General features: G+C 74.1%; 50 protein-coding genes, 1 tRNA gene and 1 pseudogene (1 of these 52 only partly in view). 29 read left to right on the top strand and 23 right to left on the bottom strand.

Annotated features, from left to right (window positions below):
* From ACFC1F_RS11690 to ACFC1F_RS11660, 7 genes are all read left to right on the top strand, one after another.
* A protein-coding gene (locus tag ACFC1F_RS11690) for an ABC transporter substrate-binding protein (RefSeq protein WP_376157389.1) crosses the window boundary here: on the top strand, nucleotides 1–357 show its end. 1035 nt of this gene lie to the left of the window's left edge; the window shows 357 of its 1392 coding nt (coding positions 1036–1392); its start codon lies off the left edge, out of view; it ends in the stop codon at nucleotides 355–357.
* A gap of 21 nt (nucleotides 358–378) precedes the next feature.
* Nucleotides 379–1377 (top strand): carbohydrate ABC transporter permease, encoded by a 999-nt coding sequence (locus ACFC1F_RS11685; protein ID WP_209411652.1) that lies wholly within the window; start codon nucleotides 379–381, stop codon nucleotides 1375–1377.
* A gap of 21 nt (nucleotides 1378–1398) precedes the next feature.
* Nucleotides 1399–2313 (top strand): carbohydrate ABC transporter permease, encoded by a 915-nt coding sequence (locus tag ACFC1F_RS11680; RefSeq protein WP_376157386.1) that lies wholly within the window; start codon nucleotides 1399–1401, stop codon nucleotides 2311–2313.
* Nucleotides 2313–3602 (top strand): 6-phospho-beta-glucosidase, encoded by a 1290-nt coding sequence (locus tag ACFC1F_RS11675; protein WP_209411650.1) that lies wholly within the window; start codon nucleotides 2313–2315, stop codon nucleotides 3600–3602. Before ACFC1F_RS11680 ends, ACFC1F_RS11675 begins: the two co-directional genes overlap by 1 nt.
* Nucleotides 3603–3721: 119 nt before the next feature.
* Nucleotides 3722–4741: an N-acetylglucosamine kinase gene (locus ACFC1F_RS11670; protein ID WP_209411649.1), complete on the top strand. Its 1020-nt coding sequence runs from the start codon at nucleotides 3722–3724 to the stop codon at nucleotides 4739–4741.
* Between the two features lie 171 nt (nucleotides 4742–4912).
* Nucleotides 4913–5101: a hypothetical protein gene (locus ACFC1F_RS11665; protein WP_376157384.1), complete on the top strand. Its 189-nt coding sequence runs from the start codon at nucleotides 4913–4915 to the stop codon at nucleotides 5099–5101.
* A 113-nt stretch (nucleotides 5102–5214) separates the two neighbouring features.
* The gene (locus ACFC1F_RS11660) at nucleotides 5215–6495 is read left to right on the top strand and encodes an MFS transporter (RefSeq protein WP_376157383.1); all 1281 of its coding nucleotides are present in this window, start codon (nucleotides 5215–5217) and stop codon (nucleotides 6493–6495) included.
* Here ACFC1F_RS11660 and ACFC1F_RS11655 read toward each other — a convergent pair.
* A complete protein-coding gene (locus ACFC1F_RS11655; protein WP_376157381.1) occupies nucleotides 6483–7313 on the bottom strand; it encodes a hypothetical protein in 831 nt (276 codons plus the stop codon). The two genes, ACFC1F_RS11660 and ACFC1F_RS11655, sit on opposite strands and share 13 nt — an antisense overlap.
* 246 nt (nucleotides 7314–7559) lie before the next feature.
* On the opposite strand from ACFC1F_RS11655, the gene ACFC1F_RS11650 reads away from it, so the two are divergent.
* Entirely contained in the window at nucleotides 7560–8504 is a 945-nt protein-coding gene (locus ACFC1F_RS11650) for a GNAT family N-acetyltransferase (RefSeq protein ID WP_376157379.1), read from the top strand.
* Between the two features lie 56 nt (nucleotides 8505–8560).
* On the opposite strand, the gene ACFC1F_RS11645 is transcribed toward ACFC1F_RS11650, so the two are convergent.
* A complete protein-coding gene (locus ACFC1F_RS11645; protein WP_307853037.1) occupies nucleotides 8561–9124 on the bottom strand; it encodes a DUF4291 domain-containing protein in 564 nt (187 codons plus the stop codon).
* Nucleotides 9125–9323: 199 nt separating this feature from the next.
* Between ACFC1F_RS11645 and ACFC1F_RS11640 the strand changes: the two genes are divergently transcribed.
* Both ACFC1F_RS11640 and ACFC1F_RS11635 read left to right on the top strand, forming a co-directional pair.
* On the top strand, nucleotides 9324–10457 hold the full coding sequence (locus tag ACFC1F_RS11640) for a PucR family transcriptional regulator (RefSeq protein WP_376157378.1): 1134 nt from the start codon (nucleotides 9324–9326) through the stop codon (nucleotides 10455–10457).
* A 491-nt stretch (nucleotides 10458–10948) separates the two neighbouring features.
* Nucleotides 10949–11701, top strand: coding sequence for an SDR family NAD(P)-dependent oxidoreductase (locus ACFC1F_RS11635; protein ID WP_376157377.1), 753 nt, complete (start codon nucleotides 10949–10951; stop codon nucleotides 11699–11701).
* Between the two features lie 64 nt (nucleotides 11702–11765).
* On the opposite strand, the gene ACFC1F_RS11630 is transcribed toward ACFC1F_RS11635, so the two are convergent.
* Nucleotides 11766–13373, bottom strand: coding sequence for an FAD-dependent oxidoreductase (locus ACFC1F_RS11630; RefSeq protein ID WP_376157376.1), 1608 nt, complete (start codon nucleotides 13371–13373; stop codon nucleotides 11766–11768).
* A 55-nt stretch (nucleotides 13374–13428) separates the two neighbouring features.
* Complete coding sequence (locus ACFC1F_RS11625) at nucleotides 13429–14355, bottom strand: diiron oxygenase (protein WP_376157374.1); 927 nt, start codon at nucleotides 14353–14355, stop codon at nucleotides 13429–13431.
* A gap of 271 nt (nucleotides 14356–14626) precedes the next feature.
* Here ACFC1F_RS11625 and ACFC1F_RS11620 point away from each other — a divergent pair, with 271 nt between their 5' ends.
* On the top strand, nucleotides 14627–17083 hold the full coding sequence (locus ACFC1F_RS11620) for a SpoIIE family protein phosphatase (protein ID WP_376157373.1): 2457 nt from the start codon (nucleotides 14627–14629) through the stop codon (nucleotides 17081–17083).
* Nucleotides 17084–17093: 10 nt separating this feature from the next.
* On the opposite strand, the gene ACFC1F_RS11615 is transcribed toward ACFC1F_RS11620, so the two are convergent.
* Nucleotides 17094–18833, bottom strand: a complete 1740-nt coding sequence (locus tag ACFC1F_RS11615; protein WP_376157371.1) for an aldehyde dehydrogenase family protein — start codon at nucleotides 18831–18833, stop codon at nucleotides 17094–17096.
* A 207-nt stretch (nucleotides 18834–19040) separates the two neighbouring features.
* Between ACFC1F_RS11615 and ACFC1F_RS11610 the strand changes: the two genes are divergently transcribed.
* Complete coding sequence (locus ACFC1F_RS11610; protein WP_376157369.1) at nucleotides 19041–20252, top strand: PucR family transcriptional regulator; 1212 nt, start codon at nucleotides 19041–19043, stop codon at nucleotides 20250–20252.
* A 150-nt stretch (nucleotides 20253–20402) separates the two neighbouring features.
* Nucleotides 20403–21230: an alpha/beta fold hydrolase gene (locus ACFC1F_RS11605; protein WP_376157367.1), complete on the top strand. Its 828-nt coding sequence runs from the start codon at nucleotides 20403–20405 to the stop codon at nucleotides 21228–21230.
* Between the two features lie 90 nt (nucleotides 21231–21320).
* On the opposite strand, the gene ACFC1F_RS11600 is transcribed toward ACFC1F_RS11605, so the two are convergent.
* Nucleotides 21321–22103: a response regulator transcription factor gene (locus ACFC1F_RS11600; protein WP_376157365.1), complete on the bottom strand. Its 783-nt coding sequence runs from the start codon at nucleotides 22101–22103 to the stop codon at nucleotides 21321–21323.
* Complete coding sequence (locus tag ACFC1F_RS11595; protein WP_376157363.1) at nucleotides 22100–23332, bottom strand: sensor histidine kinase; 1233 nt, start codon at nucleotides 23330–23332, stop codon at nucleotides 22100–22102. Before ACFC1F_RS11595 ends, ACFC1F_RS11600 begins: the two co-directional genes overlap by 4 nt.
* Before the next feature lie 148 nt (nucleotides 23333–23480).
* Here ACFC1F_RS11595 and ACFC1F_RS11590 point away from each other — a divergent pair, with 148 nt between their 5' ends.
* Complete coding sequence (locus tag ACFC1F_RS11590; RefSeq protein ID WP_376157361.1) at nucleotides 23481–24638, top strand: serine hydrolase domain-containing protein; 1158 nt, start codon at nucleotides 23481–23483, stop codon at nucleotides 24636–24638.
* A 96-nt stretch (nucleotides 24639–24734) separates the two neighbouring features.
* On the opposite strand, the gene ACFC1F_RS11585 is transcribed toward ACFC1F_RS11590, so the two are convergent.
* The 7 genes from ACFC1F_RS11585 to ACFC1F_RS11555 all read right to left on the bottom strand — a co-directional run bounded on the left by ACFC1F_RS11585 (nucleotide 24735) and on the right by ACFC1F_RS11555 (nucleotide 29640).
* A complete protein-coding gene (locus ACFC1F_RS11585) occupies nucleotides 24735–25796 on the bottom strand; it encodes a hypothetical protein (protein WP_376157360.1) in 1062 nt (353 codons plus the stop codon).
* A gap of 372 nt (nucleotides 25797–26168) precedes the next feature.
* Nucleotides 26169–26252: transfer RNA gene (locus ACFC1F_RS11580), tRNA-Leu, on the bottom strand.
* Nucleotides 26253–26345: 93 nt separating this feature from the next.
* Entirely contained in the window at nucleotides 26346–27674 is a 1329-nt protein-coding gene (locus ACFC1F_RS11575; protein ID WP_376157358.1) for a hypothetical protein, read from the bottom strand.
* Between the two features lie 150 nt (nucleotides 27675–27824).
* Nucleotides 27825–28331: a hypothetical protein gene (locus tag ACFC1F_RS11570; protein ID WP_376157357.1), complete on the bottom strand. Its 507-nt coding sequence runs from the start codon at nucleotides 28329–28331 to the stop codon at nucleotides 27825–27827.
* Nucleotides 28332–28385: 54 nt separating this feature from the next.
* Entirely contained in the window at nucleotides 28386–28589 is a 204-nt protein-coding gene (locus tag ACFC1F_RS11565; protein ID WP_376157356.1) for a DUF397 domain-containing protein, read from the bottom strand.
* A 9-nt stretch (nucleotides 28590–28598) separates the two neighbouring features.
* The gene (locus tag ACFC1F_RS11560; RefSeq protein WP_376157354.1) at nucleotides 28599–28730 is read right to left on the bottom strand and encodes a DUF397 domain-containing protein; all 132 of its coding nucleotides are present in this window, start codon (nucleotides 28728–28730) and stop codon (nucleotides 28599–28601) included.
* On the bottom strand, nucleotides 28693–29640 hold the full coding sequence (locus ACFC1F_RS11555) for a helix-turn-helix domain-containing protein (protein WP_376157352.1): 948 nt from the start codon (nucleotides 29638–29640) through the stop codon (nucleotides 28693–28695). Before ACFC1F_RS11555 ends, ACFC1F_RS11560 begins: the two co-directional genes overlap by 38 nt.
* Nucleotides 29641–29813: 173 nt before the next feature.
* Here ACFC1F_RS11555 and ACFC1F_RS11550 point away from each other — a divergent pair, with 173 nt between their 5' ends.
* Entirely contained in the window at nucleotides 29814–30284 is a 471-nt protein-coding gene (locus ACFC1F_RS11550; RefSeq protein ID WP_376157351.1) for an ATP-binding protein, read from the top strand.
* Between the two features lie 251 nt (nucleotides 30285–30535).
* Complete coding sequence (locus ACFC1F_RS11545) at nucleotides 30536–32326, top strand: amidohydrolase (RefSeq protein ID WP_376157349.1); 1791 nt, start codon at nucleotides 30536–30538, stop codon at nucleotides 32324–32326.
* A gap of 65 nt (nucleotides 32327–32391) precedes the next feature.
* On the opposite strand, the gene ACFC1F_RS11540 is transcribed toward ACFC1F_RS11545, so the two are convergent.
* A complete protein-coding gene (locus ACFC1F_RS11540; protein ID WP_376157347.1) occupies nucleotides 32392–32850 on the bottom strand; it encodes an Lrp/AsnC family transcriptional regulator in 459 nt (152 codons plus the stop codon).
* Between the two features lie 201 nt (nucleotides 32851–33051).
* On the opposite strand from ACFC1F_RS11540, the gene ACFC1F_RS11535 reads away from it, so the two are divergent.
* Together ACFC1F_RS11535 and ACFC1F_RS11530 are read left to right on the top strand one after the other, a co-directional pair.
* A complete protein-coding gene (locus tag ACFC1F_RS11535; protein WP_376157397.1) occupies nucleotides 33052–33711 on the top strand; it encodes an AzlC family ABC transporter permease in 660 nt (219 codons plus the stop codon).
* Nucleotides 33704–34039, top strand: a complete 336-nt coding sequence (locus tag ACFC1F_RS11530) for a branched-chain amino acid transporter permease (RefSeq protein WP_376157345.1) — start codon at nucleotides 33704–33706, stop codon at nucleotides 34037–34039. The genes ACFC1F_RS11535 and ACFC1F_RS11530 overlap by 8 nt, the downstream gene beginning before the upstream one ends.
* A gap of 146 nt (nucleotides 34040–34185) precedes the next feature.
* Here the strand turns inward: ACFC1F_RS11530 and ACFC1F_RS11525 are convergent, their stop codons facing one another.
* The 3 genes and pseudogenes from ACFC1F_RS11525 to ACFC1F_RS11515 form a co-directional block, all read right to left on the bottom strand.
* A complete protein-coding gene (locus ACFC1F_RS11525) occupies nucleotides 34186–34680 on the bottom strand; it encodes a cupin domain-containing protein (protein WP_148642611.1) in 495 nt (164 codons plus the stop codon).
* 60 nt (nucleotides 34681–34740) lie between these two features.
* Nucleotides 34741–34965 (bottom strand): annotated as a pseudogene (locus ACFC1F_RS11520) (hypothetical protein); the annotation flags it as partial.
* Nucleotides 34966–34978: 13 nt separating this feature from the next.
* Nucleotides 34979–36091, bottom strand: a complete 1113-nt coding sequence (locus ACFC1F_RS11515; RefSeq protein ID WP_376157343.1) for an FAD-dependent monooxygenase — start codon at nucleotides 36089–36091, stop codon at nucleotides 34979–34981.
* A gap of 206 nt (nucleotides 36092–36297) precedes the next feature.
* Here ACFC1F_RS11515 and ACFC1F_RS11510 point away from each other — a divergent pair, with 206 nt between their 5' ends.
* Nucleotides 36298–37326 (top strand): TetR/AcrR family transcriptional regulator C-terminal domain-containing protein, encoded by a 1029-nt coding sequence (locus tag ACFC1F_RS11510; RefSeq protein ID WP_376157341.1) that lies wholly within the window; start codon nucleotides 36298–36300, stop codon nucleotides 37324–37326.
* Here the strand turns inward: ACFC1F_RS11510 and ACFC1F_RS11505 are convergent.
* Nucleotides 37323–38279 carry a GlxA family transcriptional regulator gene (locus ACFC1F_RS11505; RefSeq protein ID WP_376157339.1) on the bottom strand — a complete coding sequence of 319 codons (957 nt, stop codon included), beginning with the start codon at nucleotides 38277–38279 and terminating at the stop codon, nucleotides 37323–37325. The two genes, ACFC1F_RS11510 and ACFC1F_RS11505, sit on opposite strands and share 4 nt — an antisense overlap.
* Before the next feature lie 71 nt (nucleotides 38280–38350).
* Here ACFC1F_RS11505 and ACFC1F_RS11500 point away from each other — a divergent pair, with 71 nt between their 5' ends.
* Nucleotides 38351–38959, top strand: coding sequence for a cysteine hydrolase family protein (locus ACFC1F_RS11500; protein WP_376157337.1), 609 nt, complete (start codon nucleotides 38351–38353; stop codon nucleotides 38957–38959).
* Between the two features lie 34 nt (nucleotides 38960–38993).
* Here the strand turns inward: ACFC1F_RS11500 and ACFC1F_RS11495 are convergent, their stop codons facing one another.
* Nucleotides 38994–39524 (bottom strand): hypothetical protein, encoded by a 531-nt coding sequence (locus tag ACFC1F_RS11495; protein ID WP_376157335.1) that lies wholly within the window; start codon nucleotides 39522–39524, stop codon nucleotides 38994–38996.
* Nucleotides 39525–39716: 192 nt separating this feature from the next.
* Entirely contained in the window at nucleotides 39717–40481 is a 765-nt protein-coding gene (locus ACFC1F_RS11490; RefSeq protein WP_376157334.1) for an SDR family oxidoreductase, read from the bottom strand.
* Between the two features lie 151 nt (nucleotides 40482–40632).
* Between ACFC1F_RS11490 and ACFC1F_RS11485 the strand changes: the two genes are divergently transcribed.
* A complete protein-coding gene (locus ACFC1F_RS11485) occupies nucleotides 40633–41541 on the top strand; it encodes a sigma-70 family RNA polymerase sigma factor (protein ID WP_376157395.1) in 909 nt (302 codons plus the stop codon).
* Nucleotides 41542–41733: 192 nt separating this feature from the next.
* On the top strand, nucleotides 41734–43131 hold the full coding sequence (locus tag ACFC1F_RS11480; RefSeq protein WP_376157333.1) for a hypothetical protein: 1398 nt from the start codon (nucleotides 41734–41736) through the stop codon (nucleotides 43129–43131).
* Between the two features lie 182 nt (nucleotides 43132–43313).
* On the opposite strand, the gene ACFC1F_RS11475 is transcribed toward ACFC1F_RS11480, so the two are convergent.
* Nucleotides 43314–43829 (bottom strand): DinB family protein, encoded by a 516-nt coding sequence (locus tag ACFC1F_RS11475; RefSeq protein WP_376157332.1) that lies wholly within the window; start codon nucleotides 43827–43829, stop codon nucleotides 43314–43316.
* A 38-nt stretch (nucleotides 43830–43867) separates the two neighbouring features.
* Complete coding sequence (locus ACFC1F_RS11470) at nucleotides 43868–44443, bottom strand: nucleosidase (RefSeq protein WP_376157331.1); 576 nt, start codon at nucleotides 44441–44443, stop codon at nucleotides 43868–43870.
* A 407-nt stretch (nucleotides 44444–44850) separates the two neighbouring features.
* Between ACFC1F_RS11470 and ACFC1F_RS11465 the strand changes: the two genes are divergently transcribed.
* The 7 genes from ACFC1F_RS11465 (at nucleotide 44851) to ACFC1F_RS11435 (ending at nucleotide 55428) form a co-directional block, all read left to right on the top strand.
* The gene (locus tag ACFC1F_RS11465; RefSeq protein WP_376157329.1) at nucleotides 44851–46155 is read left to right on the top strand and encodes a hypothetical protein; all 1305 of its coding nucleotides are present in this window, start codon (nucleotides 44851–44853) and stop codon (nucleotides 46153–46155) included.
* A gap of 16 nt (nucleotides 46156–46171) precedes the next feature.
* Nucleotides 46172–47119 carry a glutamate ABC transporter substrate-binding protein gene (locus ACFC1F_RS11460; protein WP_209411616.1) on the top strand — a complete coding sequence of 316 codons (948 nt, stop codon included), beginning with the start codon at nucleotides 46172–46174 and terminating at the stop codon, nucleotides 47117–47119.
* 207 nt (nucleotides 47120–47326) lie between these two features.
* A complete protein-coding gene (locus ACFC1F_RS11455) occupies nucleotides 47327–48691 on the top strand; it encodes a hypothetical protein (RefSeq protein WP_376157328.1) in 1365 nt (454 codons plus the stop codon).
* Nucleotides 48692–48696: 5 nt separating this feature from the next.
* Nucleotides 48697–51309, top strand: coding sequence for a tetratricopeptide repeat protein (locus ACFC1F_RS11450; protein WP_376157326.1), 2613 nt, complete (start codon nucleotides 48697–48699; stop codon nucleotides 51307–51309).
* A 3-nt stretch (nucleotides 51310–51312) separates the two neighbouring features.
* Nucleotides 51313–52638: a PP2C family protein-serine/threonine phosphatase gene (locus ACFC1F_RS11445; RefSeq protein ID WP_376157325.1), complete on the top strand. Its 1326-nt coding sequence runs from the start codon at nucleotides 51313–51315 to the stop codon at nucleotides 52636–52638.
* 62 nt (nucleotides 52639–52700) lie between these two features.
* Nucleotides 52701–54056 carry a VWA domain-containing protein gene (locus ACFC1F_RS11440; RefSeq protein WP_209411614.1) on the top strand — a complete coding sequence of 452 codons (1356 nt, stop codon included), beginning with the start codon at nucleotides 52701–52703 and terminating at the stop codon, nucleotides 54054–54056.
* Nucleotides 54057–54129: 73 nt separating this feature from the next.
* Entirely contained in the window at nucleotides 54130–55428 is a 1299-nt protein-coding gene (locus tag ACFC1F_RS11435) for an FHA domain-containing protein (protein ID WP_376157323.1), read from the top strand.
* Nucleotides 55429–55560: the final 132 nt, after the last annotated feature.

Genomic DNA, 55560 nt, shown 5'->3' with positions numbered 1-55560 from the left:
ATCGTCGGCATCGCCAGCAGCAGCAAGAAGCAGGCCGCCGCCTGGGAGCTGGTCAAGTACCTGACCACCGACACCGACGCCGTGGTCAGCTTCGCCAACGCGATCCACAACGTGCCGAGCACCTTCGACGCCCTCAACTCGCCGAAGCTGATCAGCGACCCGAACTTCAAGACCTTCCTGGACATCGCCAAGAACGCCAACTCCGGCACCACGCCGGCCAGCGTCAACGGCGGCGCCTACATCGTCTCGCTGCAGAACCTCGGTTACGCCTACGAGTCCGGCCAGCAGAAGGATCTCGCGGGCGGCCTCGCGGCCACCGCCAAGGAGATCGACGCCGCCATCGCCCAGGCCAAGTAGCCGCGGCCCCACGGAGCTCCCATGTCACTCGCGCTCGGCACCCGCAAGGGGACCGGAGCGGCCGGCCCGGCGGCGCCCTCCACGCAGCACCTGCTGCGCCGGAAGCGCCGCCGGGAGGCGGCCCGGACCCTCGCCTTCCTCTCCCCCTGGCTGATCGGCTTCAGCGTCTTCTTCCTGTACCCGCTGATCTCCACCGTCTACTTCTCCTTCATGAAGTACAACGGCTTCACCGCCCCCACCTTCAACGGCCTGAAGAACTGGGACTACGTCTTCAACGACTACCCGTCCTTCTGGCAGGGCCTGCGCAACACGCTCTGGCTCGTCGTCGTCATGGTGGCGCTGCGGGTGACGTTCGGCCTCGGCATCGGGCTGCTCATCACCAAGATCAAGACCGGCGTCGGCTTCTTCCGCACCGCGTTCTACCTGCCCTACCTGGCACCGCCGGTGGCCGCCACCGTCTCCTTCGCCTTCCTGCTCAACCCCGGCACCGGCCCGGTCAACCACTTCCTCGGCGAGATCGGCCTCCCCCAGCCCGGCTGGTTCGCCGACCCGGCCTGGTCCAAGCCCGCGCTCACCATGCTCGCCATGTGGGGCATCGGCGACCTGATGGTCATCTTCATGGCGTCCCTGCTGGACGTCCCGAAGGAGCAGTACGAGGCCGCCGAACTGGACGGCGCCGGCCCGTTCCAGCGCTTCCGGTACGTCACCCTGCCGAACATCTCGCCGATCATCATGTTCGCGGTGGTCACCGGGGTCATCCAGACCATGCAGTACTACACGCAGGCGATCGTCGCCGGGAAGGTCGCCGGCGGCATCGCGGGCAACTCCGGGCAGCAGTTCGAGCCCGGCTACCCGCAGGGATCCACCTGGACCCTGCCGCAGATGGTCTACAACCTCGGCTTCCAGCGCTTCAACACCGGCGCGGCCTGCGTCGTCGCCCTGGTGCTGTTCGCCATCTCCATGGCCGTCACCTCGATCCTGCTGCGCCGCAAGTCCGGCTTCATGGCGAGCGACGACTAGCGGACCAGTGAGGACACGATCATGACTCTCAGCACCACGCTCACCAAGGCCCCCGCCGGCCGGCCCGGCACCTCCGGCGGGTCCGGCAGCGCCGCCGCCCGGGTCGCCCGCCGTCGGGCCGCACTCAACTGGGTGGCCGTCCACTCGCTGGCCATCGCCGCCACGCTGTTCTTCCTGCTGCCGTTCGTCTTCGCCTTCCTCACCTCGGTGATGACGGACAACCAGGCGCTCACCACCGAGTACTGGCCCACCTCCTGGGAATGGGGCAACTACGCCAAGGTCTGGGACACCCCCGGGTTCCTCACCTGGTGGCGCAACACCCTGCTCTACGCCGGCCTCGGCACCGTCCTGACCGTCGTCTCCAGCCTCCCGGTGGCCTACGCGCTCGCCAAGTTCCGCTTCCGGGGCCGCAATCTGGCGCTGATGGCGGTCATCGCGATGATGATGCTGCCGCAGCAGGTCACCATCATCCCGATGTACCTGTTCTGGTCGAAGCAGATGCACCTCACCGGCACGCTCTGGCCGCTGATCATCCCGATGGCCTTCGGCGACGCCTTCTCGATCTTCCTGCTCCGCCAGTTCCTGATGACCATCCCCAAGGAGTACATCGAGGCGGCGCGGATCGACGGCTGCGGCGACCTGCGCACCCTGCTGAAGGTCGTGCTGCCGATGGCCCGGCCGGCCATCGCCGCCGTCGCCCTCTTCCAGTTCTTCTACGCCTGGAACGACTACTTCGGCCCGCAGATCTACGCGAGCAACAACCCCGGCGCCTGGACCCTCTCCTACGGCCTGGAGTCCTTCAAGGGCGCCCACCACACCAACTGGAACCTCACCATGGCCGCCACCCTGCTGGTGATGGCGCCGGTGATCATCCTCTTCTTCTTCGCACAGAAGGCCTTCATCGAAGGCGTGACACTGACAGGGGTCAAGGGCTGATGTCCGCACTCAAGCTGGCCATCGTGGGCGGCGGTTCGACGTACACCCCGGAACTGATCGACGGATTCGCCCGGCTGCGCGACACGCTGCCGATCGCCGAGCTCGTCCTGATCGACCCGGCCGCCGACCGGCTGGAGCTGATCGGCGGGCTGGCCCGGCGGATCTTCGCCCGGCAGGGCCACCCGGCCGTCGTGTCGACCACGACCGACGTCGAGGCGGGAGTCGCCGACGCGGACGCGGTGCTCCTGCAGCTGCGGGTCGGCGGACAGGCCGCCCGCAACCAGGACGAGACCTGGCCGCTGGAGTGCGGCTGCGTCGGCCAGGAGACCACCGGCGCGGGCGGCCTGGCCAAGGCGCTGCGCACCGTCCCGGTGGTACTGGACATCGCCGAGAAGGTCCGCCGCACCAATCCCGACGCCTGGATCGTCGACTTCACCAACCCCGTCGGCATCGTCACCCGCGCCCTCCGGGCCGCCGGCCACAAGGCGGTCGGGCTCTGCAACGTCGCCATCGGCCTCCAGCGGCGGTTCGCCGGACACCTCGGCGTCGACCCGGAGCTGATCCGGCTCGACCACGTCGGCCTCAACCACCTCACCTGGGAGCGCGGCGTCACCCTGCTCGACGCGCCGGGCGCCGCCGGCGGCCGCGAGGTGCTGCCGGAGCTGCTCTCCGGCTTCGGCAAGGAGATCGCCGACGACCTCCGCCTGCCGCAGCGCGTCATCGAGCGGCTCGGCGTCGTCCCGTCGTACTACCTGCGGTACTTCTACCAGCACGACGTGGTCGTCGAGGAGCTGAAGGCCAAGGGCTCGCGGGCCGCCGAGGTGGCCGAGATCGAGCGGCAGCTGCTGGAGATGTACGCCGACCCCGCCCTCGACACCAAGCCCGAGCTGCTCGGCAAGCGCGGCGGCGCGTTCTACTCCGAGGCCGCGGTGCAGCTCATCGCCGCCCTGCTGGGGACGGACGGCCGCACGTCCGTGCAGGTGGTGAACACGCGCAACGACGGCGTGCTGCCCTTCCTGCCCGACGACGCGGTCATCGAGGTCCCGGCCGAGGTCGACGCCGCCGGCGTGCGCCCGCTGCCGCAGCGTCCCGTCGAACCGCTCTACGCCGGCCTGATCGCGGCCGTCACCGCGTACGAGCACCTCGCCCTGGACGCCGCGCTGCACGGCGGCCGCGACCGCGTCTTCGACGCCCTGCTCGCCCACCCGCTGGTCGGCCAGATCGAACTCGCCGACCAGCTCACGGACCGGCTGCTCGCCCACAACCGCGAGCACCTCGCCTGGGCCTGACCCGCCCCTTCCGTCCGGTCCGCCGCACGCCCCCGGGCGCCGGCGGACCGGACCGCGAGGAGACCGACCACCCCCGGCCGGGGACAACGGCCGGGCCACGTACGAGCCGCGGGGACCTCATGACCCACCAGCCCGAACCACTCCTGCCCGGTGTACTCGCCATCGACGCCGGCAACTCCAAGACCGACGTCGCCCTCATCGGCGCGGACGGCACCGTCCACGGCACCGCCCGCGGCGGCGGCTTCGCCCCGCAGAAGGTCGGCGGCGCGGCCGCGGTCGCCGGCCTCGCCCCGCTGGTCGAGGAAGCCGCCGCGGCGGCCGGACTCTCCTTCCGCAGCGGCGTCCTGACCACCCACGTCAGCGCCTGTCTCGCCAACGCCGACCTCCCGGTCGAGGAGGAGGCCCTGCGCACCGCGCTGGAGTCCCACCCGTGGGGCGTCACCAACACCGTCGCCAACGACACCTTCGGCCTCCTCCGGGCCGGTACCGACGGTCCGCGCGGCGTCGCCGTCGTCTGCGGTGCCGGGATCAACTGCGTCGGCCTGCTCCCCGACGGCCGCACCGCCCGCTTCCCCGCCCTCGGCGAACTCACCGGCGACTGGGGCGGCGGCAGCGGCCTCGCCGTCAGCAGCATGTGGCACGCCGTCCGCGCCGAGGACGGCCGCGGCGGGCCCACCGCCCTCGCCCGGGCCATCGCCGAACACTTCGGCCTGCCGAGCACCGGCGCGGTGGCCGAGGCCATCCACCTCGGACACCTGCCGTGGGCCCGGCTGCACGAGATCGCCCGGGTGCTGTTCGCGGTCGCCGCGACGGGGGACGCCGTCGCGCTGGAGCTGGTCGACCGGCAGGCCGACGAGATCGCCCGGCTGGCGGTCGTCGCCCTGGGACGGCTGGACCTGCTGGACGAGCCGACGCCGGTGGTGCTCGGCGGCGGTGTGCTCGCCTCCCGGCAGCCGCTGCTGCTCGACAACCTGACGGCACGGCTGGCCGCGGCCGCCCCGCTCGCGGAGCCGCGTGTCGTCGTCGCACCGCCGGTCCTGGGGGCGGCGCTGCTGGGCCTCGACCACCTGGGTGCCGGAGAGGCGGCGCAGGCCCGCGTACGGGAGGCGTACGACCCGACCCGGCGCGTGGCGGCGTAACCGCCGGGGGCCCCGACCCGCCGGGCCCCGATCCCGCCGGGCCCAGCCCTGCCGCACCCCGACCTCCCGTTCCCGCCGGGCCCGCACGCCGGGCGGGAACGGGAACCGGCCGGACCTCCGCCGCGCTTTCGCGGATGCTGCTGTCCGGCCACGCCTCGGGGGGCTTGAGCCATGACCACGCCTTCCCGCCTGCTCCTCGCCGCGAGGCCGGTGCCGCTGCCCGTCCTGCTCCAGCACGCCGGGGACTGCCTGGCCGAGCGGGAGCCGGCCCGCCCGTACGGCTGCTACGGGAACACGTACGACCTGGTGCTCGACGCGCAGGGCCGGATCCTCCGCATCGAGGAGCTCTACCACCCCTGAGGGCCGGAGCCCGAATCCGCCCGGGTCCGCCAGCGCCGCCCGGGTCCGCGGCTCGCCGTCCGCCTGGCAGACGCCTCCGTCCCATCCCCCCTTGATCTGATGAGCTGCCGGGCATGGACCACGAACGAGGTGACCGCCGGCGCTGGCTCGTGCTCGCCGTCGGGATGTTCGCGATGACCTCCGGGTGCGCGTTCCAGTTCGGACTGCCCTACCTGATCCCGGCGTTGCTCGACGAGGGGCTCTCGCTGAGCGGGGCCGGACTGCTGGCCGCCTGCCCGACGGCCGGCCTGGTGCTGACGCTCACCGCGTGGGGGGCGGCGGCGGACCGGTGGGGCGAGCGCTGGGTGCTGGCGTCCGGGCTGGGGCTCGGCGGGCTGGTGCTGCTGGCGGCGACGGCGGTGCGCGGGACGGCCGGGCTCGGGGCGTGCTTCCTGCTGGCGGGCGCGGCCGGAGCCTCGGCGCACGCGTCGAGCGGGCGGCTGATCCTGGGCTGGTTCCCCGCGCGGGAGCGCGGGCTGGCGATGGGCCTGCGTCAGACGTCGCTGCCGCTGGGGGTCGCGGTGGCGGCGCTGCTGCTGCCGCCGCTCGCGGCGCACGGACGGGCCACGGCGCTGGCGGTGCTGGGCGGGCTCAGCGTGGGGGCGGCGCTGCTGGTGGCCGTCGCGGTGCGCGATCCGGCCCGGCCGGGTGGCGGTGAGGCGGGCGGGCAGGCCGGGAACCCCTACCGGACACCGGTGCTGTGGCGGCTGCACGGGGCCGCGACGCTGCTGGTGGTGCCGCAGTTCACGGTGTCGGTGTTCGCCCTGGTCTTCCTGGTGGACGAACGCGGCTGGTCACCGTCGACGGCCGGGCCGCTGCTGGCGTGCGTGCAGGTGGCGGGGGCGGGCGCGCGGCTGGCGGCCGGGCGCTGGTCGGACGTGGCGGGCAGCCGGGTCGGGCCGATGCGCCGGCTGGCGTGGACGGCGTCCGGAGTGCTGGCGGTGCTCGCGGCGGGCGCGTTCAGCGGCTCGGCGGTGGCGGTGGCCGCGTTGATGGCAGCGGGCGTGGTGACGGTGTCCACCAACGGGCTGTCGTTCACGGCCGTGGCCGAGTACGCCGGTCCGGCCTGGGCGGGCCGGGCGCTGGGGGTGCACACCACCGTGCAGAACGCGGTCGCGGCGTGCGTCGCCCCGGCCGTGGGCGCGCTGATCGGCGCGGCGGGGTACGGCTGGGCGTACGCGGTGGTGGTGGCGTTCCCGCTGGTGGCGGCGGCGGTGGTGCCGCTGCACGAGAAGTCGGCCGGTTCGACTTCTCGCGCAGGCTCCACGCCCCGTCGGCTCTCCGTCCCGGCGGGCGCGGCCGTCCGTTCGCGGCCTCCTTCGGGCCCGGATGCCGGCGGCGGTCAGAGCGAGTAGCCGCTGACCACGACGGGCCGGAAGCCCTGGGCCACCCGGTCGTCGAAGGTCTGCTGGTACTGGTCCGCCGTCAACCGGTGATGAGCGGAGAACGGCGGCCCCTCACGCTGCTCGAAAATCGCCGCATAATGATCAGCACCATCAAACGTGTAACCACACACGTGGACAGGCCGGAAACCCTGCCCCACCCGATCGTCGAACGTCTGCTGGTACTGATCCGCCGTCAACCGGTGATGAGCAGAGAACGGCGGCCCCTCACGCTGCTCGAAGACCGCCGCGTAGCGGTCACCGCCGTCGACGGTGTACCCGCTCACCCATACCGGGCGGAAGCCCTGCCCGACAAGGGTGTCGAAGATCTGCTGGTACTGGTCGGCGGCCAGATTGTGGACCGCGTGGAACGACGCGCCCTGGGACTGTTCGAAGATCGCGGCAAACCGCTCGGTGCCGCTCACCACCTGGTCGCCCGTGGCGCAGAACACCTCGCCGGTGTCCTGGTTGGCCGTGCAGAATCCGCCGAGCAGTTGCACCTCCACGTTCGCGTTGTTGCCGCTGCCGCCGATGTGCACCACCGAGAAGCCGCCGCTGACCGCGCTGGTCGCAGCGGGCGCCACGCTCTCGTCGTAGGAGTTCGAGCCGAGGAAGGGGTTGTCCCAGTGGAAGCGGACCTCGCCCTTGCGGACGCCGTCGACGTCCTCGATCTGGTAGGTGACCCGCCCCTCGGTCCCGGTGCCGACCCCGTCCGACTCGGATTCCCATTCCCCCCTGTCCCCGATGAGGATCGGCGGCCGGACGGTGAATTCACCACCGGGGAGTGACACGTCCGTACGCCTGAGGTTCAGTGTCCCGGCTAAATTCCGGAGAGTGACGTGGGTTGACCTGGCAGCCATCGTCTCATCCCTCCACTTGTTCGTTTACCTCCTTATAATTTACGCCGCCACGCGGGGAACGCGGCGTGCGGCAACGGACCGTGACGACGCCTACGGTGGGCCACCGCCCTCGGTTCGGTGCGACCGACCCGGGCAATCCGGTGGACGGCGCGGACCCCGGTGGCGCAGAGTCGCGTCATGCCTCGTCCCTCTCTGCCCTCCCTCCCGGCCCGGTACCGGACGCGGTCGGCGACTGCGTCCGATGCCCCGGCCATCCATCGGCTGATCACCGCGCGGGCGCGGGAGCTGCCCGGCGGCCTCGAGAGCGCGCCCGAGGGCGGCCTCGACGCCGTGGCCGCCGACCTCGAACTGCCCGGGCTGGACCCGGCGCGCGACACCCTGCTGGTCGAGGACGCGGCGGGCCTGGTCGTCGGGCGCGCGTGGGTGCACGGACGCCGGAGCAAGGTGGACGTCCACCCGGCCCATCGCGGTGGGGGGTTGGGCGCCGCGCTGCTCGACTGGGCCGAGGCGCGGGCCCGGGAGGCGGGCGGCGAGCGGCTCTCGCAGACCCTGCCGGACGGCGACCGGGCGGCCGCCGGGCTGCTGCGCTCGCGCGGGTACGAGCCCTTCGTCACCGAGTGGCTGCTGGAGATCGCGCTGCCCGCCGCGGACGGGGTGCCCGCCCCGCCGGACGGGGTCACCGTGCGGCCGTTCCGGCCCGGGGACGAGCGCGCCGCGTACCAGCTGACCGAGGACGCGTTCGACGAGTGGCAGCAGCGGCGCAAGCCGTACGAGGAGTGGGCGCTGCACACCGTCGAGCGGGACACCTTCGCTCCCGCGCTCTCGCCGGTGGCGTTCGCGGGCGGCGAGATGGTCGGCGCGGTGCTGTCGCTGGACCTGCCGCACACCGGCGAGGGCTACGTCGAGCGGGTCGCGGTGCGGCGGGACCACCGCAACCGGGGGATCGCCCGGACGCTGCTGCAGGAGGCCTTCCACGCGTTCCACCGGCACGGGCGGCAGGCGTGCACGCTGTGGACGCACTCGGAGACGGGCGCGCTGTCGCTGTACCAGCGGGTGGGGATGACGGTGCGGCGCAGCTCGTCCGTCTACGGCAAGGCCCTCGCCCCCGCCTCGGACGGGTGAGCCGGACAGCCGTCAGGTGCCCAGGACAGACAGCCCTCAGGTGCCCCGGACAGCCCTCAGGTGAGCCGTCGGGCCAGCTCCGCCGGCAGCGGGTAGGGCCGCTCCGGCGGGAGGAGTCGCTGGGCCTTGGCGGCCTGGCCGTTCTGCACCAGGGCGGCGATCTTGCGGACCTGCGGGGTGAGGTCGGTGATCCCGGTGATCCACTCCTCGGCGTAGGCGCGGATCAGCGAGCGGCCGACGCCGATCTGGATGCTGTAGTGGTTCAGCGCGGCGCCGCGCAGGGACCGCTCGGGGTCCCACTGCACGTGCACCTCGGCGCGGGCGAGGGCGGCCGGGTCGGCGGTGGTCGGCACGGCGCGGGAGAGCGCCTCCTCCCAACCCGCACGGGTGATCCGGACGGCGAGGACGCGCTCCTGGCCCGGTTTCTGCGCCCAGTTGCTGCGGTGCATGAGCCAGCGGAAGGACGGCTTGATCCACGTCATCCGCCCGAAGGAGAACGGCGGCACGAAGCGGCCCGCCGCCACCGCCGGACCGGCCACGGCCGGGGCGTACGCCTGGTACACGACGATGGTGGAGGCGTCGTGGTCGGCACGGATCTCACGGAGGCTCGGCTGCTGCACGGGGGCCACCCTGCCCGCCGGACACCGCCCGGGGCGAACGGTTTTTCCGCCGCGGCCCCGGAGCCGGCCCCCGGCGACGGCGAGCGGCCCAAGGCCCGGCGCAGGGCGGGTGGCCGCCCCGTGCGGGCCGTCAGGGGTCCGGTAAAATTCGGCCCCGGAACCCGCACGGCGGGTTGTTTCGGGGGCGGAGCAGAACGGCATGACGGCTGGAATCGATCAGGACATCTCCGGCTCACCCGACGTACCCGCCGAGCTGGGCCAGTGCTACCTCGACCTGCTCGTCGACGTCTCCCGGACCGGACGACTGCTCCGCCGCAGCGAGTTGGAGAGCCTGAGGGCACTCGGCGAGCGCGGGGCGGAGACCGGCCACGGGCTGCAGCGGATGGCCGCGCACTGCCTGGCCGCCACCCGGCAGGCCTGGCGCACGCTGCCCGGGATCACCGCCGCCGTGACCGTCGCCGACCTGCGCCGCACCGGTGACGCCGTGCTCGCCGCGACCGAGGCGGCGCTCGCCGCGCTGGGCGAGGGGCACGAGCGGGCGCAGCGGTCGGCCGTGCGCCAGGAGGAGGCGGCGCGGCGGGAGTTCATCGACGACCTGCTGTACGGGCGCAGCGACCTCGGCCTGCTCGCCGAGCACGCCGAGCGGTTCGGGCTGCGGCTGGCCGGCGGGTACTCCGTCGCGGTGGCGGTCGGCGACGTGCCCTACGCGGACGTCCACCCGCTGGTGCACCGGGTGGAGCGTGAGCTGGTGGGCCGGTTCGGCGACCGGGACGTGCTGCTGGCGACCAAGGACGGCCGGCTGGTCTGCATCGCGCCCGACTGCGACCGCGCGGTGCTGGAGGCCTTCGCGGACCTGGCGTTGCGTCCGGGCCGGGGCTACCAGCCGGTGCTGCGGGTGGCGACCGGCCGCCGGCACTCGGGCGCGGGCGGCGTGGTGCACAGCTACGAGGAGGCGCTGGGCGCGCTGGACTACGCGGAGCGGCTGGCGCTGCCCGCACGGCGGTTGAAGGCGGAGGAGCTGCTGGTCTTCCCGGTGCTGATGCGCGACCGGGAGGCCATGGCCGACCTGGTGCGCAACGTACTGGGCCCGCTGACCGCGGCCCGGGGCGGCGCCCGGCCGCTGCTGGACACCATCGCGGTGCAGGCCGAGACCGGGTACGTGAACGCGGAGGCGGCCCGCCGGCTGGGCCTGAGCGTGCGGACGCTCGGCTACCGGCTGGAGCGGATCCGTGCGCTGACCGGCTACGACCCGGCGGACGCGCTGCACCGCTACACCCTGGAGACCGCCGCGATGGGCGCGCGGCTGCTGAACTGGCCCGAAGAGGCGCTCTGACCGGCGGCCCGCACCGGCGTCGCTGCGTGTTCCAGGCTGTCAAGAAGGCGTCAAGACTGCCGGATCCTGGCAATGTGCGAACCGGCTCCGGGCTGTCACGATCACCGTGGCGCGCCGGAGGGGGCGCCGCGGGAGCAGGCAGGGGGGCGTGGCCCGACGGGGGATCGTCGAGGCCGCGCCGGGCTCTCCGGCGGCGTCCCCTCCTGCGCGCCGAGGGTGGTCACCGGGTACCGGCTGCCGGACCTGCCCGGTGGTGTCGGGGCCGACGCCCTGCACGGGGGTCACGGCGTCGGCCGCGGGGGCCTGGTCCCGGAGGGGTCACGGCGCCGATCCCCACATCGGCGTCGCGACCGGGGGCGCCCGGGGGCACCACGCCGGCCACCACGGAAACGGGGCCGGCGGCGGGGCCCGCCCCGGACCTCGGCCCGCCCCCGCACGCTTGGTTACCGCTCGGTAGCATCGCCGGAGGGAGAACTCTTCGAGGGGGCGCGATGGAACGGCAGCGGACCGCGGTGGTGTCCGGGGGCGGGACGGGGATCGGGCGGGCGATCGCCGCCGAACTCGCCGGGGAGGGCTACCGGGTGGCGATCCTCGGCCGGCGGGCCGAGGTACTGGCGCAGACGGCCGCCGCGATCGGTGCGGGCGTGGTGCCGGTCGCGGCCGACCTGACCGTGGCCGCCGAGGTGGAGCGGGCCGCCGGGGAGATCGCGGCACTGGGGCCGGTGGACGTGCTCGTCAACAACGCGGGCGCGGTGATCACCCCGCCCGCCGACGCCGGCCTGGCGGCGCTCGCCGAGGCCTGGCGGCGCGACCTGGACACCAACCTGCTCACCGCCGTCCTGCTCACCACCGCACTGGCCGGCCACCTCCGGCGCCCCGGCGGCCGGCTGATCCTGATCAGCTCCGCGGCCGCCCAGCGCGGCGGCGCCGGCCCCCACTCGGCCGGCTCGTACGCGGCCGCCAAGGCCGCCCTGCACGGCTGGGCGTTCGGCCTGGCCCGCCAGTTCGGGCCGGACGGGATCACCGTCAACGTCCTCGCGCCGGGCTACGTCGCGGACACCGAGATCTTCGGCGCCGACTGGAGCGAGGAGTTCCACGCCGGCAAGGTCGCCGCCACCCTGGTCGGCCGCGCAGGCACCCCCGAGGACGTCGCCGCCGCCGTCTCCTACCTGGCCTCGCCCCGCGCGGGCTACCTGACCGGCCAGATCATCGGCCTCAACGGCGGCGCGGTCCTGGGCCGTTGAGAACGCGCCGCTCCGCCGGGACACCGCTCCGCCGGGACACCGGTCCGCCGGGACGCCCGGCAGGTCAGCGGCGTGCCGCGGCCAGCAGCTCGGGCACGGTGGCGAACTTGACGCGGGGGCGGCCGGCGGCCTCGCCGAGGGTGCGCTCGGTGCGGTCGATGGCGCGGAGCTGCTTGAGCCCGAGCGAGTCCGGGCGGCGGGTGCGGACGAGGCGGGCGAAGTCCCGGGCGGTGCCGGCCGGCTCGGGGAGGGCGCCGGCGACGGCGTCGTCGAGGAAGGCGTCGACGGTCTGCTGGGCACAGGCCCGGTTGGCGCCGATGCCGCCGGAGGGGCCGCGCTTGGCCCAGCCGACGACGTAGGTGCCGGGCAGCGGCCGGCCGGTGGCCGGGTCGAGGACGCGGCCGTCACGGCTCGGGAGGGCGGCGGCGCCCTCGTCGAAGGGGAGGCCCGGCACGGGCACGCCGCGGTAGCCGATGGACCGCACGACCAGGCCGGCCTCGATCACCGTGCCGCCCGCCTCGACGCCCGTCACGCGGTCGTCGCCGGCCAGCGCGGTGGGCGTGGTGAGGAAGCGCAGCACGATCCGCCGGCCGGGGCGCGGCGGCCGCGCGGTGTCGACGGTCTCCCTCGGGAGTCCCGCGAGCAGCGCGGCCTTGGAGCCGGGTGCGGCGGCGTCGACGGCGGCCCGGACGTCCGGGTGGTCCTCGACGACGAGGTCGACGCCGGGCAGGTGCTTCAGGGCGAGGAACTCGGGCCGCGTCCAGGCGGCGTCCTCCGGCCCGCGACGGGCGAGCAGCACGACCTCGCGCACCCGGCTGCCGCGCAGGGCGGCGAGGGCGTGGTCGGCGATGTCGGTGGCGGCGAGCCGCCCGGGGTCGAGGAGCAGGATCCGGGCGACGTCGACGGCGACGTTGCCGTTGCCGATGACGACGACGCGTTCGGTGGTGAGGTCGACGGCGTCGGCGGGCACGGTGGGGTCGGCGTTGTACCAGCCGACGAGGGTGGTGGCGGGCAGGCTGCCGGGGAGGTCCTCACCGGGCAGGCCGAGCCGGCGGTCGGCGGCGGCACCGACGGCGTAGATCACCGCGTGGTGGTGGGCGGCGAGTTCGGCATGGGTGAGGTCGCGGCCGATCTCGACGTTGAGGTGGACGGTCAGGCGCGGGTGGTGGAAGACGGACGCGAAGCTCTCGGCGATCCGCTTGGTGGCCTGGTGGTCGGGGGCGACGCCGTGCCGGAGCAGTCCGCCGGCGACCGGCAGGCGGTCGATCATGGTGATCTCGGCGCCGGTGGTGCGCAGCAGCGACTGGGCGGTGTAGCCCGCGGAGGGGCCGGTGCCGACGATGGCGATGCGCGGCGTGCCGAGGCCGCCCGGCAGGCTGCGGGGGAAGGCCGGCGCTCCCCAGGCGTGGTCGTTGGGGTGGTCGCGGTAGTAGTCGCGGTTGAGGTCGCCGAAGACGGTGTCGGGCCCGGTGAGCCGGTCGACGGGGCGGACGGCGTCGACCGGGCAGGCGTCGGCGCAGGCGCCGCAGTCGATGCAGGCGGCCGGGTCGATGTACAGCATGTCGGTGCTGCCGAAGTCCGGTTCCCCGGGGGTGGGGTGGATGCAGTTGACCGGGCAGACGGAGACGCAGGAGGCGTCGTTGCAGCAGGTCTGGGTGATCGCATAGGCCATGGCCGGGAGTGGTCCTCGCTGCGTGGGGGTCGGGGGTCCGGTACGGCGGGGGGGGTCAGAGCATGTGGACGCGGCGGTAGACCGCCGCGGAGGCCTTGGTGAGCAGGCCGCACTCGGCGAGGAAGGCCATCAGGTGGCGCGAGCTGGTGCGCATCATCGCCTTGCGGTGCTCGTTGGCGCGCACCTCGGCGACGGCCCGCTCGCGGTCGAGCCCGGCGGCCGTGTAGACGCCGGGGTGCACCATGCTGCTGACGATGACGTAGGCCCCGGCGGCGATCCCCGTCGCGGCGGCCCGCCGGCGCGCGGGCGAGGCCCCGCGCATCCGCTCGCGGATCTGCTGGCGGGCGAACTTCATGTGCCGGGACTCCTCGACCACGTGGATCCGGGAGGTGCCGCGGACGATGTCGAGGACGTTCCCGCCGCGCATCCAGTCGCGCTGCATGACGTCGAGCACCTCCTCGGCGACCAGGATGCCGCCGTAGGCGAGTTCGCCCCGGGCGGTGGCCTTGAAGAGGCGGCCGGCCTGGGCGATCACCGGGTTCGGCCGGTACTGGGGGACGCCCATCTTCTCGCAGGCGCGGGCGAACATGATCGAGTGCCGGCACTCGTCGGCGATCTCGGTGAGGGCGAAGCGGAACTCGGCGCCGGCCGGGTTCTTGAGGTACTGGTCGCGCAGCACCATCTGCTGGAGGATCATCTCGAACCAGATGCCGGTGGTCATGATCGAGCAGACCTCGTGCCGGGTCAGGGTGACCCGCTGCTCCTCGGTCATCTCGTCCCAGAGCCGGGTGCCGTAGAGGGTGCTCCACTCGGGGTTGAGGCCGTAGTCGCCCGCGGGGAGCGGGGCGTCCCAGTCGATCTCGGTCGCCGGGTCGTAGGAGAGGGTCGCGGCCGAGTCGAGCAGCCGCTTCGAGACGTCGTCGTCGGCCTCGGTGTGGCCGTGGATTCCTGCCGCCGCGCCGGTCGCGCCGGTCCGGGTCATGACTGCCTCCAGGTGCATGCCCTGTGCGGGCTTCCCGCCGATCCCGCTTATTAGACGGAGAGTACAATAAGAGCCCCGGAGCGAGAAGCCCCCGCGCATCCGCCGGTACGCGCCCGCCCCCGCCCCCGCCCCCGCACCACGCACCCCGCTCGTCACGCATCCGCGCGTGCCCCTGCCCGGCCGAGTCCTGGCGGCCGAGGGATGATGGCGGAGGCGGACGTGAGCGGCCGGTCGACGGCCGACGTGGCGAGAACACATCCGAGGTGCGCACATGGACAGCCGGCGGTTCCCCTTCGTCGACACCGCGGCCGGGGCCCTGCTCGACGCGGACGGCAGGATCATCCGCTGGACGCCGGAGGCCGAGCAGCTGCTCTCCCTGCGCGCCGACCAGGCCTGCGGCCGACGCGTCCGGGAGCTGCTCGCCGATCCGGCCACCTGGCCCGCCCTGCTGGCCGAGCGGACGCCGGACGCCTGGTCCGGCCGGGCCGTGGTGCGCTCGGGGCGGGGCGAGGAGCTGGGGATCGTCTTCCAGGTGCTGCCGCTCGCGGACGGCGGAGAGGGCGCCCCCGCCCCCGCCTCCCGCTACTTCGTCCTCGCCGCCCCCGCCGGCCTGGTCGCCCAGTGGCGCCAGGACCAGGCGTTCACCCGGGAGCTGTTCCTCCAGGACCGCGTCGGCCTCGCCGTCTTCGACGAGCGGCTGCGGCTGATCAGGACCAACACCCACCTGCTCCCCTACACCGGCCTCCCGCCGAACCTGAACGGCCACCGCCTCGGCGACTTCCTCCAGCCCGACGACGCGGCGACGGTCGAACGCCACCTCCACGAGGTGCTGGAGACCGGCCGGCCGCTGGTGCTGACCGAGGAGCTCGTCCGGACGATCGAGAATCCGGGCACCGGTGCGGTGATGGCGGTCTCCGCGTTCCGGCTGCAGGCCCCCGACGGGCACGCGATCGGCGTCACCGCGCTCTTCACCGACGTCACCGAACTCCACCGCTCGGGCGAACGCCTGGCCGTGCTGCACCGGGCCACCGCGGCCGTCGGCGGCTCGCTCTCCGTCACCGGCACCGCCGAGGAGCTCGCCGCCGTCCTCGCGCCCGGGCTGGCCGACCTGGCGGTGGTCGAGGTCGCCGAGGCGGTGTTCACCGGCGAGGAGCCGGTCCCCGACCGGGACGGCCGCCTCTGGCTGCGCCGAACCGCCGTCGCCGCGGGGCCCGGGACCGGCTCGCCCACGGCCGACGCCGCCACCGACGCCGCCGCGATCCCCGTCACCGAGTCCGCCACCGCCGCCCCCACCGCCCTCTCCCCCTCCGCGATGACCGCCCCGCTCCGGGCCCGCGGGGCCCTGCTCGGCCGGGTGACCGTCCGGCGGGCACCCGGCCGCCCGCCGTACGAGCCGGCCGACCTGGACCTGCTGCGCGAGATCGCCGCCCGCGCCGCCCTCGCCCTGGACAACGCGCGCCGCTACACCCGCGAGCGCCGGGCCGCCGTCGGGCTGCAGCGCAGCCTCCTGCCGCCGTCGCAGGCGGAGACCGCCGCCGTCAGCGCCTCCAGCGTCTACCTGCCGACCGACACCGCCACCGGCGTCGGCGGCGACTGGTTCGACGTGATCCCGCTCTCCTCCGCCCGGGTCGCGCTGGTCACCGGGGACGTCGTCGGGCACGGGCTGGAGGCCAGCGCCACCATGGGGCGCCTTCGCACCGCCGTCCGCACCCTCGCCGACCTGGACCTGGAGCCGGACGAGCTGCTCGTCCACCTCGACGACCTGGTGTCCCGGCTGCTGGTCGAGGCCGACGAGCCCGGTGGCCAACCCGGAGACCGGGCGAACGGCGGGGCGGACGGCCGGGCGGACGGGCGCCCGGAGGACGAGGGGTGGCCCGCTCTGCGCCGCGCTGTCGCCTCCGGCGCGACCTGCGTGTACGCGGTCTACGACCCGGTGTCCCGGCGGTGCGCGATCGCCTCCGCCGGCCACCCGCCGCCCGCCGTCGCCGCCCCGGACGGCACCGTCGAGTACGTGCCCGTGCAGCCGGGCCCGCCGCTGGGCGTCGGCGGCCTGCCGTTCGAGGTGACGGAGGTCGAACTGGCCCCCGGCAGCATCCTGGCGCTCTACACCGACGGCCTGATCCACGGCCTCGGCGGCGACCTCGACGAGGGCATGGCCGAGCTCCGCCGCCGGCTCGCCCTGCCCGGCGTCACCACCACGCCGCTGCCCGAACTCGGCCGGACCCTCGTCGCCGGCCGTCCCGCGGACCTGCGCGGCGACGACGTCACCCTGCTGCTGGCCCGCACCCGCGCGGTGCCACCCGAAGCCACCGCCGTCTGGCCGGTGGAGCCCGACCCCGCCGCCGTCGCCCTCGTCCGCGAGCGCACGGCGGAGCAGCTGCGCGCCTGGGGGCTGGAGGACCTGGTCTTCACCACCGAGCTGGTACTCAGCGAGCTGGTCACCAACGCGATCCGCTACGCGGGCGGCCCCGTCGAGGTCCGGCTGATCCTCGCCGAGCGCCTGACCTGCGAGGTCTCCGACCCCAGCGCGACCCAGCCCAGGATGCGCCGCGCCCACCTCACCGACGAGGGCGGCCGCGGCCTCTACCTGGTCGCCCAGCTCACCGACCGCTGGGGCAGCCGCTACACCCGCCACGGAAAGACCATCTGGGCCGAACAGGAACTGCCGCAGTCCCAGCCCCAGCCCCAGGAGCCGCAGTCCCGGCCCCAGGAACGGCAGCCCCGGTAGCCCCCGGCGGTCAGGCCCGGAAGGCCGCCGCGAAGACGCCCGGCATCCGCGTCCACGAGGGCCGCGCCGCGAACCGGGTGAGCCGCCGGCCGGTCAGCGCCGCACTGCGGGCCGTGACGAACCACGGCGGCTTCGGGAAGAGCGCCCACTCGCCACCCGCCACCGACCGCGGGAACGGCCGGAACGGTCCCCGGACGACCGTCCGCTCTGGCCCGTCGATCAGCAGCGCGTTGTGGACGACGCCGATCCCGCTCTGCGCGTCGTCCACCGTGTGTCCGGGGTAGGCGCCCCACGGGGCGGTCGCGGTGAGGAAGCCGAGCGCCGTCCAGGCGTTGACGGCGATCGTGCCGTACCGCAGCGCGGCGAGCGCGTCGTCGAAGGCGGGGCCGAGGCGCCGGAGCGTGGCCGGGTCGACCAGGATGTTGGCGCCGAGGGTGCCGACCAGATCGCGGTTGGCGGTCTCGACCGCCCGGTCGAGGAAGTCGGCGCCCGTCCCGGGCAGGGTGAGCACGCCGAGGACCGGCGCGAAGTACTCGGTGGTCTCCAGCGTCGCCGCGTCCCGGCCGTCGCCGAGGTCGACCAGCAGCCGGGAGCCCTCGGCGCCCTGCCACTCGGCGCCCGGGTGGCTCGCCGCCGCGTCGGCCAGCCGCTGGGCGCTGCCCGGGTACCAGGCGGGCCGTGCCGGGAGCCGCTCCAGCGCCGTGCGGAGCAGCCGGAGGAAGGTCTCGCGCTGCGGCCAGTCCTCGCCGAGCAGCACCAGCTGCGTGGCGATGCAGTTGTGGCCGCTGTTGTGCAGGCGCTGGGTGGCGATGTGCTCGGCCTGGTAACGCAGGTCGGCCTCGCTCCACTCGCCGGGGACCACGATGACCGGGGAGACGCCGCCGAGCTCGCTGGTCATCGGCTTGGTGAGGAGCGGCGTCCCGGTGGCCTTGCGCGCCCTGCCCTCCTCCCCCGGCCCGAAGGCCACCACGTCGTGGGTGGCGAGGCTGCCGGTGATGTGGACGTGCGCGACGCCGGGGTGGTGGGCGAGGTAGCCGCCGACGTCCCCGCCGCCGGAGACGATGCGCAGCACGCCGTACTCGATCAGCGGGGCGAGCGCGCGCCGGTAGACGGGCTCCAGGTCGCCGAGGACGGGGTTGAGCTTCAGCAGGACGACGCGGTTGTGGGCGATCAGCTCGTACAGCACGTCCAGCGGCGCGATGGAGGTGATGTTGCCGGCGCCGAGCACGAGGCCGACGCCGCCGGTCCGCTGCGGGTCGAGCGCGCCGAGGCCGGCCCGGCGGCGTACCGTCTCCGCGTCCGTGCCGGGCGGCATCCACACCTCGGCGGTGAAGCCGTTCAGCAGCAGCCGGTCGTGGGCGGTGAGCGGCAGGACGGGAACGGTCACCCGCCCGCCGGGCGCCCGGCCGAACCGCGCGCCGTCCAGCGGGCTGCGGCCCGCGGCGACCGCCCGCAGCGAGCGGGCGAGCGCGTCGAGGGAGGTCAGCAGGGCGTACGGGCCGGACATCCACTCCTCCCCGGTCAGCGGGGAGTCGTCCGCCAGCAGCTTGATCCGGCTCGCCGTCCGCACCCAGGCCTGTGCCTCGGCGGCGACGGCGGCGTGGACGCGGCCCAGCAGGGCGACCCGCCCGGTGAGCGGGGTCGCCGCCCACCGGCGCTCGCCGTCGGCCAACTCGGCGAGCAGCGCGTCCAGTTCGGGCCTCGCGCCGGGCTCGGCCGGGGCGCTGCCGGCGGGGGTGGCGACGGTCATGTTGGCTCCCTCGTTCGCGTCCGCCCGCGCGGGCGGGCGCCGTGCTGCCCGCCGGGCGGGCCTGGGTGCGGGCACAAGAGTCCCGCGACGGTGCCACGATGGCGCAGGCCCGGCCCGCGGCGCCATGGGCGGGCGCCCCGCGTTGTCCCGAGCCGTACTGTGCGGCGGCACAGTTGAGCCGGCGCCGGCGGCGGGTACGGTGACCGCATGGGCGCCCTGCGAGACACCGCACAGCTCGACGACGTGTTCGCCGAGATCCTCGCCTCGGTCGAGGCTCTCACCGACGAGACCGTCCGCAAGATCGCCGCGGACGAGGCCGGTTACGTCGAGAACCGGCTGCCGCCGGACCTGCTCCGCACCCTCGTCCGCGCCAACATCGAGGCCGTGCTGCGCGCGGAGTCCGGCGGTCCGGACGGCGGTGACGAGACCGCCCGCTGGACCGGCCGGGTCAAGGCCGAGCACGGCGTGCCGCTGCCGGCGCTGCTGCACGCCTTCCGGCTGGGCGGACTGGAGATCTGGGAGTGGGCCATCGCCCGCGCCACCACCGGTGCCCAGGCCACCGCGCTGCTGCAGCGGTCCTCGCGCTTCTGGGCCGTGCTGGACCGCTTCTCCACCGCCGCGACCGAGGCCTACCGCCAGGTGGCCGACGACCGGGAGCGCCAGGAGGAGGCGGCCCGCCGGATCATGCTGCTCGGCGTCTTCGAGGGCACGTCGCACGCCACCGGCCTTCCGCGCGCCCTGGGCCTGCCGGACCGCGCGTCGTACCGCGTGGTCGTCGGCGAACTCGGCCCGGACGGCGCGGACCCGCTGCCCGGCGTCGCCACCCGGCTGGCAGCCCTGCACGTGCCGTCCGTGTGGACCACCGAGCTGGGCGAACGGCTCGGCCTGCTCGCCCAGACCGGCGAGTCGGACACCGCGGCCACCCTCCGCGTCCTCGGCCTGGCCGCCGCCAGGGTCGGCGTCAGCCGCCCGTTCACCTCCCCGGCCGGTGCGCCGGAGGCCCTGCGGCAGGCCCGGATCGCCCTGGAGTGCGTGCCCCGGTCCGGCACCGGCGTGCACTGCCACGGCACCGCGCCGATCGACGCCCTGCTCGCCGCCCATCCCGCGTCCGCCGCCGAACTCGGCGCCGACGTCCTCGGTCCCCTGCTCGCCGGCGAGGACGGCGGCGGCGCCCTGCTCGCCACCCTCGACGCCTGGTTCGCCGCCGACGGCTCCACCGCCGAGGCCGCCCGCCGCCTGCACTGCCACCGCAACACCGTCCTCTACCGCCTGTCGAGGATCGCCGAGCTCACCGGCCGCACCCCCACCCGCCCGGTCGACGCCGCCGAGCTCTACGCGGCGCTCCGCGCCCACCGCCTCGGCGCGGCACGGTCGTTCCCGGACCTTTCCGCCGCCTCCCCCGCGGAGCCGCGCGGCTGAGGTCCACCCGGGCGGTTGAAGTCCTCCGGCTCCCCATGCGGTCGAGGTCCCGCCGTGCCCCGGGCGGCCGAGGTCCACCCGGGCCCCGGGCGGTTGTCCGGTGCGCAAGTCGGTTGTCCGGCCGACCGGGCCGCTGACATGATCAACACCATGCCCACCTTCCCCGCGCCCGACGGCACCCTGCTCTCCTACCGTGTCCACGGGGACGGCGAGCCGCTCGTCTGCCTCCCCGGCGGCCCCACGGACTCCGCCTACCTCGGCGAGCTCGGCGGCCTCTCCGCGCACCGCCGGCTGATCGTGCTGGACCCGCGCGGCACCGGCCGTTCCGCCGTCCCGGCCGACGCCTCGTCCTACCGCTGCGACCGCATGGTCGACGACGTCGAGGCGCTGCGCGCGCACCTGGGGCTCGCACGCTTCGACCTGCTCGCCCACTGCGCGGGCGCCAACCTGGCCGTCCAGTACGTGGCCCGGCACCCGGAGCGCGTGGGCCGGCTCGCCCTGATCACGCCCAGCACGCGGGCGGTCGGCGTCGACGTCACCGGGGAGATGCGGCAGGACGTCGCCCGGCGGCGGGCGGGCGAGCCCTGGTTCCCGGCCGCCTCCGCCGCACTCGGTGCGATCGTCGCGGGCACCGGCAGCGACTGGGAGGCCATCGCCCCCTTCGCCTACGGCCGTTGGGACGCCGCGGCGCAGCAGCACCATGCGACGACGACGCCGGACAACCCGGCGGCGGCCGGCGGTTTCGGGGCCGACGGCGCCTTCGACCCGGAGGCCACCCGTGCGGCGCTCGCCGGTTGGAAGGGCGCGGCACTGGTGCTGGCCGGGGAGTTCGACCTCAACAGCCCGCCGCCGGCGATGGCCGAGGTCGCCGCACTGTTCCCCGACGCCGAGTACGCCGAGCAGCCGGGCGCGGGCCACAACCCCTGGGTGGACGACGCCGACCGCTTCGTCGCCACCACGGCGGCGTTCCTGAACTGAGGGCCCTGACTGGCCGCCTCGGGCGGCGTCTCCCGCGGCGCACCGGCGCCCGGACACGCCCCTGGGGCCGGCCGGCCGTCCGTTCGTCCGTCAGCCGGCGATCCCCGGCACCACCAGGCCGGACTCGTACGCGATCACCACCGCGTGGGTCCGGTTCTGCGCGCCGAGCTTGGACAGCACGTTCCCGACGTGCGTCTTCACCGTCTCCAGGCTCACCGTGAGCGAGTCCGCGATCTCCGGGTTGGACTGGCCGGTGGCCATCAGCCGCAGCACCTCCTCCTCCCGGACGGTCAGTGCGGCCTTCGGCAGGGCCTCGGCGGAGTCCAGCGGGCGGGCGGAGACCATCCGGCGCAGCGCCGCCGGGAAGAGGATCGCCTCCCCGGCCGCCGCCACCCGCACCGCCTCCGCGACCTCCCGGACCGGCCGCCGCTTGAGCACGAACCCGCTGGCCCCCGCGCTGAGCGCGGCGGTGACGTAGCCGTCGTTCTCGAAGGTGGTGATCACCACGACCTTCGGCGGTTCGGCCGTCCCGGCGAGCAGCTGCCGGGTGGCCTCGATCCCGTTGCACCGCGGCATCCGGACATCCATCAGGACCACGTCCGGCCGCAGCCGCAGCGCCTGCTCGACCGCCTCGACACCGTCGGCGGCCTCCCCGACCACCGCGATCCCCGGCTGTGCCGCGAGCAGCAGGCGCAGACCGCTGCGGGTCACCTCGTCGTCGTCGGCGATCAGGAGCGTGACGGGGGTGCCGGAGGTGCCGGGCGTGCCGGGCGTGCCGGGGGTGCCGGCAGGGCCCGCGTCCCGGCCGACGTCCGGGCCCGCGTCAGTGCCCGCGTCAGCGCCCGTGTCAGGACCGGCGTCAGGGCCCGTCATGCCGACAACCGCACCGGCAGCCGAACCGCCAGCCGCCACCGCTGCGGGCCGTCCGGGCCGACCTCGATCTCACCGTGCAGCAGCCGCACCCGCTCGGCCAGCCCGGTCAGACCGTGCCCGGACGTCGGGAACGCCCCCCGGCCCGCGCCCGCCCCCGCACCGGTCCGGTTGACCACACCGAGTTCCAGGCCGTCCGACCCGGCCGCCACCCGGACCTCGATCGGGCCGCCCGCCCCGTGCCGCAGCGCGTTGGTCAGCCCCTCCTGGAGGATCCGGTACGCCGCCCGCGAGAGCGTCCCCTGCACCTGGGCCAACTCGCCCGACAGCTCCGGCTCCACCACCGCGCCCGCGTGTCGCAGCCGGTCCAGCAGCTCGGGCAGGTCGGCCAGGGTCCGGGCCGGGGCCGTCCCCGCCTCCTCCTCGCGCAGGACGCCCAGCACGTAGTCCAGGTCCTCCAGCGCGGCCCGGGCCGACTCCTCGATGCTGCGCATGGCGGCCCGCGCCGCCGCGGGGTCGGCGGAGAGCACCTCGCCCGCCACCGCGGCCTGGATCGTGGCCGCCGTCAGCGTGTGCCCGATCGAGTCGTGCAACTCGTGGGCCAGCCGGTTGCGTTCGGCCAGCAGCAGTTCCCGCTCGGCCGCCAGCGCGAGCCGTTCGGCCGCCGACGGCCCGAGAAGCCGCGGTGCCAGCCACCGCAGGGCGCTCGCCACCCCCACGCAGACCGCCGCCGCCATCAGCAGGCACCCGAGCGCCATGACCCAGCTCTGCCAGCCGCCCTCCACCCGCACCGACCGGCCGAACAGGCTCAGCCGCACCTCGCCACGGAGCCAGCCCCCCGGGAGGCTCAGGCCCAGGGAGAACAGCAGGCCGCCCAGCAGCGCCCCGGTCCACCCCAGCGCCACGTGCAGCAGCAGCCAGAGGGGGGTCCGCCAGCGGTCGGCCCGGGCCGCCGCGGCCGCCGCCGGGGCCGGCAGCGGCACCCGCAGCAGCCGGCGGGCGGACACGACCAGCACCCGCCGCGTGGTGCGGGCCAGCCCGACCGCAGCGGTCAGTGCCGCCCAGACCAGCAGGACGAGGACGAGCTGCGCCATCTCCGGACCGGACCGCCACATCAGCGCCGGCACGAGTGCGAAGGGCAGCAGCGGAAGGCTCGCCAGTGCGCCGCAGTAGGCGAACAGCACACCCGTGTACGTGGAGCCGCGCAGCAGCGGCCGGATTCCCCTGATCATGATCGCCAGTATGGCCGTGCAGGTCACGGGCGTCCTCCCCCGATCGAGGGAGCGGTTTCTCCCGCCTTTCCGCGATGTGCGCCCGGGTCCCCAGCCGTCAGGATCTCGGCGGAGCAGTGAGTTCCCGACGATTCCCAGGAGTTGACCCATGAGCGAGCAGACCTTTGGTTCCCCGTGGCGGCGGGCCGGCCGGCGACGCGTCGTGGCGGCGGCGGCAGCGGTGGCCGTCGCCGTCATGACGGCGGGCGCCCTGGCGCCGCCCGCCGCGTCCGCCGCCTCCAGGCCGGACACCGTCCAGCAGGGCCTGACCGCGCTGGTGCACGACGACGGCCTGCCCGCCACGCTGGCGAGCGTCCAGGACCACGAAGGCCGGACCCGCACCTACACCGCGGGGGTGGGCGATCTGGCCACCGGCTCCAAGGTGCCCCGGGACGGCCAGGTGCGGATCGGCAGCAACACCAAGACGTTCACCGCGGTCGTCGTGCTGCAGCTGGTCGGTGAGGGGAAGGTCGACCTCGACGCCACGGTCGACACCTACCTGCCCGGCATCGTCCGGGGGGAGGGGATCGACGGGCGGAACATCACCGTCCGCGAGCTCCTCCAGCACACCGCCGGACTTCCCGACTACGAGAGCCTCGTCGACGAGGACATCCGACAGCACCGGTACTTCGAACCCCGCGACCTCCTCGACATCGCGTTCCGGCAGAAGGCCGTCTTCGCCCCCGGGAAGGGTTGGGCCTACAGCAGCACGAACTACGTGGTGGCCGGCCTGATCGCCCAGAAGGTCACCGGCCGGCCGCTCGCCGAGGAGGTGGACCGGCGCATCGTCCAGCGCATCGGGCTGCGGCACACCTACTTCCCCGCCGCCGGTGACATGACCATCCGGGAGGCCCACCCCAAGGGCTACCAGAAGGACTCGGCGGGCGCCCCGCTGCGCGACTACACCGAGATCGACCCCTCCGCGGGCTGGGCCGCCGGTCAGATGATCTCCACCACCTCCGACCTCAACCGGTTCTTCAGCGCACTCCTGGCCGGTGAGCTCCTCCCGGCCGCCCAGCTCGCCCAGATGCGCACCACCGTCCCCGTCGGGGACAGCGGCGCCGGCTACGGGCTGGGGATCATGAGCAGGCCGTTGTCGTGCGGCGGCGTCTACTGGGGCCACGGCGGCGACATCCCGGGCTACGAGACCCGGGGCGGGGCCACCGACGACGGCCGCGCCGCCAACATCGCGGTGACCAGCATCCCCGACGACTACGCGGTCACCAAGCACCTGGAGAAGGTCGTGGACACGGCCCTCTGCCGCTGAACCACGCGCCGTACGAGGGCCGCTGGAGCGGACGACCGGTCCGCTCCAGCGGTGCCGCCCGCCGTCGGGCCGGCCCCGTCCCTCCCGAGCCGGACGTCACCAGTGCATCAGCGCCGCCTCGCCCGCGCCCCAGGCGGAGTAGACGCGCGCCCGCACGAGGTAGCTGCGCCCCCTGAAGAGCTTGACGCCCAGGCGGCCGTTGCCGTCCTGGCCGCTGTCGTCCACGGCGGTGACGTACCGCAGCTCACCGTTGATCCGCTCGAACAGGGCCATCACCACATCGGCGTCCCCGAAGGTGCCGATGACGTACTTGCGGGTCTCGTTCGGTGCGATCGCGAAGTCGGCCTGGCCACCGGTCCGTGTCGGCAGCAGGACGGACTCGTGGGGCGTCAGGACGTGGGGCCGGCCCGCGACCGCCGGGTACCAGGCCAGAACCTCCTCCTTGTCGGTCGCCGACAGCGAGAGCGGCTCGCGAATGCCCTGGAGACGGAGCTGCTTCGGCCGGCGGATCCATCCGGGCGAGATGGCGTACTCCATGACCGAGTCCTTGTCGAAGGTCGAGCCCTCGACCTCGGCCGGGTCCAGCTTGCGGATGATGTTGTCGAAGGTCGTGGCCCTGTCCCACGAGTTGGGGGGCTGGGCGAGGGCCGCGTAGACCACCTCGTCGTCCCATTCGATACCGGCGTTCGGGTTCTGGTGTTCGTGCTCGAAGCCCAGGACGTGCCCGAGCTCGTGCAGCGCGGTGGCATGGCCGGAGTCGTCCGTCAGGTCCCAGCCGTAGCTGGTGGTGGGCTGGCTGCGGGGAACCTGCAGCACGTCCCGGCCCACGGCGGACTCGGACTTGTCCCCCTTGAAACTGATCCGGACCTCGGCCTCCGAGCGGTCGTCGACCTCCTGGAAGTCCAGGCCGATGCCGAGTCCCTTCCACTCGTCGAAGGCGCCGCGGACGGCGTCCGGCTGACCGGCCGGGCGGTCGGCGCCGCCGCTGTCGAGGAAGCAGTAGTGCAGGAGGGTACCGTTCAGCCACTTCTTGCGAACGGTGCGTATCGCGCTGGCCCGGCCCGGGGCGAGGTCTAACCGCGGAGGGGGCGAGGCGGAGGGTTTTACCGAACAGTACTTCGGCGCCGGATAGGCCGCCGCTTTCCTGCCACCAGCCATGAGGATTCCTCCGATCTGCGAACCGCCGTACGAACGCGGGCGGTTGAGGAGGGCTGGGGTGGCTGTCGGGCCTTGGGAATGCTTTCATCATCGTCTCGCCGTCCGGGCTTTACCACAACCCTCGACCGGCGTCCAGATGGGGCGAGGAATCAGAACGCGGAGGCGGAGGGAACCGTGACGCCCCATGGGCCACTCTCCGCAGCCGGACGACTACGCGACACCATGTCATCGGATCGATCCGCCGGGTAGCCGCGACCGGGTCGCCACGCAAGGCCCCACGCGCGCGACACCGACGCGCCGCAGCGCCGAAGTGCCAAAAGCAATGAGGCCGGTCCATCCGACTTTCGTCGGACCGACCGGCCTCATCAGCTGTGCGCGAGGGGGGAGTTGAACCCCCACGCCCTTTCGGGCACTGGAACCTGAATCCAGCGCGTCTGCCTATTCCGCCACCCGCGCATCTGGGTGATGAGGTAAATCGTAGCCCATCCCCGGGGGTGCTCCTGACCAATTTCCGGGGCACCCCCGGGGACGGGCGCGTCGCCGCCGGGATCAGCGGGTGACGCGCTCGACGATCCAGTCGATCAGGGCGCCGGAGATGTGACTGTGCTCGGTGTTCTCCGTGTCGAACGCGACCTCGTCCAGGTGGCCGCGGTCGAGGTCGGCATCGGTGATGGAGAGCAGCGGGTTGACGTTCCACTGCACCGGGTCGAAGTCCAGCGCCGCCGCACTGACGGCCGGCACGAAGGTGCCACTGCGGAACTCCTCCCTGATCTTCGCCTTCAGCGCGTCCGCGACCTTGCCGAAGGAGTCCAGGGTGCCGCCGGGCACGTTGTCCAGGGCCGGGACCTCGGTCGTGGTGCTGCGGCGCATCGCCAGACCGAGGTGCATGCCGCCGATCGGCTGCTTCTCACCCCGCTCGGGCTGGAAGCGGGCGGTCGCACTGGCGACCAGGGCCTGCCAGTCGAACGCGACCTCGCCGGCCGGCAGCGGGAGTCCGACGCCGTCGCGCCGCCCGTTGGAGACGCCGATCTTGAACGGACGCTGGGGAAAGTTCCCGACCCGGGCCAGGTCCTCCAGGAACTCCTTGCGCAACGGGCTGGCGGTGGCCACCGGGCCCGAGTACTTGGAGTTCTCCACCCACGCCCAGAGCAGCTGCTGCGCCGCCTCGCTCCGGATCAGGTCGGCCTGCTTGGCCCCGTCCGGGCCGGCCGGGGTGTAGTCCTCGAAGAAGTAGGCCATCTGCTGGAGGATCAGCGGGATCCAGGCGCCGTTGTGCGGGGAGTCGTAGGAGAGGTAGGTGGTGGTCCGGTGGTCCATCCCGCTGTGCTCCATCTTGGCGAGCGCGTAGCGGGTGATGATGCCGCCCATGCTCACCCCGCCCACGGTCAGCGGCGCGTCACCGACCTGCTCCGCGATCGTCCTGAAGATCGCGGCGATCGCGACCTCGGCGTTGGCCTGGATGTGGGTGTGCCGCTCGGTGAAGCCGAGCACGATCACGTCCATGCCCTGCCTGAGCAGCTGGTCGAAGAAGCCGGGCTTGCCGTCGTAGGGCGTGTTGAAGTAGGCGAACAGCCCGGGGAGGTCGCTCTCGCCGTAGCTGAACCCGTCCGCGAAGATGAGCGGGCGCTTGAGGCCGAGCTTCGGGTTGGCGAGGTAGACGGCCGCCCTGCCCTCCGCGGCCTGCCCCTTGTAGGGCGCGCCGACCAGCTCCCAGATGTCGTCGGGCTCGCGCCCGGCCGCGCTCGCACCGGCCAGCGGGGCGGCGAACCAGACTCCGGGCTTCAGCGAGTCGGCGAGCTCGGTCAGCTCGGCCGACGTGGGCTCCGCGCCGCCATCCCGGAGGGTGAGGGCAACGTCGATCCGTGGTTCCTGTGCCATGACTACTACCGCCTCTGCCGATACGAAGGGGACTTGTTCGCGCGCAGAGCGAAGGTAGCCCCTCGACTACGGACAGCGCCGGGGGCGCGACGGAGAGTGGTCGAAAATCTCCGCGGACCCGGCCCCGGCCCCGGGGTAAATCGGCATCGGCTAATCGTCCGAGGCGTCGGCCCGCTCCAGCGCGCCGGAGTACGCGGCCAGCAGGCGGCGGTAAGCGGTGGAGATCTCGGCGAGCGTCTCAGCACCCGTCACATAGAGGTCGATGAGCGGCAGGAGCGCCTCCGACTCGTCGTCGGGCGTGACGGCGGCCGTGAGCGCCGCCTCCGTCCGGTCGAAGTCGGCGAGCACCGCGTCGAACGGTTCGAGGCCCCTTTCGAGTTCGGCGATGTCCTCCTCGATCGCCGCCCTCGGCGCGCCCGCCCGGAGCGCGTACACGGCGTCCAGCTCCGCGCGGCGGACGACGACGTCGGCCCTGGCGTCCTCCACGGCCTCACGAAGTCCCCGCGCCTCGGCGCCCGCGATGATCAGCAGCTCCTCCATCGTCATGGCACGCCGCTGCTGCGGCCGCTCGCGCTCCTGGAGCTCGCGGCGCTTCTTGCGCTTCCTCAGGCCGAACATGCGAACGCCCCCGATCAGGCCCCACGGTCGGCTGATCATGGCACCTGCCGGGCGACCTGCCAAAGGACCGGCCGCGGCGGGGATGCGGCGCAGCTAGAAGGGGAGTTCACCGGCCCGGACGCCGGCGACGAAGGCCTGCCAGGAGGCGGCGGGGAAGACAAGGGTGGGGCCGTCGGGATCCTTGGAGTCACGCACTGGGACGAGGCCGGGGAATCCGGGGGCCACCTCGACGCACTCGCCGCCGTTGGATGCGCTGTAGCTGCTCTTGCGCCAGACAGCCACGTTGAGATCGATCACAACTTCCTCCTACGCCGGGAAGTCGCCTGCCTGAACGGCGGCGACGAAGGACTGCCATGCAGCAGCGGGGAAGACGAGGGCGGGCCCATGCGGGTCTTTGGAGTCACGCACGGGGACGAGGCCGGGGAATCCGGGGGCCACCTCGATGCAGTCGCCGCCGTTCGTGCCGCTGTAGCTGCTCTTTCGCCAGTCGGCTGCGGCGAGCTCGTTCCTCGTCATCCCTGAACCCTTCCAGCGCATCGATGATCAGCACGCGCGTGTCCCTCGCCGAGAGAACTTCGCCGCGCAGCCGATCATAGGTGCGATGGTGACCCGACACGATTGCCGGAACGTCGCTCGGAGAACCCCGGTCGAGACTCTCCGAGTAGACCCAGCGCTGCCCGTCGGGCATCTCCAGGAGCACCATCGATGTGTTGATGATGGTGGAACGAGATGTGAATGGAGCAACCTGAACGAGGACGTTCGAAAGCTCCATGACACTCAACAGGTGTTCCATCTGGCGCGCCATCACCTTCGGTCCACCAACAACCGATCGAATGCTGCTCTCGTCGAGGACAACCAGTAGCAACGGGCCACCTCGTGCCAGAAACCGCTCCTGCCGAGCCAGTCTCGCTACCGTCCGCTCCTCGATGAGATCGACGTTTCCAGCATCGTCACCTGCCGCGAACATCGCCCGCGCGTACTCCCTGCACTGCAACAGCCCGTGCATGTAGCCGTACTGGAACACCCGGACCGCGACCGCCTCGGCCTCCATGTCCGCGTGATCCCGGAACCAGTCCGGGTGCTCGACCTCCGCCTCCCAGTCCACCCGGTCCCAGAGTCGCTTCAGCAGACCGCCGGTCTTCAGCACCCGATCGGCGTCCTCCACCGAATCCCCCGGCATCCGCCGCTTGCCGCTCTCGTACCGGGTGATGTTCGTCCGGTTGCAGTGCAGGAGCTTCCCCAACTCCTCCTGCGTGTAGCCGATCATCTCCCGGTAGAACCGCAGCTCTTCGCCGAACATCACCGCCGAACTCGCCGTCGGTCCCTGCTTCGCCCGCCGGTGTGACATGCCGCCTCCGCTCACGTGCCGCGTGTGCCGGGTACTCCGAATCGGCCGTCACCGTACCTCCGGGGCCCGATGATTGATACCGGAACGCGATCCTTTGCTTGCGCAGCGTGATGCCGTACGCCCCCGCTGCGAGCCGCGTCCGCTCCCCCATCACGCCCGGAGGTTGCCCCGTCATGCCCACGACCCGCACCCACCACCGGCCGCGCGAGTTCGCGGCGCGGTTCGACTCCCGGCCCGCCTCCACGCCGTTCGCGCGGCTGGTGCTCCGCGCCTACCTGGCCGGGATGCCGCAGGGCGAAAGGTACGCGGACACCGCCGAGTTGCTGCTCGGCGAGCTGTTCGCCAACGCGGTCCAGCACAGCGACGCACCGCCGGACCGCCTGGTCGAGGTCCGGTTCGCGCTGACCTCCGACCGCCTGCGGATCGAGGTGCACGACGCGGGCACCGGTCGGCCGGCGGTGCGCGAGTCCACCCGGGACGACGAGCGCGGCCGGGGCCTCTTCCTCGTCAACGAGCTTGCCGAGCACTGGGGTTGCTGCCCGCGTGCGGGTGGGATCGGCAAGTTCGTCTGGGCGCTGGTCGCCCCCGCTCCCGGCTTCGCCGACGTGGCCTTCGGCCGCACCCGGGACGCCGTGGCCGTCTGATCCCGCCCGGCGCACGCCCCCGGCCCCGCTCGCACCACGTTCCCCCCAAGGTGGGGTTTGGCTCAACAAACCACCCACCGCACGCCGATACCCCGTCCGACGCAAAGTCCCGGGCGGGGTGGCGGCGCTGAGGGCTGCCACCCCGCCCGTTGCTCCGGACCGCTCACACGGGCCACCCTCGGGTTCAGAATCCGGTCACCTTGGGTAGTCGGGACTCCACCGACCGTATCCAGTTGCAAGGGGACCCGACCATGGCCGATCGCCGGCAGACCGCAGCAGAGGCACCAGCGCCCTACGAGGAGGCCGACCTCATCCTCCACGGCGGCGAGATCGTGACCGTCGCCGAGCCGCCCACCGCCGAGGCGGTCGCGGTCAAGGACGGCGTCATCGTCTTCGTCGGCGACCACGCCGGGGCCGTCGACCGCTGGGGCGGTCCCCGGACGAGGGTGCGCGACCTCGGCGGCCGGGCGCTGCTCCCCGGGTTCATCGACGCGCACGGGCACCTCGGCGGCATCGGCCTCCAGGCCACCATCGCCAATCTGCTGGCCGCTCCGGACGGCGACGTCACCACCATCGCCTCGCTGCAGCAGAAGCTGCGCGACTGGGCGGACACCGACCTCGGGCAGGAGTCGGAGTGGATCGTCGGGTTCGGCTACGACGACGCGATGCTCGCGGAGAAGGAGCACCCCACCCGGAAGGACCTGGACGAGGTCTCCACCTCCCGGCCGGTGCTGGCGATCCACCAGTCCTTCCATCTTGGGGCGGTCAACAGTCTCGGGCTGGAGCTGCTCGGCTACGACTCGAACCGCAAGGACCCGGAGGGCGGGGTCATCCGCCGGTGGGAGGACGTCATCGCCGAGCCCCACGGCGAGCCGAACGGGGTGCTGGAGGAGACGGCCTTCTCCCCCGCCTCGGACGCGGCGCTGGCGGGCCTCCCCCAGGCCGCGCAGCTCGGGCTGTTCGGCAAGGGCGCGGCGTCGGCGGCCGCGTTCGGCTTCACCACCGTCCAGGAGGGCGGGGCCACCCTGACGAATCTGGGCGCGCTGCGGGAGATCGCCGCCGCCGTGCCGTTCGAGATCGACGTCGTCGCCTACGCGCGCGCCGACCAGGCCACGGCCGCCCTGGAGAAGGATCCGGGCACGGACCCGGTCGGCGCGAGCCCGGAGTACGTCAACGGCGTGCGGGCGGCGGGCGTGAAGATGTTCCTCGACGGTTCGCCGCAGGGGCGCACGGCCTGGCTCAGCAAGCCGTACAAGACGCCGCCGGGGAACGAGCCGGACACCTACTGCGGTTACCCGGCCATCAAGGACGACGCCGTCGTCCTCCAGCAGGTGCTCACGGCGTACACCAAGGGCTGGCAGGTGCTCGCGCACGTCAACGGGGACGCGTCGATCGACCAGTTCATCGGCGCGGTCAGGGCCGCCGCTGCGGAGGCCGGACCCGGCGACCGCCGCACGGTCGCGATCCATGCGCAGACCGCCCGCGAGGACCAGATCAACGAGTTCGCGCTGCTCCGGATCATCCCGTCGTTCTTCTCGATGCACACCTTCTACTGGGGCGACTGGTACCGGAAGACCGTGCTCGGCGAGGAGCGGGCCGCCAACATCTCCCCCGCGCGCTGGGCGCTCGACCGGCGGATGGCCTACACCTCGCACCACGACGCCCCGGTGGCGCTGCCCAACTCGATCGCCATCCTGTCCAGCCAGGTCACCCGCCGCACCCGCACCGACAAGGTCGTCCTCGGGCCGGAGCAGTGCGTGTCCGCCCTGGACGCCGTCCGCTCGATCACCATCAACGCCGCCCACCAGTACGACGAGCAGGACCGCAAGGGCAGCATCGAGGTCGGCAAGCTCGCCGATCTGGTGATCCTCAGCGCCAACCCGGTGACGGTCGACCCGGAGGAGATCCAGCACATCGAGGTCGCCGAGACCCTCAAGGCCGGCCGGACCGTCCACCCCGCGGTCGCCCCGCGCACCGTCGGTCCCGCGCCCACGCCGGACCGGACCCCGCCGCTCGACCACGACTGGCACTGCAGCTGCTGAGCCCTTCGGCGGGGGTCGCGGCACCGGGGTCGCGGCACCGGGGGTCGCGACCCCGCCCCGGGTCCTCAGTCGTCGGTCTTGATCTTCTTCATGGTCAGGTGGGAGTCGACCCGCGCCACCGCCGGCAGGCCCATGAGCTTCCCGGTCAGGAAGGTCTCGTAGGTCGCGTGGTCCGCGACCGCGACACGGACGAAGTAGTCGGGGCGGCCGAACAGCCGGCGGAACTCGACCACCTCCTCGTAGGAGGCCACCGTCGTCTCGAACTCCTCCACCGTCTGGAGGTCGTTGACGCCGATCTCGACCGCGACCACCACCTCGAAGCCGCGCCCGGCGGCCGCCGGGTCGATCCGGGCCCGGTAGCCCGCGATGATCCCCGCCTCCTCCAGCCGCTTGACCCGGCGCAGGCAGGGCGGCGGCGTCAGGCCGACCCGCCTGGCCAGCTCCACGTTGGTCAGCCGACCGTCCTGGCGCAGATGAAACAAGATTTCACGATCGATGGCGTCGAGTGTTTCTTTATTGCTCACAGGGCGACTCCAAGGCAATGATTGGAAACCATATTACGGGCAATTCGCCCTAGAATTTCCTGTATGGCTTCCGCTCCCGTCGGGACGCTCCCGCGCCTCGATTCCCCTCCCCCGCCCGCCGTCCTCGGTCCCGCCCCCGCTCCCGTCTCCACGCCCACGGCCCGGACCGACCTGTTCGCGGCGGTGCGGGACTCCAGCTCGGTGGGCCTGGGGCTCTTCCCGCTCGGCATCGCGTTCGGCGTGCTGGTCGTCCACGCGGGCCTGGACTGGTGGTGGGCCACGGCGTTCTCGGCCCTGGTGTACGCCGGGTCGCTGGAATTCCTGCTCGTGGGGCTCGTCGTCGCCGTCACCCCGCTCGCGCAGATCGCGCTGACCGCGTTCCTGGTGAACTTCCGGCACGTGTTCTACGCGCTGTCCTTCCCCCTGCACCGGGTGAACGGCCGCCTCGGCAAGGCGTACAGCACCTTCGGCATGACGGACGAGGCCTACGCGCTGACCACCGGCGCCGGCGCCCGGTCCTGGAGCGGCCGGCGGATCATCTGGCTCCAGGTGCTGTGCCAGGCCTACTGGGTGGTCGGCGCCACGGCCGGCGCGCTGTTCGGCGCGTTCGTGCCGGCCCGGCTGGTCGGGCTGGACTTCGCGCTCACCGCGCTGTTCGTCGTCCTGACCGTCGACGCCTACCGCGCCCGTCGGGACATCCCCACCCCGGTCCTGGCCCTGGTCTGCGCGCTCGCGGCGCGCTTCACCCTCCCCGACCAGATGCTGCTCGCCGCCACCGGGCTGTTCACCGCCGGACTGCTGGCCCGTTACGCCGTCGCGAAGCACCGCACGCCCGCCACGAAGGAGCCGGCCCGTGCCTGACACGCCCTACCTGCTCGCCGCCATCGGCGTCTCGACCGCCGTCACCTGGGGGCTGCGCGCCATCCCCTTCGCCGCTCTCGCCCCGCTGCGGGCCAGCGCCGTGCTCCACCACCTGAGCGCCCGCATGCCAGTCGGCGTGATGGTGATCCTCACCGTCTACTCCCTGCGCGACCTCCCCCTCACCAGCCCGCCCCACGCCGCGCCCACCGTCCTCGCCCTGGCCGCCACGCTCGGCCTGCACCTGTGGCGGCGCAACGCCGTGCTGAGCATCCTCGGCGGCACCGCCGTGCACGTCGCCCTCGCGAGCACGGTCTTCGCCCACCCCTGAGCACCCTGAGCACCCTGACCGCCCTGACCGCCCCGGCCACCCCGACGGCCGCTCCGCAGGCCGGCATCGCCGCGGGCCGGCCCCGTTGCAGGCCGACCCCGGCGGCCGGTCGGCCGGGGCCCGCCTGCGGATACCGCCCGGGCGTCCTACTTCGCCGCTTCCAGCGCCGCGCGCCAGACCGGGCTGTCCACGTAGTGGTTGTCGTACAGCTCGGAGGAGTCCTTGATCTCCTGCGGGCTGGCCTCGCCGCGCATCACCCGGCCCAGCAGGCGCAGGTAGTCGAAGCGCGGCATGCCGGGGGTGAAGGTGAACAGCACATCGGCCTCGGAGCCCGGGGCCGCCGCGAAGGCGTGCGGGGTGTGCGGCGGGACGAGCAGGAAGTCGCCCTCGTTCAGCACCTTCACCTCGTCGTCCACCAGCACCTGGAGCGAGCCGCCGATGACGAAGAACAGCTCCGAGGCCCGGGTGTGGAAGTGGGCCGGGGCCCCGACCGCGCCCTTGGCGAAGGACGAGCGGTAGCTGGTGATCGGGCTGCCGTCGGTGCCGCAGTCCGCCAGCAGGGTCATCGTGCTGCTCGGGTCACTGGTGGTCTCGGCCTCGGAGGCGCGGGTCAGGACGGGCTTCAGCGTGTTGGTGCTCATGATGGTCTCCCCTGGTCATCGGCCGTTCCGGCGTTCCCTCCCGGCCTTGTGTTCACCACTCTATGCTCGCGAAAGACCACTCATCTGGTTCATTTCTGACGAAGAATCATGGGTCAATTCGCCCTGGTCCGCCAGCCGTCCGCCGAGGCGCAGCTCCAGCGCGGCGCGGCGGTCCGGCCACTCCTCGGCGGTGATCGAGAAGATCGCGGAGTCACGGAGGCGGCCCTCCTCGCCCGGGACCCAGGAGCGCGCCCAGTTCCGCAGGACGCCCTCGAAGCGGGCCCCGGTCAGGTCCGGTTCAGCGGTCCAGCTCGATGGCGTTCTTGGCCCGCTCGACGGACTCCTCCGCCGCCGGGCCGCCGGGGTTCTCGGTGGCGAGTGCCTGGTTGAGGGCGACGAAGGGGCGCATCCGCTCCTCGTAGCGCTCGTACGCCGCACGGTGACCCTCCCCCGCGGCCCGGGCGCGGCCGAGTTCGTCGGCCAGCAGGTAGGCGCCGACCAGGGCGAGGCTGGTGCCCTGGCCGGAGAGCGGCGAGGCGCAGTAGCCGGCGTCGCCGAGCAGGACGGTGCGGCCGGCGGACCAGTGGTCGAGGTGGATCTGGGCCATCGCGTCGGCGTAGAAGTCGGGGGCGTCGTGGAGCGCGGCCAGCATCCGGGGGGTCTCCCAGCGCAGCGCCGCCATCCGCTCGGCGACCAGCTGCCTGGTCCGCTCGGTGTCCCGGACGACGGGGTCCTGGTTCTCGTAGCCGAAGACGACCCGCAGCTCGCTGTTGCCGCGCACCGGGTAGATGCCGTAGCCGGCGTCACCGTCACGGAGCCAGACCTGCCAGTCGTCCAGGCCGAGGAAGTTGTCGGCGCTGAAGATGGCGAGGTGGGTGCCGAGGTGGTGCAGGAACTGCTCCTCCGGGCCGAAAGCCAGCTTGCGGACCCGGGAGTGCAGGCCGTCGGCGCCGACCACCAGGTCGAAGGTGCGGGGCCGTCCGTTCGCGAAGGTGACGTGGACGCCGTGCTCGTCCTCGCGGAGGGCGGTGACGGTGTCGCCGTGGATGAACTCGACGTCCCCGGCGGTGTGTTCGTGCAGGATCGCGACGAGGTCCTCGCGCAGCAGCTCGACGTCGTCGCTGTCGAGCCGGCCGCTGCTGAAGGTCTCCTCGGTGGAGCGGTGCACCTCGTTGCCGTCGGGGTCGAGGACGGACATGCCGCGCATCCGGGTGCGGACGGCGCGGACCCGCCCGGTCAGGCCCATCCGCTCGATCACGCCGAGGGCGGCGCCCCGGATGTCGACCGCCTGGCCGCCGCTGCGCGGGGCGGGGGCGAGCTCGACGACGGTCGGGGCGAAGCCCTGGCGGTGCAGCCAGAAGGCGAGTGCGTTGCCGGCGATGCCGCCGCCGGAGATGAGGACGGTCTTCATGAGGAGCTCCCCCGCTGTTGTGTCTGTACGCTGTAAGCGCTCTGAATGTACGACGTAAATTCAGCCCCCCGCAAGGCCCCCACCAGCACCGTAAGGCCTCATCTGACCTAGCACAGAAGGCTCGTGACAGGCGTCCGCGCTGGTAGGGTCTGAGCTAGTACAGGGCAGACGGCGGCGAAAAAATATCTTCCGAGGAGTTCGGCAGCATGGCACCGGAGACGGACCCGCCCTTCCAGCGCATCGCCGCCGAGCTGCGACGGCGGATCACCACCGGGGAGCTGGCCCCCGGCGAGCGCGTGCCCTCGACCCGGCGGATCGCCCGGGACTGGGGCGTCGCCCTGGCCACCGCCACCAAGGCGCTCACCGTGCTGCGCCTGGAGGGCCTGGTGGAGGCCCTCCCGCGGGTCGGCACCGTCGTGGCGGGCGCAGCCCCGGCCGCGGGAACCGCCCCCGCCGCAACCACCCCCCGGATCACGGCTGCTACTCCTGCTCCTGCCCCGGCTTCCACCCGGCCGACCCGACCGGCCCGACCGGTCGCCGCCGACGGCGAGTTGAGCCAGGAGCGGATCGTCCGGGCGGCCCTGGAACTGGCCGATGCCGAGGGGCTGGCCGCGCTCTCGATGCGCGCCGTGGCGGCCCGGCTCGGGGTCTCCGCGATGTCCCCCTACCGCTACGTCACCAGCAAGGAGGAACTGGTCCTGCTGACGGCCGACGCGGCCTTCGGCGACTGCGCCTACCCCGACGAGCCGCCCGCCGGCTGGCGCGCCCGGCTGGAGCTCGGCGCCCGGACGCTCTGGTCGGTGTTCCGCCGCCACCCCTGGCTGGCCCAGCTCAGTCCGGTCACCCGGCCGCTGCTGCTGCCCAACCTGATGACGCACGCCGAATGGGCGCTCTCCGCGCTGGATGGCCACGGCCTCTCCACGCCGGACGTGCTGCACGCCCACGTGCTGCTGTACAGCTACACCGAGGGCATCGCCGTCAACCTGGAGCGCGAGGCCCAGGCCCGGGCCGCCACCGGCGTCGACGAGGACCAGTGGATGGACGGACAGCTCCCCGCCCTGGGCGCGCTCGCCGACTCGGGCCGGTTCCCCGTGTTCAGCCGGCTGCTGGCGGAGGTGGCGGACGGCTACGACATGGACCTTGACGCCCTCTTCGAGTTCGGCCTGGCCAACCTGCTGGACGGCCTGGCCCCGCGCCTGGAGCAGGCCGGTCCGCCCGGCGGGGCGGTCCGCTAACCCGCCGCCCGCCCCCGGAAGGTGCGCCGGTACTCGCGCGGCGACACCCCGACCCGGGAGACGAAGGCGGGCCGCAGCGACACCGCCGAGCCGAAGCCGCAGCGGACGGCGACGGTGTCCACCGGCAGGTCCGTCTCCTCCAGCAGGCGTTGGGCCGCCAGCACGCGCTGCTCCAGCAGCCAGCGCAGCGGCGTCGTACCGGTCGCCTCCACGAAGCGGCGGGCGAAGGAGCGTTCCGACATCAGCGCCAGCCCGGCCATCCGGCGGACCGTCCACGGGGTGTCCAGCGAGGCCAGGATCCCGGCGCGGGCGCCCGCCAGCGGGTCGTCCACGGCGTCCTCCGGGACCGGGGACGGGATGAACTGCGCCTGGCCGCCGGTCCGGAAGGGCGCGGTGACCATGGCGCGGGCGATGGTGGCGGCGGCCTGCTGGCCGTGGGCGGCGCGGACCAGGTGCAGGCAGAGGTCGATGCCCGCCGCCACCCCGGCGGACGTCCAGAGGTCCCCCTCGCCGGTGAACAGGACCTCCGGGCGGACGTCCACCTCCGGGAAGCGGCGGGCCAGTTCGTCGGCGAGAGCCCAGTGCGTGGTGGCGGTGCGGCCGTCCAGCAGACCGGCCTCGGCGAGGACGAACGCGCCCGCGCAGAGCGAGGCGATGGTCACGCCCTGCTCGTGGGCGGCGCGCAGCGCGGCCGGCACGGCCGGGTCGCGCGGCTCGTTCATCTCCATCCCCGGCACGATGATCAGGTCGCACTCCAGCAGCGCGTCGAGCCCGAAGTCCGGCACCCGCTCCAGCCCGCCGCCGAGCTGCACCCGCGTCCCCTCCGCACCGCAGACCCGCAGCTCGAAGCCGGGAAGTCCGGGCCGGGTGAGCCGGTTCGACCACACCTCCCCGATCACCGCGTAGTCGAACGCCCGGACACCGTCGAAGATCAGGCAACCCACAATCCGCATGGCAGAAAACTATCGATGGGTGGCGGCAGCACCCATCACGCAGGGTGCCCGGGCCCCGGCACGATGAACGCATGACGAACACCAGCGCATTCGACGCCCCCCTGACCATCGACTCCGACGCCGTCCTGGTCGTCATCGACGTCCAGAAGGGCTTCGAGGACCACGCCTTCTGGGGCGAGCGCGACAACCCCCTGGCCGAGCAGCGCATCGGCGAGCTGATCGACGTCTGGGAGAGCACCGGGCGCCCGATCGTGACGGTGCAGCACGCGTCCACGGCCGGCCCGCTCGTGCCGGGCACCCCGGGGTACGAGCTCAAGGACTTCGTGGCGAAGGTCGAGCCGGCCCTGCACATCACCAAGCAGGTCAACAGCGCCTTCTACGGCACGCCCGACCTGCACGCCTGGCTCCAGCAGCGGGGCGCCAAGCAGGTGGTGATCGTCGGGATCATCACCAACGTCTGCAACGAGACCACCGCGCGGATGGCCGGCAACCTCGGGTACGACGCGGTCTTCCCGGCAGACGCGATGCACGCCTTCGACATGACCGGCCCCGACGGCGTCACCGTCCCCGCCGCCGAACTCGCCCGCGCCACCAGCACGGTGCTGCACGCGATGCGGTTCGCCAAGGTGGTCACCACCGAGGCCGTGGTGGCGGCGGCGCAGCCGGTCGGCGTGGCGTGAGCGGCCGGCCCGGCCGTCCGGTGGACCGGGCGGGTCAGTCGAACAGCGCGGCGTAGGCGGTGCCCTCCTCCGCGTTGAGCAGCACGATGTCGCGACCGGGCCCCGGCCCGGTGGCCACCTCCCGGAGCCGGGCCAGGACCTCCTCCTCGGTGGGGAGTTCGATCCCGAGGGCGGCGGCGGCCGCGTCCCGTTCGTCGAGCAGGCCGGGCTCGTCCTCCAGGTAGCCCTCCGCCGCCTCCGCACTCTCCTCGGCCGTGAAGCCCCGGCAGTCCCGCCACCACGGGACGGCCAGCAGCAGCCGGACCAGCTCAGGCAGGCCGATCGCCACCAGCGCGGCGCCGCCCTCGGAGTCGGCGTAGAGGACGGGCCGCTCGTCGCCGCCCTCCCCGCAGAGGAAGTACGTACCGCCCGAGCCGTCCCCGGCGATCGGCTCCAGCGGCTCCCCCGAGGCGAGGACGACCGCCTCCACGTGCTCGGTGCGGTCGGGGTCGAAGTCCCCCGGCCAGTACAGGTAGTCGGCGGCGGCGGCGTTCTGCCGGACGGCGGCGAGCAGCGAGTGCGTCATGCCGGCCACCCTAGATCCGGCCACCGACACACCTCGACGCCCCGGCCGTCCGCACCGGTCGCTGAAGCCACCGGCCCGGGCAGCGCGTTCGGGCCTCGCGTTCGGGCGGCCCGCTCGGGCAGCGCGTTCAGGCCGCCCGCTCGGGCAGCGCGTTCAGGCCTCGCGTTCAGGCCTCGCGTTCAGGCCCCGCGTTCAGGCCGCCCGCTCGGCCAGGAAGGCCTCCCAGGTCCGCCGGCCCGTCTCGGCGCCCGCGAGGGTCAGGTTGTCGCCGGCCCGGTAGGCGCGGCCGACCTTGCCGGGCACGCGGACCGGCAGCATCGGCCGGCTCTTGCCGCGCGCCTTCAGGTAGCCGCGGACCAGCTCGCCCATCGGGTAGACCTTCGGCCCGGCCAGGTCGGGGACGTGGCCGGCCGGGGCGTCGAGCGCCAGCTCCACGAGCCGGGCCGCCACCTCCCGCGCGTCGACCGGCTGCCAGCGGATCCCGCCCGGGGCCGGGACGACGGGCAGCCTGGCCATGCCCGCCGCCACCTTCAGCGCCAGGTCGTGGAACTGGGCGGCGCGCAGCGTGGTGTAGGGCACGCCCGAGTCGGCGACGGCCTGTTCGGCGCCCAGCTTGGCCCGGAAGTAGCCGATCGGCAGCCGGTCCGCCCCGATGACCGAGATGTAGACGAGGTGCTCCACCCCGGCCCGCCGGGCGGCGCGTACGAGGTTCCGGGTGGCGACGTCGTCGCCCTTGGCGCCGCCGGCGAGGTGCAGCACGGTCGTGACGCCGTCCAGCGCCCCGTCGATCCCCTCGTCCTTGAGCAGGTCGCCGGTCACGTACGCGACGCCGTCCCCGGCCGGGCGCGCGGTGCGGGTGAGCACCCGCACGTCCCGGCCGGCGGCGCGCAGCAGCGGGAGGACGTGGCCGCCGAGGGTTCCGGTCCCGCCGGTCACCAGGATGGGAGCGTTCGTCATGATCGTCTCCGGTTCGTCCCGGCCGGGAGTTGATCTCCCGGCCACAGCCGTTAGGTTTCGTGGTTCTGCAACTCGGTGGTTCTGCAACTCGGTGGTTCTGCAGCCATGACCCGCGGCGACGAAGGAATGTGACACGGTGGACGAGAAAGTCTTGCCGCCCGATCTCTCGGGCGGTCCCCGGGCCGATGACCGGACCGGGCGGTTCGAGGAGCACCGGCCGCATCTGCGCGCGGTGGCGTACCGGATGCTCGGCTCGATCAGCGAGGCCGAGGACGCCGTCCAGGAGGCCTGGCTGCGGTACGACCGCACCGACACGGGCGACGTGGAGAACCTCGGCGGCTGGCTGACCACCGTGGTCAGCCGGGTCTGCCTGAACCTGCTGCGCTCACGCGCGCAGCGGCGCGAGGACTCGCTGGAGTCCCGCATCCCGGACCCGCTGCTCGCCCGCGAGGGCGTGGTCGACCCGGAGCAGGAGGTGCTGCTGGCCGACTCGGTCGGGCTGGCGCTGATGGTGGTGATGGAGTCGCTGTCGCCGGCCGAGCGGGTGGCGTTCGTCCTGCACGATCTGTTCGCGGTGCCGTTCGAGGAGATCGCGCCGCTGATCGAGAAGACCGCGGCCGCCACCCGCCAGTTGGCCAGCCGGGCCCGCCGCAAGGTGCAGGGCCAGGCGCCGGCCCCCGACCGGGACCTCGCCCGGCAGCGGGTGGCCGTCGACGCGTTCTTCGCCGCGACCCGCACCGGCGACCTGGAGGCGCTGCTCGCCGTGCTCGACCCCGAGGTGGTGCTCCGTGCGGACGGCTACGCCGGCGGGACCACCCGGGGCGTCGTGCTCACCGGCGCCGCGACGGTGGCGGGCCAGGCGGTCATGTTCAGCTCGCTCGCGCCGTACGCCCGCCCCGCGCTCATCAACGGCGCCGCCGGCGTCGTGGTGATCGGTGCCGACGGCAGGCCGGTCTCGATCATGGCGTTCACCGTGGTGGACGGCACCATCGCGGCGATCGACGTGCTGACCGACCAGGAGCGGCTGGACGCGCTCGACCTGTCGGCGTTCCGGGAGTAGCGGAGCGACCGACGCCGACTGTGTACCGCCCCCGCACGACGCCCGTGCGGGGGCGGAACGACGTGTACGTCATGTGCAAGGCCCGGACCCGGCTGCTCCCGTTGTTGACGGCTAGTGGGATGATCCCACCCGCAACATCGGTGTCACTGAGACGACGCCATGCATTTTTGTTCACAGGGGGATTGAGAACACATGTCATCGATAGACCGTTCCCGCCGGAGCAACCGCGGGACGGGCCGCACCGCCGGGACCGTCCTGGCCTCCGCCACCGCCGTCCTCGCGCTGCTCGCCACCTCGGCCTGCGGCCCGGACAACAGCCCCGAAGCCGGGGACGCCGCTGCCGCCGCCTCGGCCGGGGCGTCCCTCCTGGGGCTGCCGGCCAACCTGGACGACCTGAAGAAGTGGAAGTCCGAGGACTGGGAGAAGTGGGCGAAGCAGGACGCCATCCCTGCCGCCGCCAAGGGCTTCTGGACGATCGAGAAGCTCCTGGCCGCCAAGCCGGCGACCCCGGGCAAGGCGAACCTCCCCGACCCGGGCCCGGCCTCGCAGGCCCCGGCGACCCAGGCCCCGGCCTCGCAGGCCCCCACCGCCAGCAAGGCCCCGGCCTCCCAGGCGCCGACCCAGGCCCCCACCACCAAGGCCCCGGCGACCCAGGCACCGGCCTCGCAGGCCCCGGCTTCGCAGGCGCCGACCCAGGCCCCCGCGACCAAGGCCCCCGCGAGCCAGGCCCCCGCCACCCAGGCACCGGCGACGAAGGCCCCCGCCACCAAGGCCGCGAACGACAACGGCAACGACCCCGTGCCCCAGGTGATCAAGGCCGAGGCCCTCCCGCACCCGTACAGCAAGTACGTGTTCGAAGGGCGGCTGTTCTCCGTCAACCCCGACGGCACGGGGGGCTCGTGCTCGGCCACCGTGGTCTCCGACCCGGCGCACCCGGGCAAGAGCAACCTGGTGTGGACCGCGGGCCACTGCGTGACCAGCGACGGCGCCTACGCCAAGGAGATCACGTTCATCCCGGGCTACAACAGCACGGGTGCGGCGAGCGGGAAGAAGACGCCCACCAAGGAGCAGTACGAGCCGCTCGGCGAGTTCCCGATGACCGAGGTCCTCACCACCCCGCAGTGGAAGTCCTTCAAGTCGCACCTCAGCGGCGTGGGAAGCCACTACGACTACGCCATCGTGAAGGTGGCACCCGCCGACAACGGCAAGTCCCTCGAGGAGACCGTCGGCGGTTCCGTGCCCGTCTGGTTCAACGCGCCCCGCGACCAGCTGGTCCCCACCAGCTACGGCTACCCCGCCGCGCCGCCGTTCGACGGCCAGGAGCTGAACCGCTGCGTCGGATCCACGGCCACCCGGGTCTCCTGGGACCCGGCCCGCCCGCCGCTGATCGCCATCGGCTGCACCATGACCCCGGGTTCGAGCGGCGGCGGCTGGCTCGCCCTGCGCGACGGCAAGCCCGCCCTGGTCAGTGACAACGCCGCCTGCGACTGCGAGGAGAACAACGGCGTCTGGAAGACCACCTGGATGGCCGGGCCGTACCTGGACGACCAGGCCGCGGGCATGCTGGACTTCATGTCCAAGCGGAGCTGACCCCGCACCACCGGCAACGGCCTCGCCCCCGCGGGACCGACCGACCACCGTGCCGCACGGCCGGGGTCCGGTCGGGCCGGGGGCGGGGCCGGCCGGGCCCCGCCCGGGGCCTCCCGACCGGGCGTCCTCGGGCGGGCGTCGGGCCCGCCCGGGGACGCCCCTCTCCTTCGCCGGCCGGCCGGCTACCGCCCGACCGCGCCGTCCAGCTGCTCGCGGATGATGTCGGCATGGCCGGCGTGCCGGCCGGTCTCCTCGATCATGTGGACCAGCAGCCAGCGCATCGACGGCGCCTCGGCACCGGGCCGCAGCGAGCGCACGCCCGGGCGGTCCAGGTCGCCCGCGGCGGCCGTGATCACCTCGTTGGCCCGGGCGACCGCCTCTCGGTAGGCGGCGACCGACCCGGCCACCGTCTCGTCGCCGGGCGAGGGCGCGTCGTCGTCCCAGGGCTCGACGTCCTCGCCGCGGTAGGCCCAGAGGAACCAGTTGAGTTCGACCGCGGTGAGGTGCCGGACCAGCCAGAGCAGGCTGGTGCCGGAGGCGACGCCCGGGCGGCGGGCGTCCTCGTCGCGGAGGCCGTCGGTCTTGCCGATGACGGCCTCGCGCAGGTAGTCGAGGAAGGTCAGCAGGGTGGTCGGCTCGTCGGCGTTGAGGCCGGGCGGGCGGACGTCGGAGCGCTTGCGCGCGGCGTTCTCGGTCACGCCCGCCACCCTAGTCACGCACCGCTACTGATCGACCGTCACCAGCCCTGGCCGTGCAGCCACTCGGCGAGGTGGCGGGCGCAGTCGTCGACCGACTCGCGCCAGGTGTGCGAGGCGCCGTCTCCGGCCTCGTCGCTGACGTGCTTGACCAGCCGGACGGGCAGCCCGGCCCGGTGGGCGACGGAGGCGAGCGCGTAGCCCTCCATGTCGACCAGGTCGGCGTGCTCGGCCAGCCGCTCGCGGGCCTCGGTGGAGGAGACGAAGAGGTCACCGGTGGCCAGGATCGGCCCCTCGCCCTTGCCGACCACCAGCGGGGCGCCGTAGGTGCGGCCGGTCAGCTCGAACAGGGCGGGGCTGTCCATGTCGTGCTGGATCACCTGGGTCACGGTGTGGGTGCCCTCCCAGCCGGGCCGCAGGGCGCCCGCCGTGCCGAGGTTGAGCACCTCGGAGGGGTGCTCGCCCCGGGCCAGGACGGTCGCCAGCGCGGCGGCGGCGTTGACCTTCCCTATTCCGGTGAGCAGCACCGGCAGCCGGTCGCCGAGGTGGGCGGCCTCCTCCCGGACGGCGACGACGACGAGCGGGCGGTCGGCGGAGATCGTTCCCATCAGGCGCATACCGCCATGGTACGGACGGGCGCCCGTCCGGCCGCCGAGCACACACAGAACCGGACCCCTGCCCTCCGGGTGTCCGGGGAACCGCATAGGGTGCATCCCGCGTCGACCCGATCGCCACCTGCCCCGCGCCCGGGGCGACTGGCCCCAACCGTGATCGATGACGGTGCTCGGAACCGGTGCCCGGGGGCGGTGCCCGCGGACGGCACCCGGAGATGCTCAAGATCGGCGCAAGTCGGGTGTGGCCGCGGGGAGCGACGGCCATACTGCTGGCAACGGCCGGGCCCGGACGACGGGCCGGGCCACAGGGGAGGGTGAGGCGGGTGGCGACACCAGTAGGTACGGAGGGACCGGGCGCAGTGGTGCCGGTGCGGCCGGGGGGAACCGCCGCAACCGGGGGCCGCGGCCCGGTGGCCAGGATCGGACGGGCCACCCGGACGGCACCGGGCCGGCTGCGGCTGGCCGGGGCGCTGCTGGCGGTGGTCACGCTCGCCTTCGGCACGCTCACCGCGTGGCAGGTCAACTCCCGGGCGCAGGCCGCGGAGCGGGTCGTCTCGTACAGCCAGCCGCTGAGCCAGGCCGCCGCCGACATCCACCGTTCGCTGGCCGACGCGGACACCACCGCGGCCACCGGCTTCCTGCTGGCGGGCGCCGAGCCGAAGGCCGTCCGGGAGCGCTACGAGCAGGACCTCGCCACGGCCTCCCGGCTGATCGCCGAGGCGGCGGCGCGGACCACCGCCTCCTCCCCCGCCCAGGGTTGGCTCGCCACCCTCAACCAGCAGGTGCCGGTCTACGCCGGCCTGGTGGAGAGCGCCCGGGCCGACAACCGGCAGGGCTTCCCGCTCGGCGGCGCCTACCTGCGGTACGCCTCCGACCAGATGCGCACCGTGCTGCTGCCGGCCGCCGCACAGTTGAGCGCGGCCGAGAACCAGGAGCTGGCGGACGACTACGCCGCGGCCCGGTCGGTGCCGTGGGCCGCGTACGGGCTGGGCCTGCTGGCGCTGGCGACGCTGGTCTGGGTGCAGGCGGTGCTGTTCCGGCGGACCAACCGGGTGTTCAACCTCGGCCTGCTCGGCGCCACCGCGGCCGTGCTGTCCGCGGTGCTCTGGCTGACGGTCGCCGGGACGGGCGCGAACTCCGCCCTGCGCGACAGCGAGCGCCAGGGCGCCGCCCCGCTGCGGGCGCTGAACGCCGCCCGGGTCGACGTGCTGACCGCCCGACTGGCGGAGAACCTGCACTTCGTCGCCCGCGGCTCCTCCACCAAGTACGCGGAGCTCTGGACGAAGACCACCGAGCACCTGGCCGCCACGGACGTCAGGGGCGGGCCTGCCGGCACCCTGCCGGACGCCCTGCAGCTGGCCCCGGCGGACGCCCGGGCCGCCATCACCGACGCGCAGCAGCAGTACCAGCAGTGGCGCGACCGGCACCTCGCCGCGAGCAGGCTGGAGAACGTCGAGGCCGACTACCAGGGCGCGCTGGACGCCACGGTGACGGTCAAGGAGGCGGACGTGCCAGGGACGGCCGACGCCTCGTTCAACGCCGCCGACCAGCGGCTGGCGCAGGCCGCCGCCGCCGAGCTGAGGCAGTTCGAGCAGGCGGCCGAAGGCACCGACGGGGACCTGCGCACCGCCGCCGTGGCGGTCGCGGTCCTGGCCCTGGTCGCAGCCGCCTCGGCGGTCCGCGGCCTCGGCCGGCGACTGGCCGAGTACCGGTAGAGGGGGGACGGACACGATGGGCAGGGGAACGGTACGGGCCCGGGCGGCGACGGCGGTGGCGCTGCTGGCGTCCTGCGCGGTGGTGCTCGGCGCGGGCGGACCGCAGGGCGCGGTGCTGCCGGCCGCCGCGGCGCTCCCGCCGGCGCAGGCGCCGCTGCAGGAGCAGGCCGGCAACGACTGCGACGTCTACCAGAGCGTGCCGCCGAGCAGTGAGGACGGCCCGGCGGTGAAGGCCATCAAGGCCAAGCGGAGCCTGGTGATCGGCATCGACCAGAACAGCTTCCGCTGGGGCTCCCGCAACCCCAACACCGGCCAGATCGAGGGCTTCGACATCGACCTCGCCAAGGCCGTCGGCACCGCGATCATGGGCGACCCGGACAAGGTGGTGCTCAAGGCGGTGCCCACCTCGGGCCGGATCGAGTTCATCCAGCAGGGCCGGGTCGACCTGATCGTCCGGACCATGACGATCACCTGCGACCGGCTCCAGCAGGTCGCCTTCTCCAAGCCGTACTTCAGCACCAGCCAGCGCGTCGTGGTGCCCAAGGCGTCCCCGGCGAAGACCATCGACGAGGCGGTGGACGGCAAGACCGTCTGCGCGGCGTCGAGCTCCTCGGCCGAGGACGAGCTGAAGGCCCGCCCCAAGGTCGGGAAGATCGTCTCGGTGGAGAACCACCTCGACTGCCTGGTGCTGATGCAGCTCGGCAAGGTCGACGCGACGATGACCGACGACGGCCTCGCGGCCAGCCAGGCCGCCCAGGACCAGACCGTCCGGGTGGTGGACGGCGAGGTCCGGCCCGCCGTGATGGGCATCGCGATGCTCAAGAACAGCACCGACCTGACGGCCCGGGTGAACCAGGTGCTCGCCGACTACCACGCCAACGGCGCCTGGCGGGCGGGCTACGACCGCTGGCTCAAGCCGTACATGCTCAACGACGCCGACCACTACTGGCCGGACCGGCGTTGAGCCGCGTGAAACGCCCCGTCCCGGCCTTGACGGTCCTTTGACGACCGGACCCCGTCCGGGCACGGGACCTCAGGCTAGGGTCGGGGCGGGCCGGGAGAGGGCGAAGGCCGCAGCGGCCGGGGCCGGACCGGCGCGGGCCGCAGCAGCGCGGACGTGGCCGGGGAGGACCGGGCCGGGGAAGACCAGGACAGCGAAGGAGAAACGGCGTTGGCAGCTTCGGCCGGCCCGGCACTGAGCCGGGAGGAGGTGGACCGCGCGCTGGCGCGCCTCGGCGCCGAACGCGACGCGGTCGAGTCGGCACTGCTCTCGCTCCAGGACCACGCGGGCCTGCGGCTGCTCGACGGCGCCGAGCTGGCCGGCCGCACCCGGGAGCGCTGGTCCGTCGCCGGACAGGGCCTGCCCCTGCTCTGGGCGTTGTTCGACCGCTACTCGGAGGCGCTGGCCTCGGCCCGCGCGGTCCGCGCCCGCAAGGCCAAGCCCGGCTCGGCCGAACTCGCCGAGCTGAACGAGCTGCTGACCGGCGACGCGGTCACCGTGCCCGGCGGCGCCGTCCCGGACGGACCGCAACTCCTCGGTGCGCCCGCCAAGCTGGTCGAGCGGGTCAGCCTGGACGAGCTGATGACCCGGATGAACTCCTGGTACGCCACGGTGCTGGAGGTGGTCAGCGCCGCGGACGCCGTCTGGTCCGCGCTGCCGGCCCGGATCGACCTGCTGCTGGCCGAGCTGAGCCGGGTGCGGACACTGGCCGGCTCGCTCGGCGTGCACGCCGGCGGCCACCCGCTCGGGGACGACCTGGCCGGGCTGGAGGCCGACCTGACGGAGCTGCGGAGCGAGGTGCGCAACGACCCGCTGGCCCTCTGGCGGCCGGCCCGGGTACCCGCCCAGCGCGGCACCCGCCCGGACGGCACCGCGCTGGCCACGCCGTCCGGGGTGGTCGACACCGAGCGGTTCGACCGGGCCGGGCGGGCGCTGGACGGCGTCCGGGTGGAGCTGGAGGACCTGCTGCGGCTGCGCGACGACGCCGAGGAACGGCTCCAGGGCGTCGGCGACCTGCTGCAACGGGCGGACGCCACCCTGGCCGAGGCCCGCCGGGCGCGCGGCGAGGTGCTGGCGAAGATAGCCGCCACCGAGGTGCCCGCGGTGCCCGGGCCCGCCTCGGCGCTGCGCGAACGGATCGTGCTGGCGCTGGAGTTGCGCCAGGGCGGGCAGTGGCACCGACTGGCGCCGCTGCTGGACGCGCTGGAGGACGCGGCCGCCAAGGAGCTGGCCCGGGCCCGGCAGGCACTGACCGAGGTGACCCAGCCGCTGGCCGTCCGGGCCGAGCTGCGCGGGCGGCTCGACGCGTACAAGGCGATGGCGGCCCGGCTGCGCGTCGCCGAGGACCCGGAAGTGATCGAGCGGTACGAGAAGGCGCGCTGGCTGCTCTGGAGCGCGCCGTGCGACCTGCGGGCGGCGGCCGCGGCCGTGGGCCGCTTCCAGCAGTCGCTGCGGCCGGCGGCCGAACCGCCCGGCGGGCGGCCCGGCGGCGAGCCGGTCGACGGACAGGCACGGGAACAGGGACTGGGGGGCTGAGGACGATGGGCGAGGCGTGCGTACGGCCGGACTGCACCGGCGAGGGGACGATCGACGCGGACGGCTACTGCACCGAGTGCGGGCTCGCACCGGCGGGCACGGTGTCCGTCGCGACGGGGCCGGTGACCGGGACGGCGACGGGTCCGGCGACCGGGACGGCCGCCCCCGCGGGCGCCGCGGGCCCCGGCTCGCCCTGCCCGCGCGACTGCGCCGGCACGATCGACGACGACGGCTACTGCGACGAGTGCGGCCTCGCCGCCCCCGGCGGCGACACCGGGCTCACCCAGCCGTACGTCCCCTCCGCCCGGGTCTCCCCGGACTCGGCGCGCTCCACCCGGACCGGCTCGTCCCGCACGATGTCCGGCCGCTCCCGCTCGCACCGCTCCACCCGGACCGGCAGCGGCCGTTCGGTGTCGGTGCGCAGCAGCCGCGGCAGCGTCAGCGCGGGCACCCGCCACCGGCTCGGCGCCGGCCTGGTGACGGTGCCGACCGTCCCGTCGGCCGACCCCGCGCAGGCGGTGCTGGTCAACCCGGAGGTGCCGGAGCGCAAGCGGTTCTGCTCCAAGTGCGACGCCCCGGTGGGCCGGGAGAAGAACGGCCAGCCGGGCCGTCCGGACGGCTTCTGCACCAAGTGCGGCACGCCGTACTCGTTCACGCCCAAGCTGCGCCGCGGGGATCTCGTCGGCGGCCAGTACGAGGTGGTGGGCTGCCTGGCGCACGGCGGGCTCGGCTGGATCTACCTGGCGGTGGACCGGCGGGTCAACGACAAGTGGGTGGTCCTGAAGGGCCTGCTGGACACCGGCGACGAGGACGCGCTGGCGGTGGCCGTCGCCGAGCGGCGGTTCCTCGCCGAGGTGGACCACCCCAGCATCGTCCGCATCATCAACTTCGCCGAGCACCCGGACCTGCGCACCGGCGCCACCGACGGCTACATCGTGATGGAGTACGTCGGCGGCAAGTCGCTCAAGGACATCGCCAACGAGCGCCGCACACCGGACGGCCGGCGCGAGCCGCTGCCGGTGGAGCAGGCGATCGCGTACGCGCTGGAGGCGCTGCCCGCGCTCGGGTACCTGCACGGCCGGGGCCTGGTCTACTGCGACTTCAAGATCGACAACGTGATCCAGAGCGGCGACGCGCTCAAGATCATCGACATGGGTGCCGTCCGCCGCCTCGACGACGACGGCCCGATCTACGGCACCATCGGCTACCAGGCGCCCGAGATCGCCACCGACGGCCCCTCCCCCGCCTCCGACCTCTACACCGTCGCCCGCACCCTGGCCGTCCTCACCTTCGACTTCCAGGGCTACAGCACCACCTACCGCGACTCCCTGCCCGGCCCCGAGTCCGTCCCGGTCCTCGCCGCCTACGAGTCGTACTACCGCTTCCTGGTCCGCGCCACCGACCCGGACCCGGCCCGCCGGTTCGCCTCCGCCGAGGAGATGGCCGACCAGCTCACCGGCGTGCTGCGGGAGATCCTCGCGCTCCAGGACGGCCGGCCGCGGCCCTCGCTCTCCACCCTGTTCGGCCCGGAGCTGCGGGTGGTCGACACCGAGGTGGTGCAGCCGCCCGTACGGCCCGGGGAGCTGCGGGTCACCGCGCTGGACCCGGCCGCCGCCGCGCTCGCGCTGCCCGTCCCCCGGGTCGACCCGGCCGACCCGAACGCCGGCTTCCTCGCCACCCTGCTCGCCGCCGACCCGGAGGAGGCCCTCACCGCGCTGGCCGGGGCGCCCGCCGACTCCGTCGAGCGCCGGCTGCGCGAGCTGCGCGCCCACCTCGAACTCGGCCGCCACGCCACGGCCGGGGAGGCGCTGGCCTCGCTGGAGAAGAACCACCCCGACGACTGGCGGGTCGTCTGGTACCGCGGCCTGACCGCCCTGGTCGGCGCCGCGGCCGCGGCCGCTGACGAGGCGGACGCCGACGGGTCCACGGGTGACGGAACGACCGGTGACGGAACGGCCGGCGAGGGGACGACGGGTGCCGAGCGGCCCCGCGAGGCCGGGCTGCGCGCCGCCGCCGAGGCCTTCGACGCCGTCTACGACGCGTTCCCCGGCGAGAGCGCCCCGAAGCTGGCCCTGGCCATCTGCGCCGAGCTCCTCGGCGACGGCGGCGACGCGGCCGAGTTCTACCGCCTGGTGTGGAGCACCGACCACGCCTACCTGAGCGCCGCCTTCGGGCTGGCCCGGGTCCGCCTCGCCGACGGCGACCGGGCCGGCGCGGTCGCCTCGCTGGAGTCCGTCCCGGCCACCTCCAGCCAGTTCACCGCCGCCCGGATCGCCGCCGTCCGGGCCCGGCTGCGCGAACGGCCCGCCACGGACCCGCTCGGCGCCGACCTCGGCGCCGGCTCCGAGCAGCTGACCGCGCTGCGCCTGGACGACCGCCGCCGCGAGGAGCTCTCCGTCGAGGTGCTCAGCGCCGCCCTCGGCTGGGTCACGGCGGGCTCGGCGGGCGCCGAGGACCCCGGCCGGACCACCGTGCTGGGACGACCGGCGGCCGAACGGGAACTGCGGTTCGCACTGGAGCAGTCCTACCGGGTACTCGCCCGGTTGGCCGACCGGGCCGAGACCAGGATCGAGATGGTGGAGCGGGCCAACCGTGCCCGCCCCAGAACGTGGGTGTGACCAATGCCGCAGCAGACCGTGTGCCAGAGCTGTTCCGAGCCGCTGGACCCGGAGGACGTCTATTGCGGCTCCTGCGGGGCCGGCCGGGACGGCAGGCCGGCCCCGGGCGCGATGCCCGCCAGCTGGTCCGCCGACCGCCCGCCGAGCGCGCCCGACACGCCCGTCGTCCCCGCCCAGGCCGGGCCCGGCTGCGTCCACTGCGGCCTGCCCCAGGTCTCCGCCGACGGCTACTGCGAGGCCTGCGGCGGCGCCCAGCCGCGCCCGCGCGACCACATGGAGAAGTCGCTGGCCGGTGTCGCCGGCGTCAGCGACCGCGGCGTGCGCCACCACCGCAACGAGGACTCGTTCACCGTCGCCGCCTCCTCGCTGCCCGGCGGCGAGCCGGTCGTGGTCGCCGTGGTCTGCGACGGGGTCTCCTCCTCCGACCGGCCCGACCAGGCCTCCGAGACCGCCGTCGACGCCGCCTCCGAGTCGCTGCTGACCGCGCTGGAGGCCGGCCAGGAGCCCAACGCGGCGATGCGCCGGGCGGTCGCGGACGCGGCCGCCGCCGTCGCCGCCCTCGCCGGGGACGGCACCTCGCCGCACCGGCCCGACGTCAACGCGCCCGCCTGCACCTTCGTCAGCGCGATCGCCGCCGCCGGCCGGGTCACCATCGGCTGGGTCGGCGACACCCGGGCGTACTGGATCCCGGACGACCGGGTCGCCGCCGAGCCCTTCCGGCTCACCCAGGACGACTCCTGGGCCGCCCGGATGGTCGAGGCCGGACTGATGGGCGAGGCCGAGGCCTACGCCGACCCGCGCGCCCACGCCATCACCGGCTGGCTCGGCGCGGACGCCGAGGAGGTCGTCCCGCACACCCTGGACTTCACCCCGCACGTCCCCGGCGTCCTACTGGTCTGCACCGACGGCCTGTGGAACTACGCCGAGGCCGCCACCGACCTCGCCCACTACGTCCGCCAGGACGCCCGGGCCGAGCCGCTCGCGGCCGCCCAGACCCTGGTGCGGTTCGCGGTCGCGGCCGGCGGACACGACAACATCACCGTCGCCGTGCTGCCGATCGACCCGCCCACCGGGCTGGCCGGCGCCGCACGCGCGGACGCCTCGGCGGACGAGGACGCCCGCACCGCCACCGCGCTCGACCTGCCGGTGATCCGGCCGGCCGGGGGCACGCCGGGCGGGGCCGACGACGCCGACGACGAGGACCACGACCCGACGCTGCCGGACCTGCCGGTGATCGGCTCGCCCGCCGCACCGCTGCCGCCCGCGCCCCCGGCCCCGCCCGCGCCGCCGACCGTGCCGCCGCAGCCGCCGCACCCGCCGGTGGGCTGACGCCCGCCCGCACCCCACCGACCGTACGCACCAACCGACCACCCGACGGGAGCCACCGGCCCATGGCAACACTGGCTAAGCCGAACCTGCCCAGGTTCGACGTGGAGATCTTCCAGAACGAGTTCCTCGCCGACGGCGCCCGCGAGGTGAACGCCATCGTCACCGTCACCGCGACCGGCGGCGGCACCTCCGGCGGCCGTCCGCTCGGGGTGTCCGACGCGGGCCCGCTGGGCGCGGACGCGCAGTCCGCCGCCGTGGTGATCATGGTGGACTGCTCCGGCTCGATGGACTACCCGTCCAGCAAGATGCGCGGCGCCCGCGAGGCGACCGCCGCCGCCATCGACACCGTCCGCGACGGCGTCGCCTTCGCGGTCGTCGCCGGCACCCACGAGGCCAAGGACGTCTACCCCGGCGACGGCACCCTCGCCGTCGCCTCGGACGCCACCCGTGCCCAGGCCAAGGAGTCGCTGCGCCGCCTCACCGCGGCCGGCGGCACCGCCATGGGCACCTGGCTGGCCAAGGCGGACAAGCTCTTCCTGACCCGCCGCGACATCGCCATCCGGCACGCGATCCTGCTCACCGACGGCAACAACGAGCACGAGAACGCGGCCGACCTCGACCGCGCCATCGAGCGGGCGTCCGGCCACTTCACCGCCGACTGCCGCGGCGTCGGCACCGACTGGCGGGTCGACGAGCTGCGGAAGATCTCCTCCGCGCTGCTCGGCACCGTCGACATCGTCGCGGAACCGTCCGGCCTCGCCGACGACTTCCGCGCCATGATGGAGGGCGCGATGGGCAAGCAGGTCGCCGACGTCGCGCTGCGGATCTGGACGCCCGCCAACGCGGTGGTGAAGTTCGTCAAGCAGGTCGCCCCCGCGGTCGAGGACCTCACCGGCCGCCGCACCGAGGCCGGCCCGCGGGCCGGCGACTACCCCACCGGCTCCTGGGGCGACGAGAGCCGCGACTACCACGTCTGCGTGGAGGTCCCCGCCGCCGCCGTCGGCAACGAGATGCTGGCCGCCCGGGTCAGCCTCGTCCTGCCGCCGCAGACCGGCAGCACCCCCGAGGTGCTCTCCCAGGGCCTGGTCAAGGCGGTCTGGACCGACGACCTGGCCTCCTCCACCCGGATCAGCCCGCAGGTCGCCCACTACACCGGGCAGGCCGAGCTGGCCTCGTCCATCCAGGAGGGTCTGGAGGCGCACCGGGCCGGGGACGTCGACCGCGCGACCGCCAAGCTCGGCGCCGCCGTCCGGATCGCACACGCGACCGGCAACGACGGCACGTTCAAGCTGCTGCAGAAGGTGGTGGACGTGGTCGACCCGAAGGAGGGTACGGTTCGGTTCCGTAAGAACGTGAGCGAGGCCGACTCGATGACCCTCGAGACCCGGTCGACCAAGACCGTCCGTGTGAAGAAGTGACCGCTGAAGAACTCCGACCGGGCCGGGGCCCGGCCGGACGCTGCCCCAGCTGGCTGGAATTGAGGGGGACCTGATGCCGATCTGCCCGAGGGGGCATGAGTCGCAGGCCGAGGACTGGTGCGACTTCTGCGGCTTCCCGATGACACCGCCACCGCCGCTCCCGCCGCCACCGGGCGCGCTCCCGGGCACGCCGGGCGCGCCGGGCGCACCGGGCCACGGCCCGCACGGCGGCCACCCGGGCCACCCCGGCCAGCCCGTGCACGGCGGGGCGCCGTTCGGCGGGCCGGTTCCCGGTGCGGTCCCGCCGGGCGCCGTGCCGCCGCCGGGTGCACCGCCGGCCGGCCAGGGCTTCCCGGACCTCACCGAGGGCCTGGTGCTCTGCCCGATCTGCCGCAGCCCGCAGACCGGGCGGTTCTGCGAGGAGTGCGGGTACGACTACGACCTCTCCACTCCCTCGCGCCGGCAGCCCCCGGCCGCCGGTGCCCCGGTGCCCGGACCCGCCCCCGCGCCCGCCCCGCTCAACATCCCGGCGGCGTACGGCGGCCCGCAGCCGGCCGAGCAGCCGTTCCCGCAGCCGCCGCAGCACGCCCAGCCGCACGCCCAGCAGGTGCAGCCGGCCCAGGCGGGCGGCGCGCCGTCCGGCTACGGCTACCCGCCCGCTGCGCCCGCCAACGGGCAGGCCCCCCACCAGGAGGCCGGGTACCCCGCCGGCCCCGCATACCCGGAGCCGGCGTACCCGGAGCCCGGCTACCCGGAGCCCGCGTACCCGGAGCCCGCGCCGCGCGAGGACTCCGGCCCGGTCTACGCCCAGCCCGGTCCGACCGGCCGCGGTGGGGAGTTCGGCACCTCGTTCAACCTGGCCCCGCCGGTTCCCCCGCAGGCCCAGCAGCACCAGCAGCAGCCGCAGGCCCAGCCCCAGCCCGGCCCGCCCGGCCAGCCGGCCCAGCAGCCGGAGCCGGTCCGCACCAACTGGATCGCCGTGGTCTCCGCCGACCGCGACTACTTCACCGACATGATGGCCCGCAGCGGCCCGGAGGCGGCGGGCCTGTTCTTCCCGCCGTACTGCCCCGAGCGGCGCATCCCGCTGACCGGCCGCGGGCAGCTGCGGATCGGCCGGCGCAGCCAGCACCGCGGCACCGTGCCGGAGATCGACCTCTCCGTCCCGCCGGAGGACCCGGGCGCCTCGCACCAGCACGCGCTGCTGGCCGAACAGGCCGACGGCAGCTGGGTGCTGGTCGACCAGGACTCCACCAACGGCACCACGGTGAACGGCGGCGGCGAACCGATCACCCCGCACACCGCGATCCCGCTGAACGACGGCGACCGGATCCACGTCGGGGCGTGGACCACCATCACCCTGCACCGAGCCTGAGGGCGGCCGCAGCGACGGGCCGGGGGGGGGGGGGGGGGCCCCCCCCCGCCCCCCCCCCCCGCCCGCCGCCCCGAGGGCCCGCCAAAAAAAGGCAGGGTAAAACCCCCCACCCCCCCCGCCCGCCAAGGGAAA

Origin of the sequence: Kitasatospora sp. NPDC056181, assembly GCF_042266225.1 — a bacterium.
In the GTDB taxonomy this organism is placed as follows: Bacteria; Actinomycetota; Actinomycetes; order Streptomycetales; family Streptomycetaceae; genus Kitasatospora.
The sequence above is the reverse complement of the archived record's forward strand: the minus strand, read 5'-3'. Positions and strand labels throughout refer to the sequence as shown.

Excerpts from the sequence above, each read along its gene's own strand:
- ACFC1F_RS11630 (WP_376157376.1), bottom strand. The coding sequence starts at position 13,373 with ATGGCCTATGCGATCACCCAGACCTGCTGCAACGACGCCTCCTGCGTC.
- ACFC1F_RS11510 (WP_376157341.1), top strand. The coding sequence starts at position 36,298 with ATGGCACCGGAGACGGACCCGCCCTTCCAGCGCATCGCCGCCGAGCTG.
- ACFC1F_RS11450 (WP_376157326.1), top strand. The coding sequence starts at position 48,697 with ATGGGCGAGGCGTGCGTACGGCCGGACTGCACCGGCGAGGGGACGATC.
- ACFC1F_RS11555 (WP_376157352.1), bottom strand. The coding sequence starts at position 29,640 with ATGTCACACCGGCGGGCGAAGCAGGGACCGACGGCGAGTTCGGCGGTG.
- ACFC1F_RS11585 (WP_376157360.1), bottom strand. The coding sequence starts at position 25,796 with ATGGCTGGTGGCAGGAAAGCGGCGGCCTATCCGGCGCCGAAGTACTGT.
- ACFC1F_RS11495 (WP_376157335.1), bottom strand. The coding sequence starts at position 39,524 with ATGACGCACTCGCTGCTCGCCGCCGTCCGGCAGAACGCCGCCGCCGCC.
- ACFC1F_RS11625 (WP_376157374.1), bottom strand. The coding sequence starts at position 14,355 with ATGACCCGGACCGGCGCGACCGGCGCGGCGGCAGGAATCCACGGCCAC.
- ACFC1F_RS11590 (WP_376157361.1), top strand. The coding sequence starts at position 23,481 with ATGAGCGAGCAGACCTTTGGTTCCCCGTGGCGGCGGGCCGGCCGGCGA.
- ACFC1F_RS11440 (WP_209411614.1), top strand. The coding sequence starts at position 52,701 with ATGGCAACACTGGCTAAGCCGAACCTGCCCAGGTTCGACGTGGAGATC.
- ACFC1F_RS11615 (WP_376157371.1), bottom strand. The coding sequence starts at position 18,833 with ATGACCGTCGCCACCCCCGCCGGCAGCGCCCCGGCCGAGCCCGGCGCG.
- ACFC1F_RS11650 (WP_376157379.1), top strand. The coding sequence starts at position 7,560 with ATGCCTCGTCCCTCTCTGCCCTCCCTCCCGGCCCGGTACCGGACGCGG.
- ACFC1F_RS11550 (WP_376157351.1), top strand. The coding sequence starts at position 29,814 with ATGCCCACGACCCGCACCCACCACCGGCCGCGCGAGTTCGCGGCGCGG.
- ACFC1F_RS11445 (WP_376157325.1), top strand. The coding sequence starts at position 51,313 with ATGCCGCAGCAGACCGTGTGCCAGAGCTGTTCCGAGCCGCTGGACCCG.
- ACFC1F_RS11480 (WP_376157333.1), top strand. The coding sequence starts at position 41,734 with ATGTCATCGATAGACCGTTCCCGCCGGAGCAACCGCGGGACGGGCCGC.
- ACFC1F_RS11675 (WP_209411650.1), top strand. The coding sequence starts at position 2,313 with ATGTCCGCACTCAAGCTGGCCATCGTGGGCGGCGGTTCGACGTACACC.
- ACFC1F_RS11670 (WP_209411649.1), top strand. The coding sequence starts at position 3,722 with ATGACCCACCAGCCCGAACCACTCCTGCCCGGTGTACTCGCCATCGAC.
- ACFC1F_RS11545 (WP_376157349.1), top strand. The coding sequence starts at position 30,536 with ATGGCCGATCGCCGGCAGACCGCAGCAGAGGCACCAGCGCCCTACGAG.
- ACFC1F_RS11500 (WP_376157337.1), top strand. The coding sequence starts at position 38,351 with ATGACGAACACCAGCGCATTCGACGCCCCCCTGACCATCGACTCCGAC.
- ACFC1F_RS11665 (WP_376157384.1), top strand. The coding sequence starts at position 4,913 with ATGACCACGCCTTCCCGCCTGCTCCTCGCCGCGAGGCCGGTGCCGCTG.
- ACFC1F_RS11460 (WP_209411616.1), top strand. The coding sequence starts at position 46,172 with ATGGGCAGGGGAACGGTACGGGCCCGGGCGGCGACGGCGGTGGCGCTG.
- ACFC1F_RS11610 (WP_376157369.1), top strand. The coding sequence starts at position 19,041 with ATGGGCGCCCTGCGAGACACCGCACAGCTCGACGACGTGTTCGCCGAG.
- ACFC1F_RS11575 (WP_376157358.1), bottom strand. The coding sequence starts at position 27,674 with ATGGCACAGGAACCACGGATCGACGTTGCCCTCACCCTCCGGGATGGC.
- ACFC1F_RS11515 (WP_376157343.1), bottom strand. The coding sequence starts at position 36,091 with ATGAAGACCGTCCTCATCTCCGGCGGCGGCATCGCCGGCAACGCACTC.
- ACFC1F_RS11435 (WP_376157323.1), top strand. The coding sequence starts at position 54,130 with ATGCCGATCTGCCCGAGGGGGCATGAGTCGCAGGCCGAGGACTGGTGC.
- ACFC1F_RS11635 (WP_376157377.1), top strand. The coding sequence starts at position 10,949 with ATGGAACGGCAGCGGACCGCGGTGGTGTCCGGGGGCGGGACGGGGATC.
- ACFC1F_RS11680 (WP_376157386.1), top strand. The coding sequence starts at position 1,399 with ATGACTCTCAGCACCACGCTCACCAAGGCCCCCGCCGGCCGGCCCGGC.
- ACFC1F_RS11595 (WP_376157363.1), bottom strand. The coding sequence starts at position 23,332 with ATGATCAGGGGAATCCGGCCGCTGCTGCGCGGCTCCACGTACACGGGT.
- ACFC1F_RS11470 (WP_376157331.1), bottom strand. The coding sequence starts at position 44,443 with ATGCGCCTGATGGGAACGATCTCCGCCGACCGCCCGCTCGTCGTCGTC.
- ACFC1F_RS11660 (WP_376157383.1), top strand. The coding sequence starts at position 5,215 with ATGGACCACGAACGAGGTGACCGCCGGCGCTGGCTCGTGCTCGCCGTC.
- ACFC1F_RS11570 (WP_376157357.1), bottom strand. The coding sequence starts at position 28,331 with ATGATCAGCCGACCGTGGGGCCTGATCGGGGGCGTTCGCATGTTCGGC.
- ACFC1F_RS11640 (WP_376157378.1), top strand. The coding sequence starts at position 9,324 with ATGACGGCTGGAATCGATCAGGACATCTCCGGCTCACCCGACGTACCC.
- ACFC1F_RS11490 (WP_376157334.1), bottom strand. The coding sequence starts at position 40,481 with ATGACGAACGCTCCCATCCTGGTGACCGGCGGGACCGGAACCCTCGGC.
- ACFC1F_RS11605 (WP_376157367.1), top strand. The coding sequence starts at position 20,403 with ATGCCCACCTTCCCCGCGCCCGACGGCACCCTGCTCTCCTACCGTGTC.
- ACFC1F_RS11620 (WP_376157373.1), top strand. The coding sequence starts at position 14,627 with ATGGACAGCCGGCGGTTCCCCTTCGTCGACACCGCGGCCGGGGCCCTG.
- ACFC1F_RS11505 (WP_376157339.1), bottom strand. The coding sequence starts at position 38,279 with ATGCGGATTGTGGGTTGCCTGATCTTCGACGGTGTCCGGGCGTTCGAC.
- ACFC1F_RS11685 (WP_209411652.1), top strand. The coding sequence starts at position 379 with ATGTCACTCGCGCTCGGCACCCGCAAGGGGACCGGAGCGGCCGGCCCG.
- ACFC1F_RS11525 (WP_148642611.1), bottom strand. The coding sequence starts at position 34,680 with ATGAGCACCAACACGCTGAAGCCCGTCCTGACCCGCGCCTCCGAGGCC.
- ACFC1F_RS11600 (WP_376157365.1), bottom strand. The coding sequence starts at position 22,103 with ATGACGGGCCCTGACGCCGGTCCTGACACGGGCGCTGACGCGGGCACT.